The organism is Virgisporangium ochraceum, assembly GCF_016863655.1.
GTDB lineage: Bacteria > Actinomycetota > Actinomycetes > Mycobacteriales > Micromonosporaceae > Virgisporangium > Virgisporangium ochraceum.
Genome location: NZ_BOPH01000156.1, coordinates 1 through 40,894 on the forward strand (window position 1 = coordinate 1; position 40,894 = coordinate 40,894).

The 40,894-nt window shown below is 74.0% G+C and carries 35 protein-coding genes; 17 read left to right on the forward strand and 18 right to left on the reverse strand.

Annotated elements, in window-relative coordinates; all coding sequences use genetic code 11:
- Positions 1–85: 85 nt before the first annotated feature.
- Positions 86–373 (reverse strand): hypothetical protein, encoded by a 288-nt coding sequence (locus tag Voc01_RS51555; RefSeq protein ID WP_203935140.1) that lies wholly within the window; start codon positions 371–373, stop codon positions 86–88.
- 28 nt (positions 374–401) lie between these two features.
- Positions 402–1,211 (reverse strand): phytanoyl-CoA dioxygenase family protein, encoded by an 810-nt coding sequence (locus Voc01_RS51560; RefSeq protein WP_239161098.1) that lies wholly within the window; start codon positions 1,209–1,211, stop codon positions 402–404.
- A 56-nt stretch (positions 1,212–1,267) separates the two neighbouring features.
- Here Voc01_RS51560 and Voc01_RS51565 point away from each other — a divergent pair, with 56 nt between their 5' ends.
- Complete coding sequence (locus tag Voc01_RS51565; RefSeq protein ID WP_203935142.1) at positions 1,268–2,275, forward strand: LacI family DNA-binding transcriptional regulator; 1,008 nt, start codon at positions 1,268–1,270, stop codon at positions 2,273–2,275.
- Here the strand turns inward: Voc01_RS51565 and Voc01_RS51570 are convergent.
- The 3 genes from Voc01_RS51570 to Voc01_RS51580 are packed head-to-tail and all read right to left on the reverse strand — an operon-like array spanning position 2,268 to position 6,702.
- Positions 2,268–3,944, reverse strand: coding sequence for an ABC transporter substrate-binding protein (locus tag Voc01_RS51570; protein ID WP_203935143.1), 1,677 nt, complete (start codon positions 3,942–3,944; stop codon positions 2,268–2,270). The two genes, Voc01_RS51565 and Voc01_RS51570, sit on opposite strands and share 8 nt — an antisense overlap.
- A 20-nt stretch (positions 3,945–3,964) precedes the next feature.
- Positions 3,965–4,627 carry a response regulator transcription factor gene (locus Voc01_RS51575; protein ID WP_203935144.1) on the reverse strand — a complete coding sequence of 221 codons (663 nt, stop codon included), beginning with the start codon at positions 4,625–4,627 and terminating at the stop codon, positions 3,965–3,967.
- Positions 4,624–6,702: a sensor histidine kinase gene (locus Voc01_RS51580; protein WP_203935145.1), complete on the reverse strand. Its 2,079-nt coding sequence runs from the start codon at positions 6,700–6,702 to the stop codon at positions 4,624–4,626. The genes Voc01_RS51575 and Voc01_RS51580 overlap by 4 nt, the downstream gene beginning before the upstream one ends.
- 281 nt (positions 6,703–6,983) lie before the next feature.
- On the opposite strand from Voc01_RS51580, the gene Voc01_RS51585 reads away from it, so the two are divergent.
- The 3 genes from Voc01_RS51585 (at position 6,984) to Voc01_RS51595 (ending at position 9,779) form a co-directional block, all read left to right on the forward strand.
- A complete protein-coding gene (locus tag Voc01_RS51585) occupies positions 6,984–7,823 on the forward strand; it encodes an aldo/keto reductase (protein WP_203935146.1) in 840 nt (279 codons plus the stop codon).
- Positions 7,824–7,940: 117 nt separating this feature from the next.
- Positions 7,941–8,336 (forward strand): VOC family protein, encoded by a 396-nt coding sequence (locus Voc01_RS51590; RefSeq protein ID WP_203935147.1) that lies wholly within the window; start codon positions 7,941–7,943, stop codon positions 8,334–8,336.
- A 48-nt stretch (positions 8,337–8,384) separates the two neighbouring features.
- Positions 8,385–9,779 carry a pyridoxal phosphate-dependent decarboxylase family protein gene (locus Voc01_RS51595; protein ID WP_203935148.1) on the forward strand — a complete coding sequence of 465 codons (1,395 nt, stop codon included), beginning with the start codon at positions 8,385–8,387 and terminating at the stop codon, positions 9,777–9,779.
- On the opposite strand, the gene Voc01_RS51600 is transcribed toward Voc01_RS51595, so the two are convergent.
- From Voc01_RS51600 to Voc01_RS51610, 3 genes are all read right to left on the reverse strand, one after another.
- Positions 9,776–10,600 (reverse strand): hypothetical protein, encoded by an 825-nt coding sequence (locus Voc01_RS51600; protein ID WP_203935149.1) that lies wholly within the window; start codon positions 10,598–10,600, stop codon positions 9,776–9,778. The two genes, Voc01_RS51595 and Voc01_RS51600, sit on opposite strands and share 4 nt — an antisense overlap.
- A gap of 803 nt (positions 10,601–11,403) precedes the next feature.
- A complete protein-coding gene (locus Voc01_RS51605) occupies positions 11,404–12,105 on the reverse strand; it encodes a TIGR03943 family putative permease subunit (RefSeq protein WP_203935150.1) in 702 nt (233 codons plus the stop codon).
- The gene (locus Voc01_RS51610; RefSeq protein ID WP_373873987.1) at positions 12,102–13,115 is read right to left on the reverse strand and encodes a permease; all 1,014 of its coding nucleotides are present in this window, start codon (positions 13,113–13,115) and stop codon (positions 12,102–12,104) included. Before Voc01_RS51610 ends, Voc01_RS51605 begins: the two co-directional genes overlap by 4 nt.
- A gap of 97 nt (positions 13,116–13,212) precedes the next feature.
- Here Voc01_RS51610 and Voc01_RS51615 point away from each other — a divergent pair, with 97 nt between their 5' ends.
- Together Voc01_RS51615 and Voc01_RS51620 are read left to right on the forward strand one after the other, a co-directional pair.
- Positions 13,213–13,923: a hypothetical protein gene (locus tag Voc01_RS51615; protein ID WP_203935152.1), complete on the forward strand. Its 711-nt coding sequence runs from the start codon at positions 13,213–13,215 to the stop codon at positions 13,921–13,923.
- 50 nt (positions 13,924–13,973) lie between these two features.
- On the forward strand, positions 13,974–14,390 hold the full coding sequence (locus tag Voc01_RS51620) for a nitroreductase/quinone reductase family protein (RefSeq protein ID WP_203935153.1): 417 nt from the start codon (positions 13,974–13,976) through the stop codon (positions 14,388–14,390).
- A 21-nt stretch (positions 14,391–14,411) separates the two neighbouring features.
- On the opposite strand, the gene Voc01_RS51625 is transcribed toward Voc01_RS51620, so the two are convergent.
- Entirely contained in the window at positions 14,412–14,762 is a 351-nt protein-coding gene (locus Voc01_RS51625) for a MerR family transcriptional regulator (protein ID WP_203935154.1), read from the reverse strand.
- Between the two features lie 48 nt (positions 14,763–14,810).
- Here Voc01_RS51625 and Voc01_RS51630 point away from each other — a divergent pair, with 48 nt between their 5' ends.
- From Voc01_RS51630 to Voc01_RS51645, 4 genes are all read left to right on the forward strand, one after another.
- A complete protein-coding gene (locus Voc01_RS51630; protein ID WP_203935155.1) occupies positions 14,811–15,692 on the forward strand; it encodes an NADP-dependent oxidoreductase in 882 nt (293 codons plus the stop codon).
- A gap of 141 nt (positions 15,693–15,833) precedes the next feature.
- Positions 15,834–16,598 carry a DUF429 domain-containing protein gene (locus tag Voc01_RS51635; RefSeq protein ID WP_203935156.1) on the forward strand — a complete coding sequence of 255 codons (765 nt, stop codon included), beginning with the start codon at positions 15,834–15,836 and terminating at the stop codon, positions 16,596–16,598.
- 43 nt (positions 16,599–16,641) lie between these two features.
- Entirely contained in the window at positions 16,642–17,553 is a 912-nt protein-coding gene (locus Voc01_RS51640) for an SDR family oxidoreductase (RefSeq protein ID WP_203935157.1), read from the forward strand.
- Positions 17,554–17,557: 4 nt separating this feature from the next.
- A complete protein-coding gene (locus tag Voc01_RS51645) occupies positions 17,558–18,379 on the forward strand; it encodes a helix-turn-helix transcriptional regulator (protein ID WP_203935158.1) in 822 nt (273 codons plus the stop codon).
- 81 nt (positions 18,380–18,460) lie between these two features.
- Here Voc01_RS51645 and Voc01_RS51650 read toward each other — a convergent pair whose 3' ends face one another.
- From Voc01_RS51650 to Voc01_RS51660, 3 genes are all read right to left on the reverse strand, one after another.
- The gene (locus Voc01_RS51650) at positions 18,461–22,009 is read right to left on the reverse strand and encodes a hypothetical protein (protein ID WP_203935159.1); all 3,549 of its coding nucleotides are present in this window, start codon (positions 22,007–22,009) and stop codon (positions 18,461–18,463) included.
- A gap of 69 nt (positions 22,010–22,078) precedes the next feature.
- Positions 22,079–22,981 carry a hypothetical protein gene (locus tag Voc01_RS51655; RefSeq protein WP_203935160.1) on the reverse strand — a complete coding sequence of 301 codons (903 nt, stop codon included), beginning with the start codon at positions 22,979–22,981 and terminating at the stop codon, positions 22,079–22,081.
- A gap of 3 nt (positions 22,982–22,984) precedes the next feature.
- The gene (locus tag Voc01_RS51660) at positions 22,985–23,578 is read right to left on the reverse strand and encodes an RNA polymerase sigma factor (protein ID WP_239161099.1); all 594 of its coding nucleotides are present in this window, start codon (positions 23,576–23,578) and stop codon (positions 22,985–22,987) included.
- A 118-nt stretch (positions 23,579–23,696) separates the two neighbouring features.
- Here Voc01_RS51660 and Voc01_RS51665 point away from each other — a divergent pair, with 118 nt between their 5' ends.
- A complete protein-coding gene (locus Voc01_RS51665) occupies positions 23,697–24,038 on the forward strand; it encodes an STAS domain-containing protein (RefSeq protein ID WP_203935161.1) in 342 nt (113 codons plus the stop codon).
- 1 nt (position 24,039) lies between these two features.
- On the opposite strand, the gene Voc01_RS51670 is transcribed toward Voc01_RS51665, so the two are convergent.
- Positions 24,040–26,469 carry an MMPL family transporter gene (locus Voc01_RS51670; RefSeq protein WP_203935162.1) on the reverse strand — a complete coding sequence of 810 codons (2,430 nt, stop codon included), beginning with the start codon at positions 26,467–26,469 and terminating at the stop codon, positions 24,040–24,042.
- Positions 26,462–27,085, reverse strand: a complete 624-nt coding sequence (locus Voc01_RS51675) for a TetR/AcrR family transcriptional regulator (protein WP_203935163.1) — start codon at positions 27,083–27,085, stop codon at positions 26,462–26,464. The genes Voc01_RS51670 and Voc01_RS51675 overlap by 8 nt, the downstream gene beginning before the upstream one ends.
- Positions 27,086–27,170: 85 nt before the next feature.
- Between Voc01_RS51675 and Voc01_RS51680 the strand changes: the two genes are divergently transcribed.
- Positions 27,171–29,423 carry a putative bifunctional diguanylate cyclase/phosphodiesterase gene (locus Voc01_RS51680; RefSeq protein ID WP_239161100.1) on the forward strand — a complete coding sequence of 751 codons (2,253 nt, stop codon included), beginning with the start codon at positions 27,171–27,173 and terminating at the stop codon, positions 29,421–29,423.
- Here the strand turns inward: Voc01_RS51680 and Voc01_RS51685 are convergent.
- Entirely contained in the window at positions 29,416–30,426 is a 1,011-nt protein-coding gene (locus Voc01_RS51685; RefSeq protein WP_203935164.1) for a 1-aminocyclopropane-1-carboxylate deaminase, read from the reverse strand. The two genes, Voc01_RS51680 and Voc01_RS51685, sit on opposite strands and share 8 nt — an antisense overlap.
- Positions 30,426–31,076 (reverse strand): GntR family transcriptional regulator, encoded by a 651-nt coding sequence (locus Voc01_RS51690; RefSeq protein ID WP_203935165.1) that lies wholly within the window; start codon positions 31,074–31,076, stop codon positions 30,426–30,428. The genes Voc01_RS51685 and Voc01_RS51690 overlap by 1 nt, the downstream gene beginning before the upstream one ends.
- Before the next feature lie 112 nt (positions 31,077–31,188).
- Here Voc01_RS51690 and Voc01_RS51695 point away from each other — a divergent pair, with 112 nt between their 5' ends.
- From Voc01_RS51695 to Voc01_RS51710, 4 genes are all read left to right on the forward strand, one after another.
- Positions 31,189–34,152: a tetratricopeptide repeat protein gene (locus tag Voc01_RS51695; protein WP_203935166.1), complete on the forward strand. Its 2,964-nt coding sequence runs from the start codon at positions 31,189–31,191 to the stop codon at positions 34,150–34,152.
- A 122-nt stretch (positions 34,153–34,274) separates the two neighbouring features.
- Positions 34,275–35,948, forward strand: coding sequence for an APC family permease (locus Voc01_RS51700; RefSeq protein ID WP_203935167.1), 1,674 nt, complete (start codon positions 34,275–34,277; stop codon positions 35,946–35,948).
- A 119-nt stretch (positions 35,949–36,067) separates the two neighbouring features.
- The gene (locus Voc01_RS51705) at positions 36,068–36,994 is read left to right on the forward strand and encodes a hypothetical protein (RefSeq protein WP_203935168.1); all 927 of its coding nucleotides are present in this window, start codon (positions 36,068–36,070) and stop codon (positions 36,992–36,994) included.
- 9 nt (positions 36,995–37,003) lie between these two features.
- A complete protein-coding gene (locus tag Voc01_RS51710) occupies positions 37,004–38,209 on the forward strand; it encodes a hypothetical protein (RefSeq protein WP_203935169.1) in 1,206 nt (401 codons plus the stop codon).
- A 10-nt stretch (positions 38,210–38,219) separates the two neighbouring features.
- On the opposite strand, the gene Voc01_RS51715 is transcribed toward Voc01_RS51710, so the two are convergent.
- Positions 38,220–39,323, reverse strand: coding sequence for a hypothetical protein (locus Voc01_RS51715; RefSeq protein ID WP_203935170.1), 1,104 nt, complete (start codon positions 39,321–39,323; stop codon positions 38,220–38,222).
- Between the two features lie 58 nt (positions 39,324–39,381).
- Between Voc01_RS51715 and Voc01_RS51720 the strand changes: the two genes are divergently transcribed.
- Positions 39,382–39,828 carry a MarR family winged helix-turn-helix transcriptional regulator gene (locus Voc01_RS51720; protein ID WP_203935171.1) on the forward strand — a complete coding sequence of 149 codons (447 nt, stop codon included), beginning with the start codon at positions 39,382–39,384 and terminating at the stop codon, positions 39,826–39,828.
- A gap of 9 nt (positions 39,829–39,837) precedes the next feature.
- On the opposite strand, the gene Voc01_RS51725 is transcribed toward Voc01_RS51720, so the two are convergent.
- Positions 39,838–40,740 (reverse strand): serine/threonine-protein kinase, encoded by a 903-nt coding sequence (locus Voc01_RS51725; protein ID WP_203935172.1) that lies wholly within the window; start codon positions 40,738–40,740, stop codon positions 39,838–39,840.
- Positions 40,741–40,894 lie beyond the last annotated feature (154 nt).

Genomic DNA, 40,894 nt, shown 5'->3' on the forward strand with positions numbered 1-40,894 from the left:
TTCGATGCACAAGTGTCCAAGATCTGTGAACGTCTCGAGCTCCCACCCCGGGGGGCACCCGTGTACGGGTTCCGTCAGCGGGGGGCTACGGGCGGTGGAAGGTTCGCGTGCGGCGGGGCCTCGGGGTCGTGGCCGCCACGCAGCGGGGGCAGATCCAGCCGATGCGGTCGGCGGCGTCGAGATGGTCGGTGCGGCGGTAGTCGAACGGGACGTGCGCCAGCCCGTACAGGCGCGCCCGGTTGAGCGGGCGTCCGCACGCCGTCTGGTTCTGACCGGGGAACCAGGCGTGCGCCTCGCCGCCGGGCTGTCGCTGGCCGGAGTCGTCGATCCAGACGCCCGACGCGGCCACCGCCGGAGTTCCGTTGTGCCTCACGGGAATGGTGTACCCCGGCGGGAAGGCCCTACGCCTCACCCATGACGAGCCCTTCGATCGTGTGCTTCTGGAGGATCGGCGTCAGCTCGTCGACCACCGGGCAGTGCAGGTGCGCCTTCACCGAGTCGGGCAGGGCGGCCCAGTAGCCGTGCGTCACGGCCAGGTCGTGGCGCTCGCCGTTGCCGGCGCCCGGCGCGTCCACCCCGAGCACCAGCACCGGACGGGCGGTCGCCGACACGTTCGGCGTGCCGCGGTGGACGGTCAGCGCCGACCGGGCCGAGATGTCGCCCCGCCGCGGGTACTTGCGCACCGCCCGCTCCTGGTACCGGCCGTAGCGCTCCTTCGGCGGGAACATCCCGTGCTCGAAGTCGGCCCCGTCGTCGAACTGGGTGCCGGGTGCGATCTCGAACGGTCCCATCTCCTCGACGGTGTCGACGGCGGTCAGGTTGAACGCCAACGAGTTCAGCGTCCGTTCGCGCCGCGTCACGTCGGGCATCGGGAAGTCGCGGTGCCACGGCTGCACCCGCGCGCCGGGGAACGGCGTGTCGAAGCCGAGCTCGACGATCTCGTACTCCGGCCCCAGCACGGCCTCGCACACGGCGGTGACCCACGGGTGCGTCACGAGCTCGACGAACCCGCGCAGCTGCTCGGGATGGATCTCCACGTACCAGCGGTTCGGGCCGCGGCCGACGGCACCGCCCTCGCGGGAGCGGGCCTCGGCGAACGCGACCTCGATGTCCTCGCGCATCGCGTCGGCCCATGCGGTGGTGAAGGCGCCGCGGAGGGCGGTGATGCCGTCCCGGTACAGCTCGGCGCGGTAATCGACGGTGGTCGTCATGACAGTCATGTTGCAACGTGGCATGCAACGTGGCAAGTGCTGACTATGATCGATCCGTGGGTGCCAGCATCAAGGACGTCGCCGAGCGGGCGGGCGTCTCGCCGCGCACGGTCTCCAACGTCGTCAACGACTTCCCGCTCGTCGCCCCGCAGACCCGCGCCCGGGTGCTGCGGGTCATCGAGGAGCTGGACTACCGACCCAACGCCGCCGCCCGCAGCCTGCGCGGCGGACGCTCCGGCCTGGTCGGGCTGGTGATCCCGGAGATCGCGTCGCCGTACTTCGGCGAGCTGGCCGACCTGCTCACCCGCGGCGCCGACGAACGCTCGTGGACGCTGCTGGTCGACCAGACCAACGGCGACCGCGACCGCGAGGAGCGGCTCATGCACGGCATGCCGCGGCAGGTCGTCGACGGCCTGATCGTCAGCCCGTGGGCACTGTCGCCGGCCGAACTGCAGCGCCGCCCGGACGCGCCGCCGCTGGTGCTCCTCGGCGAGCAGGACGCCGACGGGCTGTTCGACCACGTCGCCATCGACAACGTCGCCGCCGCCGAGGAGGCGACCGCTCACCTCGTCGCCACCGGACGCCGCCGGATCGCCGCCATCGGACCGCAGCCCCACCTCGCGAACGGCACGGCGCAGCAGCGGCTCACCGGCTACCGCCGGGCGCTGCGGAACGCGGACCTGCCGACGGTCGAGGTCCCCGTGACCGCGCTGCACCGCCGCGACGGCGCCGACGCGATGCGTCACCTGCTCGACGCCGGCCACCGGCCCGACGCCGTCTTCTGCTTCACCGACCAGCTCGCGCTGGGCGCCCTGCGCGCCGCGGCCGACCGCGGCCTGGGTGTCCCCCGCGACCTGGCGGTCGTCGGGTTCGACGACATCGAGGACGGCCGGTACAGCGTGCCGTCGCTGACCACCGTGGCCCCCGACAAGGCCGCTATCGCCGCGCACGCGCTGGACTGCCTGGCCCGCCGGCTCACCCGGGCGGGCGCGTCGGAGCCGGCCCGCCGGGTCACCGCCGGCCACCGCCTGACCGTGCGGGAGAGCAGCGCCCGGGTCACGTGACGAACGCGGTGGTGAGCGACGTGACCCCGAGGACCTCGTGCAGGTACAGGCCGTCGACGCCGAGCCCGTTCAGGGCGCAGGTGCGGTCGTAGAACACCGGCACCACCGGCGCGATGTCGCGCATGAGGCGCTCGTCGAGCCGGCTCCACTCCCGGCCGGCCTCGGCGAGATCGTCGATGGCGCGGATCCGGTCGATCTCCGCGTCGACGACCGGGTCGTCGAGGTAGGACGTGTTGCTGTTGCCCTTCGCCGCGATGGTCCGGCCGTCGACAAGGGCCGGTATCACCGCGGCGCCGCTGGGCCAGTCGGCGCTCCAGGTGGCGATGTAGACGTCGAGGCCGTTGTCGCGGGTGCCGATCGTCGAGTAGTAGCGGTTCGGCGGGATCGGCACCAGCTCCAGGTCGAAGCCGGCGGCGGCGAGGCTGCGCTCGAGGAACGCGGCCACCGCCGGTCCGCGGCCGCTGTCGCGGTAGCCGAACCGCAGCGCGACGGTGCGGCCGCCGAGCATCTTCCGCGCCCGCGACGGGTCGCCGGCCGGGCCGCAGTCGTAGGCGTTGTACGCGCGGAAGCCCACCACGTTGCGGGGCAGCAGCGTGGTCGCGGGCTCGGACAGGGCGCGGCCGCCGGTCGCGCTGAGGTAGCCGTCGCGGTCCATCGCGCAGTTGAGCGCCCGGCGGACCGCGAGGTCCGTGACCCGCGCGACGTTGATCTTCAGGTAGCCGACGTAGGGGGTGCTGCCGACGGTGGCGTGCTGGGCGATCGCGCGGTTGTCGGCGACCGCGGCCAGCATCTCCGGCGGCACCTGCTCCAGGCTCACCGTGGTCCGTTCGCCGGAGAGGACCCGCTCGGTGGCCTCCCCGGCGCTCTGCCCGAACTCGACGACGAACCGGTCGGGGTGGTCGTGCCGGACGGGGTCGCTGCGCGGGTCCCAGTGCGGGTTGCGGACCAGGGTGAGCCGCTCCCCCGGGCGGTAGGACTCGATCCGGTACGGCCCGGTGGCGACGGGACGCAGGTCGTAGCCGGCGCCGGTGTCGCGGTCCTTCGGCACCGGGGTCGTGTTTCCGAGGGTCACCGCGAACGGAAGGTCGGGCTGGGGACGCGGGAACTCGAACACGATCGTGCGGTCGTCGGGCACGCGGACCCCGGGCGGCAACGGCGACACGCCGGCGCCGTTCTCGCCGAGCCAGTTCTGCAGCCAGGTCGGTCCGTCGGCGAGCGCCGGGCTGAACGACCGGGCGATCGCGTACGCCACGTCGCCGGAGCGGATCGGGGTGCCGTCCTCGAACCGCAGCCCGTCGCGCAGGGTGTAGGTCCACACGCGACGGTCGGGCGACGGCCGGCCGGTGTCGGTGGCCAGGTCGCCGACCAGCTCCAGCTGGCCGGCCGGCGTGCGCCGGTAGGCCGTCAGCGTCCGTTGCAGCAGCAGGTTGACCGACTGCGCCCGGGCGACGTACGTGCGTCCCGGGTCGAGGTGCTCGAACTCGTTCTCGATGAGGGCGGTCACCGTGCCGCCGCGCTTCGCACCGGGTACCGCCGGCGCCGGTCCGCGCGCGTCGTCGACGAGGGCCACCGTCTGCGGTCGCGGCGCGGGTCGCGACGGCGCGCCGTCGCGGTCACCGCACGAGGTGACCAGCGGCAGCAGCACGACGGCGACCAACGCCCGCCTCATGAGCGACCTCATGAGCGGCCTCATGAGCGGCCCAGCCCCGCGTCGCGGGCCTTGGCGACGGCGGCGGCCCGGTCGCCCACCCGCAGCTTGAACAGGATCGACGAGACGTGGTTGCGCACGGTCTTCTCGGACAGCACGAGCCGCCCGGCGATCTGGTGGTTGTTGCGACCGGCGGCGAGCAGGTCGAGCACCTCCCGCTCGCGGTCGGTGAGCTCGGGGAACACCCGGGCCGTGTACTCGGGCCGGGCGTTGGTGAAGAAGTCGACGATCCGTCGGGCGACCGCGGCGCCGTAGACCGCCTCGCCCGAGGCGACAGCCAGCACCGCGCGCACGATCTCGGTGCGGCTGGCCCCCTTGAGCAGGTAGCCGCGGGCACCGGCCCGCAGCGCGCCGAACAGGGCCTCGTCGTCGTCGTGCATGGTCAGCATCACGACGGCGACCGTCGGGTGGGTGGCGGTGATCGCCCGGGTGGCCGCGGTGCCGTCGAGGTCGGGCATCGCGAGGTCGGTGAGGACCACGTCGGGCCTCGTCGCCTCGACCACCGCGAGCAGCTCGGAGCCGTTGGCGGCCTCGCCGACCAGCTCGATCTCGGTGCTGGCGGCGAGGGCCGCCTGCAGCCCGAACCGGAACATCGGGTGGTCGTCGGCGATCACGAGCCGCACGGCGGGATCGGTGGGTGTCATGGGGACTCCAGGGGCAACGTGGCGGTGACGACCGTGCCGGCGGTGCTGGACGCGATGTCGAGCCGGCCGCCGACGGTCTCCGCGCGGCGACGCATCGACGTGAGACCGACCCCGGCGACCGCGTCCCCGACGCCGACGCCGTCGTCGGCCACCGTGATCCGCAGGCTTCCGTTCGGCGCGGTGAGGCTGACCCGCACCCGCGTCGCGGCGGCGTGCCGGGCCGCGTTGGTGACGGCCTCCGTGGTGATGCGGTAGGCCGAGGTCTCCACCTCGGGGGCGACCGCGGGCATGGGACCGGCGTGCACCTCGACCGGGAGGGCGGCCGAGACCGTCGCGGCGTGGGTACGGATGGCGGCCGCGAGCCCCAGCGCGTCGAGGGCGACCGGCCGGAGGTTGTCGATGATCCGCCGCACCTCGGCGACGGAGGAGGTGATCTCGGTCTGCAGCCGGTCGAGCAGCACCGCAGCCGTGGTGTCGGCGGCGTCGGTCCGGTCGATCAGCGCCTGCAGGCCGAGGCCGACCCCGGACAGCGACGGCCCGAGCCCGTCGTGCAGGTCGCGGCGCAGGCGTTCGCGTTCGGCGCGGGTGGCGACGACGACTCGGTCGCGCTCGACCTCGAGTTCGCGGGTCAGCTCCAGGGCCCGCACGAGCACGGCCACCGGCGCCGCCATCGCGGTGACGAGCCGCCGCTCGGGCTCGGCGTGCCGCTCCCCCGGCCCCGGCGGCGCGACGTGCAGGTGGCCGATGCGACGGCCGCCGACGTCGAGCGGGACCACCGTGGCGTGCCCGCCGGGCTCGTCGCCGACGGCGGCGAGCACCTCGCCGGCGCCGTCGGTCACCATCGCGCCCGGTGCCCGCACCGCGGTGCTGATGCTGGTGAGCGCGGCGGGAAGCAGGTCGTCCTCGCCGACGACGGCGACCTGCCGGCCCAGCCGGGTGATCGCGCGCAGCGGGTCGCGGCGCTCGCCGTAGACGAGCCGGTCGACGGCCTGCTGCAGGCGGTCGCGGAACGGCGCGAGGCCCACCGCGACCAGCATCGCGGCCAGGATGCCCGGCAGCGGCCGGCGGTCGAGCGCCGTGCCGGCCAGCGTCGTGACCGCGAGGTACAGCCCGGCGACCGCCACGGTCAGGACGCCGTAGACCAGTCCTCGCCGCAGCACCGTCTCGATGCCGAGCAGGCGGTACCGCAGCACCCCCACCGAGACCGCCACCGGTATCAGCAGCAGCGTGACCAGCACGAGCGGGCGCCCCCACGCCGGCGCCAGCCACGACGCGATGAGGAACGGCATCACCACGCAGACCACCAGGGCCAGCTGCTGCCGCCGCGGTGACCGCGCCCGCACCAGCCGCGCGACGGTACCGGCCCAGATCACCAGCATCGACAGCAGGAACAGCGGGACCCACGCCGGCGCCGTGGCCGGAAGGTACCCGTCGCGGAACCCGTCGACCCATCCGGGCAGCGGCTCGTCGGTGGTCCACACCGGTTGCAGCGAACGCGAACCCGGTGGCAGCAACTGCGTCGGCACGCCCTGCAGGTAGTCCGGCACCACGACGACGACCTGGGCACCGTCGCCGCCTCCGATGGTCAGGAAGAGACCGCCCGCCGCGATGTGCGCGACCGCGACGACGGCCACGAGCACGGCGACCCGCGACCACCAGGCGTCCAGCCGGCCGTCGGGGTAGAGCGCCAGCAGCACCGTCGGCGTCACCAGGACCCCGACGACGAACAGCGCCGAGCCGGCGTACCCGGCCCAGATGGCGCCCGGCCACGACGGCTCGACCACGGTGAGGCCGCAGATCGCGTACGCGACGAGCCCGACGTGCCAGGCCTGCGAGACACCGATGCCGAGCAGGATCCACCCGAGCGCGTTGCGGGGCCGGCGGCAGACCACCATCGCGCCCATCACGGCCCAGGCCGTGCCCAGCGCGCCCCACCCGAGTGCCACGGCGCTGTGGTGGCCCATCGACACGTGCGCCGTTCCGGCGGGTTCGGGTGGGAACCAGGTCCACCACGTGAACGCCACGGCGACCGCGCTCGACCCCACCGCCAGCCACGAGATCGCCCGGGCGGCCATTCACCCAGTGTGGACGAGCGCGTGTCCCGGTCGCTACGCCCCGTGTCCCGGTTGTGCCGGGACATCACCGGCGCCGACCGGGACGACGACGCCCGTCGACGCGGGGAACCGCCCGGACGGGTCGGGGCCGCTGCCTCAGGTCACCGCGCGCGCGACCGCACAGACTGGGCGGCGGGACCGACGAGGGGGGTGCGAGATGAGGGTCGGCCAGGACAGCGCGGTGTGACACGGGCCCGACGGCCGCGTGTGCGGCGCGGTGGCCGGTCGTATTGGATGGATCCATGACGCCGACCACCGCACCCACCGTCACCCTCACGCACGGCGCCGAGATGCCGCGACTCGGCCTCGGCACGTGGCCGATGGACGACGGGGAGGCCGAGACGACCGTGGCCACGGCGATCGGGCTGGGCCACCGGCTCGTCGACACCGCGGAGAACTACGGCAACGAGCGCGGCGTCGGCCGCGGGCTGAAGGCGTCCGGGGTGCCGCGCGAGGAGCTGTTCGTCACCACGAAGTTCAACAAGGAGTGGCACGGGGTCGACCTGGTCGCCGAGGCCTGCCAGCGCAGCGCCGACCGGCTGGGCGTGGAGTACATCGACCTGCTGCTCGTCCACTGGCCCAACCCGGCGCAGGACCGGTACGTCGACGCGCTGCGTGGCCTCGCCCGGCTGCTGGAGGACCGCCGGCTCCGCGCGATCGGCACATCGAACTTCACGCCGGTCCACCTCGACCGCGTCCTCGCCGAGACCGGCATCGTGCCCGACGTGAACCAGGTGGAGCTCAACCCGAGGGTGACCCGCGACTCCACCCGGGCGTACCACGACAAGCACGGGATCGTCACCCAGTCGTGGGGGCCGATCGGCGGGCAGGGCAACGACGTGCTGGGCGAGCCCGCCGTGGTGGAGGTGGCCGAGCGGCACGGCCGCACCCCGGCGCAGGTCGTGCTGCGCTGGCACCTGGAGCTCGGGCTCACCGCGGTCCCGAAGTCGAGCGACCCGACCCGGCTCCGGCAGAACCTCGACGTCCTCGACTTCTCCCTGTCGGCCGACGAGGTCGCCGCGATCTCCGCCCTCGACCGTGGTGACGCGGCCGGCGCGGACTCCGACGCGTTCGGCCACTGAGCCTCCCGCGGCATTCCCGCGGCGTTCCGGCGGCCTCCCCACGCTCTCCACCCGGTCTTCATGTTCGGCGGGGCCGCGGTCACCACAGTGGTGGGACATCCGTCGAAGGAGGGTCCCATGACCACGTTCCCCGCCGTCACGCACGTCGCCGTGACCGTCACCGACCTGGGCGTCAGCGTGCCCTGGTACAAGAGCCTGTTCGACGCCGAGCCCGTCCTCGACGAGGACACCGGCCCGTTCCGCCACGTCGTCTTCCTGATCGGCGGCGGCATGCTCTTCGGGCTGCACCAGTTCCCCGGCGCCACCGGCACGGTCGCGTTCGACCCGCGCCGGCCCGGCCTCGACCACGTGGCGTTCGCGTGCGCCGACCGCGCCGAACTGGAGGGCTGGCAGAAGCGCCTCGACGACCTCGGCGTCACCCACGGCGGCATCGTCGACGCCCACTACGGGTCCGGCCTGTCGTTCAAGGACCCGGACAACCTGGCGCTGGAGTTCTTCGCCCCGCCCGCCTGAGTGCCCCGCGCCCGGTGCCGGACCGGACCGGGCGCGGTAGCCTCCGGCGTGGAGAAACGCCTGCTGGAGCCCGTCGGGGCCGACCTGCGCGCCCTGCTCGACCGGGTCGCCGACTGGGTCGTCGGGTACGTCGACGGCCTGCGTCACCGTCCGGTCTCCGACTTCACCGACGTGCCCGCCCTGCTGGCCCGGTCCGACCTGCGTCGCCCGCCCGGTGACGCGGGCCGGCCGCTGGACGACCTGCTGTCCACTGTGGACCTCGCGGTGAGCAAGGGCCTCAACCCGTCGCACCCCGGTCACCTCGGGTTCATCCCCGGAAGCGGCCTGGTGTCGGCCGCGATCGCCGACCTCGTCGCCGACGTGCTCAACCAGTACACCGGGCTGGCCTTTCCCGCGCCCGGGATGGTGGCGCTGGAGACGACCGTGCTGCGGTGGCAGGGCGACCTCTTCGGGTTGCCCGCCACCGCGGCCGGCATCCTCACCACCGGCGGCTCGCTGGCCACGTTGTCGGCGGTGGTCACCGCCCGGGAGACCCGGCTGCCCGCCGACTTCCTCGCCGGGACGCTCTACGTCACGTCCGAGACGCACCAGTGCGTCGCCAAGGCGGCCCGGTTGGCCGGTTTCCCCGCCGACGCGGTGCGCGTCGTCCCGGTCGACGACCAGCTGCGGATGGACCCGGACGCGCTGCGCGCGGTCCTCGCCACCGACCGCGCCGCCGGGCTGCGGCCGTTCCTCCTCGTCGCCAACGCCGGCAGCACCAACACCGGCACCATCGACCCGCTGACCACGCTCGCCGACCTCGCGGCCGCGGAGGACCTGTGGCTGCACGTCGACGCGGCGTACGGCGGCTTCTTCCAGCTGACCGACCGCGGCCGCGAACGGCTGCACGGCATCGAGCGCGGTGACTCGCTGGTGCTCGACCCGCACAAGAGCCTGTTCCTGCCGTTCGGCACCGGATCCCTGCTGGTCCGCGACGGCGACCTGCTGCGCCGGGCGCACTCGGGTGCCGACGACGGGCACTACCTGCAGGACATCCGGGACGTGTCGCTGCCCGACTTCGCCGCCTACGGTCCCGAACTGACCCGCGACAACCGCGGGCTGCGGATGTGGCTACCGCTGCACCTGCACGGCGTCGACGCGTTCCGCGCCGCCCTCGACGAGAAGCTCGACCTGGCCGGGCACGTGTACGCGGAGCTGTCCGCCGACCCGCTGCTCGTCGTCCCGCGCGCACCGAGCCTGTCGACGGTGGCGTTCCGGTTGCGCGCCGGCGACACCGCCGAGCTGATGCGGCGGGTCAACACCGAGGCGGAGGTGTTCCTGTCGAGCACGAGGATCGGCGACCACCACATCGGACGCGTGTGCGTGCTCAACCACCGCACCGACCGCGACCGCGTCGACCGTGCGGTGTCGGCGATCCGGCGCCACGCCCGCGCCCTCTCCTAGCGGCCGGTGACGTCGGCGCAGCCGGACTCGCCCGGCAGCAGCGGGCGGAACCGGAGGTACCACGTCCGTCCGTCGGCCGTCCACGGCGTGGCGGCGTTCGCCGTCGCGGCGGCCGCGCGGACGGTCGCCGCCGCGTCGCCGGTGACGGTGACGCAGCCGACCTCGCCGTCCGGACCCACCGGGTCGCCCGGCAACGCCGGACCCGTCCACGCGACCGGCGGAGCGGCCCGGTCGGCCGGCGTGGGCTCCCGGTACGGAAGGGAGAAGACCGCGAGCGAGGCCATCGGGTACGCGTCGGGGTCGTCGCGCGCATCGGTCAGGTCGTTCCGCACGGCGAGCAGCTTCGCGCGAGCGGCGCGCTGGGCGTCGGTCAACGACCGGGTCGCGCGGTCGTCGACGGTCAACGCGTAGACGACGACCCGCCGGACCCCGTCCGTGGTGGTGACGGTGAACCGGGTGTCGGGCATGTCGGTGACCGTCGGACGCCCGAAGTCGCCGTCGGCCGCGAGCACCCGCCCCGCCAGGGAGGCGACCTCGGCCGGCGGGATCCGCCACTCCTGGACGTTCGGCAGCGCGGGGCCGGGGTGGCTCGCCCGTACCGGCCCGTCGGCGATCACCCGCCCGTCGCCGTAGACCGACACCAGTGGCGGCCGGGAGACGACCTCGATCCCGGGCAGAAAGCCGCCCACGTACTCCACGCGGATCGCCAGCGCCCCCGCATCGACCTGCGCCGGCGGGGTGGATTCAGGGCCGGCCGGCCCCTCACCGCCGCACGCGGATACCAGCATCCCCACGGCGAGCGCGGTCAGTCGCAGCTTCATGCCCCTCTGACGGGCAGGCACCCCGTCCGGTTCCGGGACCCTCGCCGCTACGTAGCGAGACAGCGAAACTACTTACGGTTTTCACTCGGTGGAGTCGGCACCGAGGACCACACTGATCCGTTAGCGGTGTGGGTCCCCATCACGGGCCCGCAAGTGAAGACAGCCTGCCGCGACGAGCCAAGTTTCCACGCCTAGTCGTCGCGGCAGGCCCCACCTCCGAGGGAGGCATCGATGACGCTACGTCATCACAGATCGGACAATCCATCCGTCCAAAGGGTGGAACGTTCCTCCGGTACGCCTGGTTACGCAGCTAGTCACCCGGTCGAGCATCCGTCTCTGGAACAACCGGGTGCGCCGAACGACTCGTCGTCGCCGTCAGTGGAGCGACCGCCTACGAGTGACGCGAGGACGGCACACACCTGGCGCCGGGCGTGGAAATCGCTCCTGTTCCTGGCTGGTGTCGTTCAGGTCGTGAGAACGGCAGTCTTCGCATGGAACTTCGCGATCGACCACTCACCGTGGCTCGGGCAGGTCCTGGACACCTGGTCCAGGTAGCGTCACCCGTCGAACAGCAACCCGGGTCGCGAAACGGCCCGGGTTGGAACGCCCACGCGGTCGAGAGCCGTGCGCGCAACCATGGCGTCGAGTGGCCGCCCGCCGGGCCACGCGATGACACGACGGTGGAGCCGCCGCCCGAACCCCCGCGGCGGTCCTCACCGCCGGCCGGCTCCGCGACGTGTTCGGGATCGACGCCGAGGTCGGCCCCGACCGCCTCGGCCACCTCACGATCGCCTACCGCGGAGTCAGTTCTCGTACTGCTGCGGCGGCGCACCGACCCGGTGGACCTCCACGACCTCGATCGACGGGATCGGGCCGCCGTTGATGTCGTCCTTCGCCACGTGGGCGGTGTAGGTGCCGGTGACCCGCAACCACGTGTCCGCCTTCAGACCGGCGGGCACGGTGCCGGCCAGGCCGACCTTGATGGGCTGGGCGTCGGCGGCGCAGCAGTTGAGGGTCATCCGGGTCAGGTACGGGGTGCCGGCCCGACCGTAGCTGAGGAAGCCGGTCAGCTCGATGCGCCGCCCCTCCAGCGACCGGCCCCCGTCGAACGCGGCGCGGGCGGCGTAGTCCATCACCCGCATCGGCAGCGGGTCGCCGGCGGGGAGGTCGGCGAAGCCGGTCGGGCGCTGCAGCGCGGTACCCGCCCGGTCGGCGGTGTAGGAGCCCAGGGCCGGCGGCGCGGCGACGACCAGGGCGAGCACCGGCGCGACCAGCAGCCAGGACAGCCGCGACCCGCCGTGGTCGTGGCCGTCGTTCTCCTTGCGGTGGGACCGGTACTCCTGCCACAGGGTGACCGCGGCCGTCGCCAGCAGCAGCACGGCGGTGAGGATCAGAAGCGGGCGCAGCCCGGCCTTCACGTAACGCAGGTAGGTGTCGGTGAGGGCGGCATAGAGAACGGCGCCGCCGACCAGACCGGTCACGATGCCCTGCGTCTCCCTGTTCATGTCAGCACCGCCCCGACCGCGACCGACACGAGCACCGCGACCACGAACGTGGCCGGGGCGAAGCGCACCGCGAACCCGCGCCCGAACGTGCCGGCCTGCATCGCGATCAGCTTCAGGTCGACCATCGGGCCGACGACCAGGAACGCCAGCCGGGCGGTGAGCGAGAACTGCGACAGCGAGGCGGCGACGAACGCGTCGGCCTCCGAGCAGATCGACAGGACCACCGCGAGCACCGCCAGCGCGAGCACCGACAGCACCGGGTTGCCGGCGACCGCGGCCAGCCAGCTCTCCGGCACCACGGCCTTCAGCGTGGCCGCCGCGGCCGCGCCGAGCACGAGGAAGCTGCCGGCGTGCAGGACGTCGTGGCGCACCGACGTCCAGAACGCGGTCGCCCGGCCCTTTCCCTCGACCGACGGGCGCGACGGCAGCCGCATCCAGTCGGTGCGGCCCAGCCGGTTCCACAGCCAGCCCATGACGCACGCGACGGTCAGGCTCGCGACGAACCGGGCCAGCACCATCTCCGGGTTGCCGGGGAACGCGACGGCGGTGGCGGTCAGCACGATCGGGTTGATCGCCGGGGCCGACAGCAGGAACGCGAGCGCCGCGGCCGGTGTCACCCCGCGCCGCACCAGCGCACCCGCCACCGGAACCGAGGCGCACTCGCAGCCGGGGAGCACCGCGCCGGCCGTCCCCGCGACCGGCACCGCGAGAGCGGGCCGGGACGGCAGCGCCCGGGCGAAGAACGACGCCGGCACGAACACCGCGATCACCGCCGACAACGCGACGCCGAGCACGAGAAACGGCAGGGCCTGGGTGACCACGGCGATGAACACCGTCATCCAGCTCTGCAGCGCCGGCGCCGACAGCAGGTCCGCGATCGGGCCGCGCGCCATCGTGACCACGAGCAGCACCACGATGAGCACCAGCAGCGGGTTGAGGTTGCGGTCCGGCTGCTTCGGCGCGGTGCCCGGGTCCGGCGCCCGCGCGGGCCGCGTGTCGGTGGTGGTCACGTCCGGAGGTACGGCCGGCGCGCCGTGACGGTTCAGCTGCGCTGGGCATTCACCCGCGTCACTGTGATCGGTACCCTTCCCGCAAGGAGGCGCACACATGACGAACCGGACCAGGCCACGGCCCGCCAAGGGCGGATCCCGCCCGATCGCCCCACCGACCGGGCGGCGCATCGCCCCACTGGTGATCGCGTTCGCGCTCGGCGCGCTGCTCGCCGGTCCCATCGCCGCCCTGACCGCCCGCGACGCCGCGCCCGCCGGCGGCACCTCCACCGCCGACCGCGTCGCGGCGCTGAAGGCCGAGGAGGCCAGGCGCGACGCCGCGCAGATCGTGGAGCTGACGACGAAGGCGCGTCAGGTGCAGGAGCGGCTGCTGCCGGTGCTCACGGGGCTGTCCATCGCGGTGCCGCCCGGTCAGGCGGCCGGCCAGGCCACGGGGACCCCGCCCGCCGCGGCCGAGGTGGAGCGCTGGCGAACCACCACCGGCGCGATCGTCGAGGAGTTCGCCAACCCGCCGTCCGGCGGCACCGCGGTGAACATCGCCCGGTCCGGGCTGGCCGCGGCGGTCCGCGAGCTGGACGCGGCCGTCGACCTGTACGCGGCGGCACTCGCGCTGTCGCCCGAGGCCCGCGGACCGCTGCTGGAGCTGGCCGGACGCCAACGCGACATCGCGATCGCCACCTGGTCGACCGCCGCCACCCAGCTCGACGTGCTGAACGTCGACGCGGGCAACGGGCACGCGCACGTGTTCCTGCCGGCCGTACCCGGCCAGGGCGCCCTGACCGCCGACGGCGCGCCGGAAGGCAAGTGATCCACGGCGCTTTGCCGGCGCCGCGGCGTGACCCGCACTAGATTGCGGACATGGCTTCCTTCAACGACACGGTGATCGAGAACTTCCGCGCCAACGACGGTGTGCTCGGCGGCCACTGGGAGGGCAAGACGGTCCTGCTCCTGCACGCCCCCGGCCGGAAGACCGGAAAGATCACCGTCAACCCCCTGGTGGCGGCGCCGCACGGCGACGCCCACATCGTGTGCGGCAGCGCCGGCGGCGCTCCGGACGACCCGCAGTGGGTCGCCAACCTGGAGGCCGTCGACGGTCCCGTGACCATCGAGCTGGGCGCCGAGACGCTCCAGGCGGACCACCGGGTGGTCCGCCCCGGCCGCGACGCCGACTGGGAGGAGCTGTACGGGGCGTGGCGGGCGTACTGGCCCGACGCCGCCGACTACGAGACGAAGACCGACCGGAAGTTCCCGGTCGCGGTGATCACGGTCCGCTGAGGCATCGGCTGCCGGGCGCGGTCATCGCGCGGCGTCGATGACCGCGCCCAGCAGCCGCCGCGACCGTTCCAGGTCGTCGATCGCGGCGCTGATCCGCCGGTACTCGTGGTCGAGGTCCGCGCGCACCCGTGGGCAGGTCGGCGCGAGAACGTCGCCGTCGGAGGTGACGCACGGGAGCACGTTCGCGATGACCGACGTCGACAGGCCGGCGGTGAGCAGCGACCGGATGCGCCCGACGAGGTCCACGTCGGACTCCGCGTAGACCCGGTAGCCGCTCGGCAGCCGGTCGGGCGCCAGGAGGCCCTGCTCCTCGTAGTACCGCAACAGCCGCTCGTTGACCCCGGTCCGCCGGGACAGTTCGCCGATCCGCACGCGTCACCCTTGACTCTCACATGGATGTGAAACTTTAGCGTAGCGTCCATGCGAGCCGTACAGATCGACCGCCACGGCGGTATCGACGTCCTTGTGCTGCGTGACGTGCCGGAACCGGTGCCCCGAGCGGATGAGGTCCTGGTGCGCACGGTGGCCAGCAGCGTCAACCCGGTGGACTGGAAGACACGGGCATGGGACCGCGGTCCGGCGTTCCCGATGACCCTCGGCTGGGACCTCGCCGGCGTGGTGGCGCACAGCGCGGTGCCCGGCTTCTCCCCCGGCGACAGGGTCGTGGCGATGTCCGGACAGCTGTCCACCGGCCTCGGCACCTGGGCCGACCTCGTCGCCGTGCCCGCCCGGATCCTCACCGCGGCGCCGGCCCGGATCCCGCTCGTCGACGCGGCCGCGCTGCCGCTCGCCGGACTCACCGCGAGCCAGGCTCTCGAGCGGGTGAAGCCGGTGCCGGGTGAGCGTGTTCTCGTCACCGGCGGGGTCGGCGGGGTCGGGTCGCTGGCGGTCCAGCTCGCCCGCCGGTCGGGTGCCCGCGTCGACGCGCTGGTCTCCCGTCCCGCGCACGTCACCGCGGCGCGCGAGGCCGGCGCGCACCTGGTCACCGACCGGGTGGGCGACCTTCCACCCGGCGCCTACGACGCGGTTCTCGACACGGCGGGCGTGCATCCGGGACCCGCGCTCGCGCCGGGCGGCCGGTACGTCTCGATCACCGACGACCCGCTGCCGACCGACCTCCCGAACGCGGCGAAGCACCAGGTACGCGAGGACGCGGACGGCCTCGCCGACCTGGTGACGCTGGTCGATGCCCGCGAGCTGCGCGTGCGCGTGGGCGCGTACCTCCCGGTCGGAGACGTGCGCCGGGCGCACGAGCTGTTCGAGGCCGGCGGCATGCTCGGCAAGGTGGTGCTGACGTTCTGATCAACGACCCTGTCGACGACCTCCCGGACCGCATGCTCACCGACCGCTGATCACGGCCACCGCGTCGGACTCCAGGGCCGTCTCCGCCGACACCCCCCGACGACGCCGTGACCCGGCCGGCCCGGCGGCTACGGTGGCCCGGTGCTGACCGTGGGAGTGGACCTGGCCGCCGAGCCGGACGGGACGGCCGTGGCGAGGGTCGACTGGACGGCGGGCCGGGCCACGGTCGCCCGGGTCGACGTCGGGGTCGGCGACGCGGCGATCGTCGACGCCGTGGCCATTGCCGACAAGGCCGGGATCGACTGTCCGCTGGGCTGGCCGGTCGCGTTCGTCGAATTCCTCACCGCCCACCACACCGGTCACGTGACGGTGCCGGCCGGGGTCGCCGGACGGGTGTGGCGCCGCCGGCTGGCCTACCGGGTGACCGACGAGGTGGTCCACCGGGCCGTGGGCCGCCTGCCGCTGAGCGTGGCGGCCGACCGGATCGGGCACACCGCGATGCGTGCCGCGGCGCTGCTGTCGACGCTGGCCGCCCGCGGGTGCCCGGTCGACCGGGGCGGCGACGGCGTCGTGGTCGAGGTGTATCCGGCGGCGTCGCTGCGGATCTGGGGACTGCCGGACCGCGGCTACAAGCGCACCGCGAACCTGCCCCGGCTCGCCGACCTCGTCGACCGGCTGCGTGCGGCGGCGCCGTGGCTGGACCTCGGTGCGCACGAGCCGCTCTGCCGCGGGTCCGATCACGCCTTCGACGCCGTGGTGGCCGCGCTGACCGCGCGCGCGGCCGCGCTCGACCTGGCGACCCGGCCCGCCGCCGACGAGGTCGCCGCCGCGCGGACCGAGGGGTGGATCGCGTTGCCCACCGCGCCGCTGGACGCGCTCATCCAGGGACTACCGGTCCGTGGATAACGAGGGCCTTCATCCGCCCCGCCGGCCCGTCCACGCTTGACCCATGAACGACACGGACCTGAACGGCAAGCTCGCCGTCGTCACCGGTGCCAGCGACGGGATCGGCCTCGGCCTGGCCCGTCGCCTCGCCTGGGCCGGCGCCGAGGTCATCCTCCCGGTGCGCAACGAAGCGAAGGGACGCGCGGCGCTCGACCGGATCACCGGCAGGGCGTCCCTGCGCACCCTCGACCTCGCGTCGCTGTCCTCGGTCGCGGCGCTGGCCGACACCCTCACCGCCGAGGGCCGGCCGATCGACATCCTGGTCAACAACGCGGCGGTGATGACGCCGCCCACCCGGTACACCACGACCGACGGGTTCGAGCTGCAGTTCGGCACCAACTACCTGGGGCACTTCGCGCTGGTCGCCCGGATCCTGCCGCTGCTGGTGGCCGGCCGGGCGCGGGTCACCACACAGGTGAGCATCGCCGCGCGGTCGGGCCGCATCAACTGGTCCGACCTGCAGTTCGAGCGGGAGTACGCGCCGATGAAGGCCTACGGCCAGTCGAAGCTTGCCACCATGCTCTTCGGCCTCGAACTGGAGCGGCGCAGCCAGGCGAACGGCTGGGGCATCACCAGCAACGTGGCGCACCCCGGCCTCACCTACACCAACCTGCAGACCGCCGGCCCGACGATGGGCGGGAAGTCGTCGCCGCTGGGCGCGCTGTTCCGGTGGCAGTCGAAGCTCGGCTGGCCGGTGCAGTCCGTCGAGGGCGGGCTGCGTCCCGCGTTCTACGCCGCGACCGACCCGGCCTCCCGCGGCGGGCGGTTCTACGGCCCGCGCGGGCTGTTCCACGTGACGGGCCGCGCCGCCGAGCAGACCATCTACCCGGCCGCCCGCAACCTTGACGAGGCGGCCCGGTTGTGGGACCTGTCGCTCGGCCTTGCCCAGGTCACGTTCGCCGCTCGGGCACACTGACGACATGGACCGGGCACAGCTAGCCGACTTTCTCCGCACCCGGCGCGAGGCGCTGCAGCCGGAGGACGTCGGCCTCCCCCGGGGCCGGCGCCGGCGCACCGGCGGGCTGCGCCGGGAGGAGGTGGCCGCCCTGTGCGGGATGTCGGCCGACTACTACAGCCGCATCGAGCAGCAGCGCGGCGCGCAGCCCTCGGAGCAGATGCTCGCCGCGATCGCGCACGGCCTGCACCTGTCGCTGACCGAGCGCGACCACCTGTTCCGCCTCGGCGGGTACCCGACCCCGCGGCGCAACCTGCGCGGCGACCACATCAACCCGGGCATGATGCGGATCCTCGACCGGCTCGAGGACACCCCGGCGCAGGTGATGAACAACCTCGGCGAGACGCTCCGGCAGACCCGTCCGGCGATCGCGCTGATGGGCGACGACAGCCGGTGGACCGGGCTGTCCCGCAGCATCCTCTACCGCTGGTTCACCGACCCGCTGGCGCGGCTGGTCTACCCGGAGGAGGACCACGCGATGCACAGCCGGATCTTCGTCGCCCACGTCCGGCAGGTGTACGGCCAGGGGCTGCCACCCCGCGGCACGGAGATCCTGGAGGCCCTGCTGGCCACCAGCCCCGACTTCGTCGACCTGTGGTCCCGCCACGACGTCGACGCCACCTACGTGGGCGACCGGAAGCGGATCTCCCACCCGGAGCTGGGCCTGCTCGAGCTGAACTGCCAGACCCTCGTCGACCCCGACCAGTCGCAGACCCTGCTCGTCTACACGGCGGTGCCGGGTACCGAGAGCTACGAGAAGCTGCAGCTGCTGTCCGCGGTCGGCTGACGCCGCGCCGGCCACCTCTCGCGGATCTTGGACACCCGTACATCGATGCACACGTGTCCAAGATCGCCCTCGGGGCGGGGCCTACAAGGTCTCGCGGACGAAGATGTACGTGTTCTCGCCGATCACGCTGCGCGCCTGGGCCAGCAGCCTCGCCAGCTGGTCCTCGGCGGTCGCCGACAGCCGCGGCACGATCAGCTCGACCTTGCCGAGGTCGACCAGGTCGTCCCAGAGCTGGCCCAGCTTGTAGTCGCTCAGCCTGCCGTGCATGCCCTCGATCGTGATCTCCTTGCCGGTGCCCAGGTCCATGATGCGGCCGGGCCGCCGGAACACGCCCTGCACCTCGGCACCGCCGAGGTAGTCGGCGCAGACCAGGTCCTCGTACAGGCGGCCGGCCTCCTTGGCGTCGCTCAGCTGCAGGATGCGCTGCTGCTCGGCCATGGCCGCCTGGCCCTGCAGCGGCTCCTGGAACTTGGAGATGTCCACGCGGGGGGCGTTCGCGCCGTGCGGCATCCGGGGGCGGTTCTGGCCGCGCTCGGGCGTGGTGCGGCCACCCGTGCCGCCGGCGCGCCGGGCGGTCGCCTCGGTGACCGCTTCGACCTCGGGACCCTCACCCAGGGCCCGCAGCTCGTCGCCGGTCTCGCGGGGCAGCGCGGTCGGCGACCCCTCGGGCACCGGTCCCGGCGGCAGCTGCTGGATCTTCCCGCCGCGGGCGAGGAACTCCTCGACGGTCTCCACCCGCGGGGCGCCCGTCGTGGTTCCGGCCGCGGAAGCGGCGTCGTCGGTCACCCCTGACGCGGACGCCGACTCCACCGCCGCCGCCCGCTGCGCCACCTGCGCCCGGACCACCGCCAGGTCCCCGTTCGCCGCCAGCAGCAGCTCGTCGACCCGGGTCGCGTCGCCGCCGGCGGCCGCCAGCAGGTCGTCGAGGCGGGTGACGTCGTCGCCGCACGCGGCGAGCAGCCGCTCCAGCCGTCCCATGTCGCCACCCGCGGCCCGGACCAGTTCCTCCGCGCGGGCCGCGTTCGGACCGAGCCGTTCCAGCAGGGACGCGGTCCTGGCGCCCTCGCGGCCGCACAGGGCGAGGAGCGTCTCGAGCTTCGTGGCGTCGTTGCCGACCGCGGCCAGCATCGTCTGCAGCGTCGCGGCGTCGCCGCCGACGGCGACGAGCAGGCGCTGCAACACGACCTCGTCGGCCACCAGTGCCCGCAGCCGCACGAGCAGCGCGGTCTCCGCTGTCGCCTCGCCGAGCCCGACCATGCGACCGGCCCAGGCGGCGAACTTCGCGCCGAACACCAGCGACGCCACGTCGAAGACCGCACTGCCGACCAGCTCGCCGCGTTCGAAGTCGGAGAGCTGGTCGTCGGAGTACGCCTTGTACAACTTGATCGCCACGCTGACGGCCACCGCCACCGCCGCGATCACCAGCAGCACCGTGCCGATCGCCGCGATGAACTCGACCACCGTGACGATCGCGGCGAGCACCGCGAGCACGCCGGCGATGCCACCGATCGCGGCCGCCACCACGAGCGCGACCGCCACCACGGCCAGCACCACGAGCGCGACCACGCCGAGCACCTTGATCATGTCCCAGGCCGTGGACACGATGCCCACCACCAGCCCGCCGACGAAGCTGGCCGCCCGGCTGAGCCAGCTCTCCTCCTCGATCTCCTTCGCCCGCTCGTCGATCCGCTTCCCGACGCCGTCGAGCATGGACTGCTGCGCGTCGATGCCGTCGTCGACCTTGCCGGCGGTCTCGGTGAGGCCGGTGCCGAGCTGGCCGGCCCACTCCCGGTCGGAGTCGCCGACCGCCTTGGCGAGGCTTCCCTCGACGCCCCGCTGCACCTGCGCGTACTCGCCGACGGTCTCGTCGGCCTGCGTGTCCATGCCGTCCACGGCCGTGGTCGAGGCCGTGCCGACCCGGTCGGCGAAGTCGGTGCCGGCCTGCCCGGCCGGCCCGGTCAGCAGGTCGGCCTGCCGGCGCATCGCGTCGGCGGCGGTGGTCGCGGCCGTCTCCATGGCGGACCGCGTCAGCGTGACCAGCTCGGCCAGCTCGCCCGACACGTCGCCGACCACCGCGTCGAGGTCGGCGGTCGCGGTGTCCACGTCGACGGTGGCGTTCCCGGCCAGCCCGGTGATCGTCGCGGTCACGGAGTCGAGCCCGGCCACGATGTCGGTCACGGACGTGTCGACCGCCGCCGCACCGGTCTGCCGCGCCCGCTCGATCTCCCCCGCGGCCGCGGCCGCGGCCCGGTCGATCTCCCCGGCCGCGTCGCGCTGCGCCTCGAACTGTGCGACCACCCCGTCCCGGTCCCGTTGGATGCCCGCGACCGTGTCGGCGGCGGCCCGGTCGATCGCCGCCACGGCGGCCGCCCGCCGCTCCTCGACCCGGTTGCGCGCCGCCGCGAGGTCCGACGTCGCCATCCGCTCGGCGACCGCCGCCCCCTCGTTCCGGAACTTCGCGGCGAGCGCCGCCATGTCGCCGCGGGCGGTGGCGGCGACCGCGTCGCCGGCCTTCAGCAGTTCCGACGCCGTCTCGCCGGCGATCTCCCGCGCCGCCCGGGCCTTGCGCCCGCCCCGTTCGGTCGGCTGCAGCGCGTCCGCTCTCGACGCGCCGACGCCGACCGCGTCGGCGGCCCGGGTCCGCGCGCCGGCGATTGCCCGCTGCGCCTCCCGTTCGCCACCCGCGATCGCGGCCAGGGCCTGTTTCTCGGCGGCGGCCCTGACGGCGTCCTGGTTGGTGGTCAGGGCGGTGTCGAGCGCCGCGAGCGTCTCGGTCGCCCCCGCGTTGACCCGCCCGACGTCGCGCGCCCGGGCCGCCTCCACCGCCGACTCGGCGTCGGTGGCCGCCTGCCGGGCGGCCGCGATCCCCGCGTCGGCCGACGCCACGACCCGCTGCGCCTCGGCCTGCGCCGCACCGCGCACGTTGGCGGCCTGGGTGTCGGCGGTGGACTGCAGCGCCGCGAGCGCGTCGGCCCCCGCGGCGACCGTGGCGGCGCGATGGTCGCCGATGTGGGCGAACAACGCGGCGACCGCGGGGATCCGCATGGCGTCGTCGGCACCCGCGCCGGCGAGCGCGGGCGCGGCCGCCGTCGCGGAGAGCTTCGTCGCGCCACCCACCGCGGTCGCACCATTCATGGGACCGGCGGTGGGACCGGCAACAGCCGGCCCGGCGACCGGACCCGCGACCGACGGACCCGCGACCGACGGGGCGGTACCGGCCATCATCGGGGATGCCGGGGCGGCCGCGGCGGACCCCACCGGCCCGGCCCCGAGCGGTGCGGCCCCCGTCGGCACGGGCGCCGCGGCACCGGATGCCGGCGCCACCACCGGCGACATCGCCGCCGCCTCCGACCCACCGGTCATCGACGCCCCCGGGCCGGCCTCCCCGCCCTGAACCCCCGCCACCAACTGCCCGACGGCGGCGTTCCCGCCCGGCTGCAGCGCCATCACCATGTCGGACGTGAGTACCGGTCCGCCGTCGCCGACGACCGACTCGCCTTCGCCGGCGTACTGGCGCAGCAGCGGTTCCACGCCGGGGACCGGGGTCGCCGGTCCGGTGCGGGAGGGTGCCCGGTCCTGGCCGGGCGCCTCGATGGTCTCCGCGACGGACTCGCGTACCTGACCGGTCACCGATCCATCATCGCGAGTCTCCGCCACCAACCCCAGAAGTCTGCACCTTCGGACATGCCAGCCCCGATGTCACGGCCGCCCGTTGCCGTTACCGGGTCCCCGGCCGTTGCCGGCGCCGCCGTTCCCGTTGCCGTTGCCGCCGTTGCCATTGCCGTCGCCATTGCCGTTCCCGGGCCCGGTGCCGTTTCCATTGCCGTTCCCAGGCCCGTTGCCGGGTGGCGTCGCGGCCGGGCCGCCGGGCTTCGCGGGTCCGCTGGGGGCCGTGCTGCCGGGAACCGGCGTGGCCAGCAGGCCGGCGCAGAACTGGGCGATCCGGTTCGGGCCGCCGGCGGCGTCCGCCAGTCGCTTGCGTTCGTCCGGACGCAGCTGCGGTGCGCCGGGGCTGTCGCGGCTCGCCTGCCACGTCCGGCACAGGGCGACCAGCTCACCCGGCGCCGGCGACGACCCCGACGGCGACGGGGGTCGCGGCGTGGGCGAACCGACGTCCCGCTGCTCCGGTGCCGGGACGCCGATGCCGGCGAACGCCTCGTGCAGCTCCCGCTGGACCGGGTCCGGCAACCTGTTCGTGCCGGCCGCGTACGCGGTCCCCCCGACGAGCGCGACCACCGCGCCCAGCGCGACCACCGCCACCCGCGGCCGCGTGAACCACCGACCGCCCGGCCGCGCCACCGCCGACCCGCCCGGCCGCGCCATCGAGCCGCCAGGAGACCCGGCCGGCCGCGCCATCGAGCCGCCACGAGACCCGGCCGGCGCGGTGCCCGGTTCCGCCGCACGGTACGCGCTCCGGAACGCCGCCACCGCCGCGTCCTCGCCCGACAGCTCGCCCGCCCGTGCCGGTGCGGCCGCCGCCGCCAGCAGGTTGGCCACGCTGGGATGCGCGCCGGGGTGTGCGTCGTCGGACGCGCCGTCGAGGAGGCGTTCGCTGTCGTGTCGGCTCAAGGGGTGCGGTCGGAACCAGCGCAGGAGGTCCATGGCTCACGCACCTTCCAAGCGGGTGCCCGACAGGCCGCCGGCCGGCTCCCGGCGCTGCCGCACCTGGGGATGGTCGGCCAGGCGGCGCAGGCCGCGCATCGCCGCGATCCGAACAGCGCCCGGGCGCTTGCCCAGCACCGCGGCGGTCGCGGCCACGTCGAGGCCGGCCACCGCGCGGAGCATCACCGCCTCGGCCTGGTCGCGGGGCAACGACGAGATGACGTCGAGCGCCCACTCGGTCCCGGAACGCTCGACGACCTCGTGCACGACGTCCCGCACGGGCTGCCCCGCGATCGGCTCGACCTGCTCGCGGACCTCCTCACGGCGGCGCCAGGCCCGACGGCCCTCGTCGATGCCGCGGTGGCGCGCGATGCGGAACAGCCACACGCGGAACGCCGTCGCGTCGCCGGTGAACGTCGACAGGTCGCGGGCCGCCTGCAGCCACGTCTCGGACGCGACGTCCTCGGCGGCGTCGCCGCACACCACGCGCAGGTAGCGCAGGACCGCCGGTTGGAGCGCCCGCCAGATGACCGCGAACGCGGCCTCGTCACCGCCGACCGCGGCCCGTAACGCGCTGGTGAGGTCGTCGTCACTCATCGGTATGCAGCTCCACCCACATGGCCCGCACACCTTAGCGAGGGGACGGGTGAGTAACGCGGAGAACCCGCGATCCGCTCTTTCGGTGACCACGCATCCAGACGCGAAGGGACCACGGGTGACCGTGATTGTGGACATTACGACGAACCGGGTAGGTAGAACCGCGGTGGTGACGCCGCACGGCGACATCGACCTCGTGACGTCCCCGGAGTTCCACACGGCCGTCCACGCGGCCATCGACGAGGGCGCGACCGCGCTCGTCATCGACCTCTCCGACGCCGGGTTCCTCGACTCCACGGCGCTCGGTGTGCTGGTCTCGGCGCACCGGCGGCTCAAGGACCGGCTGGCCATCGCGGCCGCCCGTCCGGTGGTGCAGCGCCTCTTCGAGGTCACCCAGTTCACCACCGTGCTGCGGATCTACCCGACCGTCGACGGGGCGCTGGACGACCTCAGGCCCTAGCTCAACCGACCGTGGACGCCTGGCGCGGCTGCTCCCCCACGCGCGGGGTGACCGGGTGGCTGCGCTCCAGCGCCGCGCCCTCCACGTCGACGTTCGGCAGGACGCGGTCGAGCCAGCCCGGCAGCCACCACGCCGACCGGCCGAGCAGGTGCATCACGGCCGGGATCAGCAGCATGCGTACCAGGAAGGCGTCGGCGAGCACGCCGAACGCGAGCCCGAAGCCGAGCGAACGGATCATCGCCGTGTGGCTGAAGATGAAGCCGCCGAACACCGAGATCATGATGATCGCGGCAGCCGTCACCACGGCCCGGCCGGCGTGCAGGCCCTGCCGCACGGCGAGGCGGGCCGGGGCGCCGTGCGCGTACGCCTCGCGCATGCCCGACACCAGGAACAGCTGGTAGTCCATGGCCAGGCCGAACAGGATGCCGATGAGGATCGTCGGCAGGAAGCTGAGGATCGGTCCCGGATCGTGGATGCCGAAGACGGCGCCGAGCCAGCCCCACTGGAAGATCGCCGTGATCGCGCCGAACGTGGCGAACAGCGACAGCACGAAGCCGAGCGTCGCGGTCAGCGGCACCAGCACCGAGCGGAACACGAAGATCAGGATCACCAGCGACAGGCCCAGCACCACGCTGAGGTAGATCGGCAGGGCGTCCGACAGCTGCTCGGAGATGTCGATGTTGCCGCTCGCGCTGCCGGCCACGCCCAGCGTGACGCCACCGTCGAGCGGTGACAGGCCGCGCAGGTCGCGCACGAGCCGCTCGGTCGACTCGCTGTTCGGCCCCTGCGCCGGCACCACCTGGAAGGCCAGCAGCAGGTTGTCGCTCGACTGGCCGATCGGCGCGACGGCGGTGACGTCGCCCTGCGCCGCCAGCCGCTCGCCGACCCGCACCTGCGCGGCGAGCAGGTCGTCGCCGGTCACCGGGTCGGGAAGCTCGGCGACGACGAGCAGCGGACCGTTGACGCCCTCCCCGAACCGCTCCTCGATGAGCGTGTAGGCCCGGTACTGGGTGGAGTCCTGCGCCTCCGAGGAGCCGTCGGGCAGGCCGAGGCGCATCGACAGCGCCGGCAACGCGATCAGCACCAGCGCGGCGAGGCCGGCGACCGCGGTCAGCACCGCCCGGTTGCGGGTCATCGGCTCGGTCGGCGCGTCGCCGGCACGGTGCCGGGCGATGTCGCCGCGCGCCTTGCGGCTCAGCACACGCAGTCCCAGCAGCGACAGCAGCGCCGGGGTCAGCGTGACCGCGATGACCACCGCGACCGCGACGCAGATCGCGCCCACGGTGCCCATCAGCCCCAGGAACCCGATGCCGGTGACGTTCAGCGCGAGCAGCGCGACCAGCACGGTCGCGCCGGCGAACACCACCGCGTTGCCCGACGTGCCGTTGGCGAGCCCGATCGACTCGTGCACGTCGGCGCCGTGCAGCAACTGTCTCCGGTGGCGGTTGAGGATGAAGAGGCTGTAGTCGATGCCGACCGCGAGGCCGAGCATGACGCCGAGCACCGGCGTGATCGAGAGCATGTCCACGACGCCCGACAGCGACAGCGACAACGTGACACCGACGCCCACCCCGACGAGCGCGCCGACCAGCGGCAGCGCCGACGCGATGAGCGACCGCAGCATGACCAGGAGGGTGATCGCGGCGACGATGAGACCGGCGACCTCGCCGACACCGAGGACCTCGGGAACGGCCTGGGTGATCTCGTTGGAGAAGTCGGCCCCGACACCGGCCGGCACGCCGGCGGAGACGTGGTCGACCACCGCCTCCTTGGTCTCCGGCGTGACGTCGAGCTGCTCCTCCTCGAACACGATCGCCGCGACCGCCGCGGTGTTGTCCTCCGACACCAGCCGGATCTCCGCCGACATGGCGAGCAGCCGCTGCGACAGGTCCAGCTTCGTCGCCTGCGCGTCGAGCTCGGCGCGCTTGCGGGTCAGCTCCTGCTGCTGCGCGTCGAGCTGGGCCACCGGCGCGCCGGGCTGGGCCTTCGCGGCGTCGAGCTGCTGCTGGGCCCGGTCGAGCTGCTGGCGCCCGGCGTCGAGCTGACGCTGCCCGGCGGTGAGCTGGCCGGCCTGCTCGGTCACCTGCCGCTGGGTGGCGAACGGGTCGGTGGCGGCGGCGACCCCGTCGAGGTCGGCGGTGCTCCTCAGCAGCTCCCCGATGGCCGCCTTCTGCTCGTCGGTGAACGGCGACCCGTCGCTCGTGTGGAACACGACCGTCCCGTTGCCGCCGCTGGCACTGGGGAACCGGGCGGCGAGCTGGTCGGTGACCTCCGCCGTCCTGGTCCCCGGAATGGTGACCTGCGACGACAGCGCACCGCCGAACGCGAGATAGCCCCCGACGGACAGCCCCAGGACCACGGCCCAGGTGGCCACGACGGCCCAGGCGCGCCGGGCGCAGAGACGTCCGACCCGATACAACAGTTCAGCCACGGCAGTAACCCTTACGGATGGTTTCGATGAGGCGGTCGAGCAGTTCGTGCCACCGCGCCCGCGCGTCGTCGTCGGTGGCGGCGCCGGTCGCGGCGATCCAGTGCTGCGCGATCACCTCGGCGCCGTGCATGAGCGAGCTGACCAGGATCTCGGCCTCCAACGCGTCGAGCTCGGCGTTGCGCTCGGCCAGCTCGCGGGCCAGGTCGGCGGTGGTGCGCGCGAACGTCGCCTGGAAGATCTGCCGGGGACGGGGGTCGGCCACGTCGAAGCCGCCGAGGGCCCGCCACAGGAACGCGATGGTGCCGGGCACGTCGGTGGCGCGCAGCGCGGCGGTGACCGCCTCGAACATCTGCGCGCGGTCGCCCAGCCCGATGGCGACCTCCGCCCGGAAGTTGTCGATCACCACGGCGAGGACCTCGGTGCAGACGGTCGTGACGACGTCGTCGATCGAGGCGAAGTGGTTGAAGATCGACCGCCGCGACAGGTCGGCCCGCTCGGCGAGCTGGTCGACGCTGAACCGGGCCGACTCGCCTTCGGAGATCAGCGCCTTGGCCGCGTCGAGGATCGCCCGGCGGTGACGCGCCTTCAGCGCCGCCCGGCGGTCCTGGGTGATCACGGTCAATTACACTACGTGCATCGTTGCACTGGGTGCAACGTGAGCCGCCCCTCAGCGCCGACGGCTGCCTGCCGATGGGGAGGGCGTGATCTCAGAGAACCGGGCGGCGACGCTGACGGTTGCCGGCTGCGGCGCCCTGGTGGCGGTGTTTCTCGTGTTCTCCCTGGGCGACGTCGGCGGCGAGCGGACCGTCCGCGCCGTCACCAACCTGGTGCACATCCTGATCGCGTTGTCGTACACGGTTCTCGGCCTGCGGGTCGTGGTCACCGACCGGCGGTCGCCGCGCGCCCGCCGCGCGTGGACGCTGATCAGCGCGGCGTTCGCGTGCCGCCTGGTCGCCCAGGTGTCGTGGTTCGCCGAGGACGTGGTGATCGGCAACCCGCCGTACCCGTCGGTCGCCGACTACCTGTTCCTGGCGTTCGTGCCGGTGATGTTCGCCGGGCTCCTGCTGCTGCCCACCGGTCGCCGCTCCCGGGCCGACCGGATCAAGCTGACGCTGGACTCGCTGATCGTCTGCGCCGCCACGATGATGCTCTTCTGGTACCTGTGGCTGGGGCCGATCTTCGTCGGCCTCGACGTCTCGGTCGTGCAGGTCGCGTACGCCGCCGCCCTGCCCATGGCCGACCTGCTGCTCGTGCTCGCGCTGGCGATGCTGCTGCTGCGCCGCTCGACCGCCACCGACCCCGCGGTGCGGCTGCTCGCCGGCGCCGTGGCCATGTTCGTCGTGGCCGACACCCTGTACGGCTACCTGCAGCTCCACGAGATCTACGCGGCCGGCGAGTGGCCCGACCTGTTCTGGATGATCGGCGGGTTCCTGCTGGTCCTCGCCGCGAACCGCGGCCGCCGCCACGACGTGGACACCCCGCGGACGTGGGGCCGCCGCGGCATCAACTGGCTGCCGTACAGCGCCATCGCGCTCGCCTACGGGCTGCTCGGCTACCTCGCCCGCGACCAGGGCATCTACCCCCTCGGCGGCATGATCATCGGGGCGATCCTGCTCACCACGCTGGTCGTCGTGCGGCAGATGCTCGTGCTGCGCGAGAACGTCGAGATGGCCGTCACCGACCCGCTCACCGGCCTGGCCAACCGCACGCTGATCGGTCACCGCCTGGCGGAGATCGCCGCCGCGCCGGTGCGCGAGGACCGCTGCGCCGCGGTCATGGTGATCGACCTCGACCGGTTCAAGCCCATCAACGACGCCTACGGGCACGAGGCCGGCGACGCCGTGCTCGAGGCCGTCGCGGGTGCCCTGCGCTCGGTGATCCGCGCCGGCGACACGGCCGGGCGCCTCGGCGGCGACGAGTTCGCGGTGATCCTGCCCGACCTGCCCGGCCGCGACATCGCCGAGCGGATCGCCGGCCGGCTGGTCGAGGCGCTGCGCACGCCGGTCGTCCACGGGGACCTCGTGCTCGCCGTCGAGGCGAGTGTCGGCGTCGCGGTCCGCGACGCGGGGAACGTCGTGGACGCCGAGCGGCTGCTCCACCAGGCGGACCTCGCCATGTACGTGGCGAAGCGGGCCGGCCGGCGCCGCTACGAGTTCTTCACCGAGGCGTTCGACACCGACGCCCGCGACGCCGAGCTGCGCCGGGCGGTCGACAACGACGAACTGCTGCTGCACTACCAGCCGATCGTGGCCCTCGACAGCGGCGACATCGTCGCCGTCGAGGCCCTGGTGCGGTGGAACCACCCGGAGCGTGGCCTGCTCATGCCCGGCGCGTTCGTCGAGCTCGCCGAGGAGACCGGCGCGGTGGTGCCGATGGGCGAGTGGGTGCTGCGCGAGGCCTGCCGCGAGGCGGCCGTGTGGCGCACCACCATTCCGGGCACCGACGAGCTGCGGGTCAACGTCAACCTGTCCCCGCAGCAGGTCATGCAGGCCGACCTGGTCGACGTCGTCGACCGCATCCTCGTGGAGACCGGGTTCCCCGCCGCCCGGCTCGTCCTGGAGATCACCGAGGGGGTGGCGCTGGAGCCCGACGAGGGCGTCGTCACCCGGCTCCAGGCGCTGCGCGAGCGCGGCATCAACATCTCGGTCGACGACTTCGGCACCGGCTACTCGGCGCTGAGCTACCTGCGCCGCCTACCGGTCGGCGCCCTGAAGATCGACCGTTCCTTCATCACCGACATCGTCGACGACCCCGAGGCCCGCCAGGTCGCGGAGGCGGTGGTGCGGCTGGGTACCGCGTTCCGCATGTACGTGGTCGCCGAGGGCATCGAGACCGCCGAGCAGGCCCGCATGCTGGCCGACATGGGCTGCGTCTTCGGGCAGGGCTACTACTTCCACCGTCCCCTCGAACCGGGCGCGGTGGCCGGGGTGCTCGCTCCCGTGGTGCTCAGCTGAAGAGGCCCGAGTACGCGTTCAACGCCGGCTGCCCGCCGAGGTGGGCGTAGAGAACCGTTGACCCCGCGGGGATGTCGCCGTCGCGTACCAGGTCGACCAGGCCGGCCATCGACTTCCCCTCGTACACCGGGTCGATGATCATCCCCTCGAGCTCGCCCGAGAGGCGGATCGCGTCGATCGTCGACCGCACGGGGATGCCGTACAGGTCGCCGGCCCAGCCCTCCAGCACGGTGATCTCGTCGGCGCGCAGGTCGCGCCCGAGGCCGATCAGCTCCGCCGTGTGCCGGGCGATCCGTTCGACCTGCGCGCGGGTCTTCTCCAGCGTGGCCGACGCGTCGATGCCGATCACCCGCCGGGGCCGGTCCTGCAGCGCGAAACCGGCGATCATGCCGGCGTGTGTCGAGCCGGTGACCGTGCACACGATGACCGTGTCGAAGAAGACGCCGAGCTCGGCCTCCTGCCGCTCGACCTCGCGCGCCCAGTTGGCGAACCCGAGCCCGCCGAGCCGGTGCTCCGACGCGCCGGCCGGGATGCCGTACGGGGTCCCGCCCGACGCGCGCACGTCCTCCAGCGCGCGCTCCCACGAGTCGCGGATGCCGATGTCGAACCCGGCCGGGTCGAGCTGCACGTGCGCGCCCATGATGCGCGAGAGCAGGATGTTGCCGACCTTGTCGTTGACCGCGTCGGGCCAGTCGACCCATTTCTCCTGCACCAGCCGCGCCTTCAGGCCGAGCTTCGCGGCGACCGCCGCCACCTGCCGCGTGTGGTTGGACTGGTACCCGCCGATCGACACGAGCGTGTCGGCGCCGCTGGCCAGCGCGTCGGGCACGATGTACTCGAGTTTACGGGTCTTGTTGCCGCCGTACGCGAGGCCGGAGTTGCAGTCCTCCCGCTTGGCCCAGATCTGCACCCCGCCGCCGAGGTGTTCGGTCAGGCGGTCGAGCCGGTGCACCGGGCTGGGTCCGAACAGCAACGGGTACCGGTCGAAGTCGTCGAGCGACATCAGGACTCCTCTGGTTTCAGGGTCAGCCAGTTGGCGCGAACGGCGGCGGCCGTGCCGTCGACGTCCCGCCTCCGCGCGAGGTCGACGATGCGCCGGTGCTGCTCGACCGACCCGCGCCCGGTCAGCGACGCGAAGCGCGCGCGTTCCATGCGGCGCAGCAGCGGCGTGACGTCGTCGAGGATCGCGGCCACCAGGCGGTTCGCCGCGAGGTCGACGAACACCCGGTGGAACGCGTCGTCGGCGGCGATGGCGGCGTCGACGTCCGTCGTGGCCAGGGCCGTCGCGAACGCGGCGTTCGCGGTTTCCATGGCCCCCAGATGTGACCCGCTGAGCAGCGGAACCGCGTCGCGGGCGGCCAGCTCGTGCATGCTGGCGGCGACCGCCTGGGCCTCCGCGGCCGCGCGCACGTCGAGCGGCGCGACGACGGTGCTGTTCCCCGGCCGGATCCGCACCAGGCCGGTCTTCTCCAGCTGGGTCAGCGCCTCGCGGATCGGCGTCCGGCTGACCCCGAGCCAGGCGCACAGGTCGGCGTCGACGAGCCGCTCGCCGGGCTCCAACGTGCCGTCGACGATCGCGGCGCGCAGCGAGTCGAACACCCGCTCCCGCAGCAGCGCGCGGGACGGTGGCGCGCTCTGACGCGGGACCGGCATGCGACATACAGTATGCGAAATATCGCGAGGCGCAAGCCGCCCGGTGAGGCCGGCGGGCGCTTTGTCCCCCGGTGTTAGCGTGCAGCCGGTACGCCCACGCGGGGAGGCGGCGATGACCGACCATTCATCCGGCGGCCCGGGGCTGGAGTTCCGCGCCGCCGCCGAGGCCGGCGACACCGACGCGATGGCGGCGCTGGGTGGCGCGCTGGCCGCCGCGGGCGCGGTCGCCGAGGCGGAGCGGTGGTGGCGGCGGGCCGCGCAGGCCGGCAACCTCGGCGCCACCCACCGGCTCGCCCAGCTGCTGTACCGCACCGGCCGCGACGAGGAGGCGGACGCGTGGCTCAACCGCCGCGCCGGGTCCAGCATCCTGGAGCAGCTCGGCGGCGGGCAGCTCGACGGCCCGCTTCCGACACCGCCGCCACCCCCGATCCAGGCACCAGCGCCGATCCCGGTGCCGGCCGCGACGCCGACGCAGGTCCCGATCCCGGGCACGGCCCCGACCTCGACGCCCGCCTCCGCGCCGACACCGCCGACGACCGACGACCCGCAGCGGTCCTACGACGTCGGCCGGCTGCTCGCCCGCACCGGCCGTACCGCCGAGGCCGAACCCCAGTTCCGCCACGCCGCCGAGGCCGGCCACCTGGAGGCGATGCGCGAACTCGCGCTCCTCCTGGCCGCCGGCGACCGCCGACCCGAGGCGCGGCTCTGGTGGGAGCGCGCGGCCACCGGCGGCGACACCGCCTCCATGTGCCACCTCGGCCTCGACCACCGGGCCCGGGGCGAGGCCGGCGACGCCGAGGCCCTGTTCGCGCGCGCGGCCGCCGCGGGTTCGCTCGAAGGGGCGCTGCAGCTGGGCCTGCTCCACCTGGCGGCCGGGCACCTGTCGGCGGCCGAGGAACCGCTGCGTACGGCCGCTCACGCGGGTCACACCGGCGCCTTCCACGCGTACGCCACCGTCCTCGACCGCACCGACCGCGGCGGCGCGGGCCGGCTCTGGCTGGAGCGCGCGGCCGAGGCCGGAGACCTCGACGCCATGTTCGACCTCGCCGGCCGCCTCGACCCGGCCGACGCCGAGCACTGGTGGCGCCGCGCCGTCGAGCGGGACCACCCGCCGAGCATGTACGCGTACGCGGAGCACCTCATCGGCACCGGCCGCGGCGACGTGGGCCGGAGGCTGCGGCGGGCCGCCGCCGAGCGCGGGGTGGCGCCGGCGATGGCCGCGGTGAGCGAGGAGTGCGCGGAGGCCGGCGACGTGGAGGCGGCGGCGCAGTGGCTGCTGCGCGCCGGTGAGGCGGGCCATGGACGCGCGGCCTACCTGCTCGGGCTGATGAACGGCGAGGGCGGCGACCTCCGTACCGCCGAGCTGTGGTACCGGCGGGCGCTCGACGCCGGGTACGAGGATCCGGCCTGCGCGACGCGCAACCTCGGGCTGATCCTCGAGGGCGACGGGCGCATGACGGAGGCGGAGGAGCTGTACCGGAAAGGCGCGGCGGACGGCCATCCGATGACGATGGTGGACCTGTCGTCGGTGCTGGTGCGGAAGGGGAAGACCGGCGAGGCGGAGTTGTGGTTGCGCCGCGGCGCCCGGACCGGGCTGCCCGCGGCGATGAACGATCTCGGGTCGCTGCTCTCGAGCAGCGGCCGCCGCCAGGAGGCCGCCCAGTGGTGGCGCCGCGCGGCCGAGGGCGGTGACCCGGTGGCGGCCGTCAACTACGGCAACCTCCTCCAGCTGGCCGGTGCCACCGACGACGCCGAGCGGCTCTACCGCTCCTATGCGGCGACGGGCCATCCACGCGTGCTCGGCGCCCTGGCCGACCTCCTCGACGGCTGCGGCCGCGAGTCCGAGGCGGAGGCCGTCCGCCGGGGTGAGGTGTCTCCGGAGCCCGCGGGCAGGTCGGTCGACGACGCCGTGGCGGCGCGGGTCGAGGAGTCCGGCGAGCTGGTGGAGCTGGTCCTCCGGCTGCAGCGCGGCGACGCGGGTGCCGTCGACCGGATGGTCGAGCTCGGCACCCGGCTGGGACAGCCGCCCGCCGACATCCTCGCGTCGGCCGCCGCCGAGCTCAAGCGGGCCGGCAAGGTCGCCGTCGCTGAGGAGCTGTACCACCGGGCGATCCGCGACGGCAGCGCCGACGCGATGTTCAACCTCGGCATCCTGCTGGCCGAGACGGGCCGGCAGCGCCAGGCCGAGACCTGGTACCGGCGGGCGGCCGAGGCGGGCAGCGGCAAGGCGCCGAACAACCTGGGACACCTGCTCCTCACCGCCGGCCGGCTCGACGAGGCCGAACCGTGGCTGCGCCAGGGCGCCGAGCAGGGTGACACGACCGCGATGCGCAACCTCGCGCAGCTCCTGTCGCGTACCCGCCGCGTCGAGGAGGCTCAACGGTGGGTCGACCGGGCCGTGGACGCCGAGGGCGGAACGCCGACGGAGGCGACCACGGTGGAGGACGTCATCGAGAAGATCCGCTCGGGCGACCTGGTGGGCCACCTGGTGACCGCCGACGACGACCCCGAGCTGCTGGTGTCCACGTTCCGTCCCCGGGCGGAGGCCGGCGACCGCGACGCGATGTTCCTGCTGGGCAACGTCCACGCCCGCAACGGGCAGGACGCCGAGGCGGCGGAGTGGCTGGGCCGGGCCGCGCGCGCCGGTCACCACGAGGCCGCCGGCGACCTCGGCCGGCTCCTCCTGGGCGCGAAGCGACCGGCGGAGGCCGAGCCGTGGCTGCGCCAGGCCGCCGAAAACGGTGTCGCCGAGGCCGGGTGGATGCTCGGCGCGGTGCTGCTGGAGACCGGGAACGGCGCCGAGGCCGGCCGGTGGCTCCACCCCGGCGCGGTGGCGGGCGACCTGAACGCCGCGTTCTACTACGGCCTCCACCACCTCGGTGAGGAGCGCGTCCTCGACGCGGAGCGCTGGCTGCACAAGGCCGCCGACGGCGGCAACAGCGACGCCATGTACGCGCTCGGCATGCTGCTGGGACAGAACGGCACGACCCCGGACGGGGACACGTGGCTGCGCCGGGCCGCCCGGGCCGGCCACCCGGAGGCCCAGAAGTGGCTCTTCACGGCGAGCGGCGGCTGAACCCACGACCGCCAAGGTAACGAGGAGTGCTCGATCGCATCCTCTCAGTAAATTTAGATCTATACGGATAGTCGCATTGACGTTACCCTTTGGAGTGTTTCTCTGCTCCGGAGGTGGCGTCGATGGCCGGTATCGGACGTATCCAGCAATTCGCCCCCGCGACCCGTGCGGCGCTCGCGCGGACCCTGTCCGGCGGGCGCCGTCCCCGTACGAGCGAGCCCCGTACGAGCGAGCCCCGTACGGGCGAGGGCCGGCCGACGCTGGCCCGCAACCGGCTCGGCGTCCCGTCGGTGGTGTTCTTCGGCGTCGCCGGCGCCGCGCCGCTGACCGTGATCCTCGGCGCGGTGTCGACGATCTACGCGGTCGTCGGGAGCACCGCGGTTCCGGTGGTGTACTTCGCGGCCGCGGCGATCCTGTCGGTGTTCACCGTCGGGTTCGTGGCAATGAGCCGGCACATCGTCAGCACCGGCGCGTTCTACACGTACATCACCCACGGGCTCGGGCGGCTGCCCGGCATGGGTGCCGCGTTCGTCGCGCTGGTGGCGTACTCGTTGATGCAGATCGGGCTGTTCGGCCTGTTCGGGGTCATCGCCGAGGGGATCCTCGCCGAGCTGGGCGTGGCGACGAGCTGGTTCGTGTGCGCGCTCGTCGCGTGGGTCGCGGTCGCCGTGCTGGGGCTCCTGAAGGTGGACCTGAGCGGCAAGGTCCTGGCCGTGCTGCTGACGCTCGAGTTCGCCATCGTCGTCGTCTACGACCTGGTGATGGTCGCCAACCCGGCCGACGGGCTGAACGTCTCCACGCTGAACCCGGCCGGCCTCCTCACCGGCGAGGCGGCCGCGATGCTGGTGCTGGCGATCGCCGGCTTCGTGGGCTTCGAGACCACCGTGGTCCTCTCCGAGGAGGCGAGGGACCCGAAGCGCACCATCGCCCGCGCCACCCACTGGGCGGTGCTCCTTCCCGGCATCTTCATCGGGCTGTCCGCGTGGGCGATGTCGGTCGGTGCCGGCGTCGACTCGATCGTCGCGACCGCGAAGCGCGAGGAGACCGACCTCGTCTTCTCGTTGGTGAGCCCGCACGTGCCGGAGCTGTTCATCAGCCTGGGCTACCTGTTCTTCCTCACGAGCGTGTTCGCCGCGCTGCTCGCGTTCCACGCCGCGATCGCCCGCTACCAGTTCGCCCTCGGCCGCGAGGGCGTGCTGCCGAAGCCGTGGGGACGCATCCACCCCCGCACCGGCGCGCCGACCGCGGGCTCGCTGACCCAGAGCGCCGTCGCGCTCGTGGTGCTGGTCGTCTACGCGGCCGCCGGGATCGACCCGCTGGTGCACCTGTTCGCGTGGCTGACCACCGCCGGCGGGTTCGGCGTGCTCATCCTGATGTGGGGTGCGAGCGGCGCGGTCATCGTGTTCTTCCGCCGGCGTCCCGGGCTGGAGAGCCGGTGGCGGGCCCGGATCGCCCCGCGCATCGCGTTCGGGCTCCTGACCCTGGTGCTCCTCGCCACCGCGATCGGCCTGGGCGACCTGCTCCAGCTCGACGACGGCTCGGTGATGGCCTGGTTCTTCCAGACCCTGTTCCTCGTCGTCGCCGGCCTCGGCGTGGCCTGGGCCCTGCACCTGCGGCGCAACCGCCCCGAGGTCTACGCCGCGATCGGCCACCGCGGCCGACCCCGTCGCCCGGCCCCACGCGGGCCCCGCACCCCCGCCCCGCGCGTCGCCGCCCGGAAGGCCACCGCGGCGGCGGCTCCGCACCGCGGCACCTACCGCCGCAAGGCCGGCCGCCCCCGCTCGGGCCGCGGCTAGGCACCCGTCCCCCGCATCGAGCTCCCTGGATGCCGGGTCAGAACGGCAGCCCGTAACCATCCCCTCTCCCGGGTGGGCGACCTACAGTGACAGGTCAACGACCCGGAGAGAGGGGATGCGTGCCGAACCGGATCCGTGCGACCCTGCGCCGGCTGGCCGCCAACCGGTGGCTGCGGCTGGCGTCCGTCGTCGTGCCGCTGGCGGTGTCGGTCGGACTGCTCAGCCGGGTGCCGCGGATCTCGCTGCTGCCGCTGCTGCCGGCCGTGGCCGTCTGGACCCTGGGCAAGTACGTGCTGTGCCCGGTGCGCTGGATGCTCGTGTCGCGCAACGGGCGCGGCCTCTGGTGGCACCTGCGCACCTACGCCGAAGGCGAGCTGCTCGGGCTGGCGTCGCCGGCGCACGTGGGTGCCGACCTGTGGCGGGGCAGCCGGCTGGTCGGAGCCGGCATGGAGCCCTTCCACTCCGGCGGGGTCATCGCGGTCGACCGGCTCATCGGTGCCGTCGCGCTGGTGCTCGTGGGTGCGCTGGTCGGGGTGACGCTGCCGGCCCGCACCGCCGTCCCCGTGTTCGTCGTCGGGCTGGTGGCCGTCGCCCTGGTGCTGATCGTGCGCCGCCGGCGTCCGGCGGTCGGCCGCGCGTGGCCGGGCTGGCGGGCCGCGGCGGCCGGCGTCGGGCTGTCGCTGGCGTACCAGGTGACGGCCGTCGCGCTGCTCGTCGGCGCGGTGACCGCCACCGGGCACCGGGCCGGCCCAGTCGAGGTCGCCACGCTGTACGCCGCGAGCCAGCTCGCCACGCTCGTCCCCGGCCTGAACGGCCTCAGCGCGCGCGAGGGCGCCCTGGCCGCGGCGCTGGTGTCGACGGGCGCGAGCTGGTCGGCGGCGCTCGGTGCGGTCGCTCTGGTCGCGGTGGTGGCGTGGGGACCGGCGACGGTGCTCGGCGGGTCGAGCCTGCTGGCCCGGTTCGTCACCCGGGGCAGAACGTCCGGGCACGGAGGTACCTCTCCGCGCCGGGAAGAGGTATCTCCGTGCCCGGAGGTTCGGGCCTAGAGTGGCCGCGTGACCGCTACGACCACCGATGTCAGTGCCGCCGTCGCCCGGTTCGCCGAACGGTTCCATGCGGCCGTGGGCACCGGCCACCACGTCGGGTCGCCGCTCGGGGCCTGGCTGCTGCTCGCCCTCTGCGCGGCCGCCGCCGGACCCGGCAGCAGGACCGATCCCGCGTTGGCCGACGCGCTCGGGGTTTCACCGGAGGAGGCTCGCACCTGGGCGCAGGGCCTCCTGGCTGCCCGTCACCCCTTGGTCCTGACGGCAGCGGCGGCCTGGACCGGCGCGACGGCCCCGCCCACGACGGCGCCGCGCCTGGCCCGCGACCTGCCCGCCGCGGTCGCGACGGGGCCGCTGCCCGACCAGCGGGCGCTCGACGCCTGGGCCGCGGAGAACACGCAGGGACTGATCGACCGGTTCCCCGTGACGGTGACGCCCGAGACGCTGCTCGTGCTCGCGACGGCGTTGGCGACGAAGGTGTCGTGGACCGAACCGTTCCACACCGCACCGGCGGCCGACCTGCGTGCCGGCGGTACGTGGGCGGGACGGCTGACGACCGTGCTCCGGTCGCCCAGCGGATGGGGGCACGTCTCGTACGTCGCGCGCAGCCGGCGGGCCGGCCTCGTGGCGGTGCACTCGGCGCAGGCCTTCGACGCGGAGTCCGCGCACGGGCTGCGGGTCACGTCGGTGATCGCGGAGCCCGGCGTGCCGGCGGCCGACGTGCTCGCCGCGGCCTACGAACCCGAACCCGACGAGGTGTCCCTGTTCGACCTCCCGCTCGGCGAAGGTCCACTGTGGACCATCACCGCGGAGGAGACCCGCACGACCGCGGCCGACGGCCGGGAGGAGTGGTGCACGTCGGTGCTACCCGCGTGGCGGGCCGGCAACGACCACGACCTCGCCGCCGGCGACCTCGGGTTCCCCGGTGCGGCCCGGGCGCTGGCGGCGTCGCTGGGCCTGCCGGAGTTCGTGTTCGAGGCCCGGCAGGCCGCGGTGGCGGCGTACAGCCGCTACGGGTTCGAGGCGGCGGCCGTGTCGGTCGGAGCGGTCGCGGGCGGGATCGCGGCCGAGCCCAGGAAGGGTGTGCTGCGCACGGCCGAACTGCGGTTCGCCCACCCGTACGCGGTGGTGGCGGTCGCGACCGGCGGCGACACCCCGTGGGACGGGCTACCGGTGTTCTCCGCGTGGGTCGCCGACCCGGAGGACGCCGAAGAGTGACCCACCGGGGTCACGCGTGCTGGAGCCGGTACTGCTCCAGCAGGAACCGCGACATCGTGACCCGCTCGTCGAAGGCGTGCCGCGACCGCTCGTCGTCGCTGCCGAGCAGGTCGTAGAGGAAGCCGTCGAAGCCGCTGCGCAGCAGCACCGACGTGACGAAGGCGTCGCGGACGTCGGCCTCCCGGTCGGCGACGCCCTCCGCGGCGAGACCGCGCAGGTAGGCCGGGACGATCACCGCGCTGATCCGGGGCAGCATGGCCGCGGGCAGCAGACCCGCGTGGGTCAGCCCGACGAGGAGCTGGCCGAGGTCGAACCCGAGTGCGTGCGGGGTGCGGAAGGACAGGTCGATGACCACGAACTCAGCGCTGCCGTCGACCGGCACGAGCAGGTTCTGCGGGCTGGCGTCGCCGTGCGGCAGCGCCTGCGGGTAGGTGTCGAGGCGGTCGAGCAGGTCGGGGATCCGCGCGCCCTCCTCGAGCAGGCCGGCGCGCAGGTCGCCGTGGTCGGCCAGCCAGGGGTGGTGCCAGATCCCGTCGCTGCGCAGGGGTCCCATCCCGCGGAAGGCGACCGACCGTTCCGCGTACATGCGCAGCGCGAAGCCCGGCGGGAAGTCGGTCACGGCGAGCACCTCGGGCGTCGTCGACCGCGCGTTCCAGCGTCCGAGGAGGAACGCGGCCCGCTCGAACCGGCCGAGGTCCCAGGCGGTGGTCGCCTCGACGAGGTTCTCCTGCCAGAGCGAGAGCCGGTCGTCGGGCAGCTCGACCAGCCGGTGCAGCACGGGAGCGCGCAGCCCGTCCGGGAGCGAGGCCTGCACGCGCGGGTCCCACAGCTCGATCTCGGTGCGCCACGGGAACTCGGCGGCGAACATCCCGGCGATCTCCGGCGGCATCAGGGCCAGCGCGGGCCAGTGCCGGAGGTGGTGCAGCAGCTTGACGAACACGGTCCGGTCGCCGGCGCGGACCCGCCACAGTCCCCCGGTCGCGGGCGAGCCGGACGAGTACGCCACCGGCGCGACGGTCACGCCGTCGGGGTCGACCGGCGCGCCGAGGATGTCGGCGAGCGCGGCCGGAACCGTGCCCGCGGGTACGCCGAGGAGGTCCACGAGAACGTCCATGAGCGACCTCCGCGTTTGTCAGGTTACCTTTCTACTTTTCTGAAAGTAAGGTAGCCGTATGACCGACGTCAAGCCGGATCACATCATGGCGCTGCTCGGCACCCTGCTCGACAGCCTGCGCCGCGACCTGGTCGGCGCGATCGCGTCCGTGGCCGACCCGCCGGTGCTCCGCGAGGTGCGCATGTCGCACATCCGCATGCTGAGCCTCACGCCGCCCGACGGGATGCGGGTCAGCGACCTGGCCGACCGGATCGGCATGACCAAGCAGGCGCTGGGCGAGTTCGCGACCACGTTGGAGCGGCTCGGCCTCGTCGAGAGCGTGCGCGACCCGGCCGACCGCCGGGTCCGGATCGTGCGGCCGACCCCGCTCGGACGGCGGGTCGCCGAGACGGGCACCGCCCTCATCGGGGAGGTCGAGACCGCCTGGCGGGAACGGGTCGGCGACCGCGACTGGGACCGGCTGCGGTCGCTGCTGGTCACCGTCGAGGCCCGCGGCCGGGCCTGAGACCGCCGGTCAGCCCGGGGCCGACATCGCGATCGTCGAGCACTGCACGGGCGTGGCCGGGAACGCGCGGACCGCGCCGGCGGCCGCGAACTCCGGACCGGCACCGCGCGCCACCCGCACCAGTTCGCGCCGCACCCGCGCCGGCCGCCACCGCAGGTACGGGTCGCGGTGGAGCAGCCCGTCGAGGACCGGTGTCAGTTCGTCGGCGCACCGCGGCGGGTCCGGCGGCGTGCGGAGCAGGGCACCCAACGTGTTCTCGACCGAGTCGCGGTCGTAGGGTCCGCGGCCCTCCACGGCGTTGTACAGCGTCGCGCCGAGCGAGTACAGGTCGCCCTCCGGCAGCGACAGGTTGGCGCTCACCCGCTCCGGCGGCACGAACTGCGGGGTGCCGAGCGTGGGTTCGTGGCCGGGCGGCTGGCCGTGCCGCAGGGCGATCCCGAAGTCGGCCAGCACCACGCGCCCGTCGTGTCCGATGAGGACGTTGGCCGGCTTCACGTCGCGGTGCAGGACCCCGGCGCGATGGGCCGCGGTGAGCGCGTCGAGCACCGCCACGCCGATCGAGGCCACGTAGCCGGGTGCGAGCGGGCCGTTGCGGTCGGTCAGCTCACGCAGGGACCACGACGGAACGTGCTCCATGACGATCCACGGCCGCCGGCCGGCGTCGACGATGTCCAGGATCCGCACGGCGTTCGGGTGGTTGACCCGGGCGGCCGCGCGGGCCTCGCGCAGCGCGATCTCGCGCAGCGGCGCCAGCTCGGCGTCGGTGGTGCCGGACGGCGACGTCGTCTCCTTGATGGCGACCTCGCGGCGCAGGACGCGGTCGTAGGCCAGCCACACGCAGCCCATCGCACCGCGACCGACCACCTCGCGGAGCTCGAACCGCCCGCCCACCACCGCATCGATTCCGGACATCTGCACACCTCACCGGCTGTTGTTCAGATATACGCGCGATGCGGTCGGTGGGTTCGACCCGATCACCCGCCGGGGTGGCACGTTGTCGGGATCATGCGGATACCGGTCGCGGCCTACTGTGAGTGCACGCCGGACGGACCGGTCAGACAGACAA

Coding starts and splice junctions, on each gene's coding strand:
- Voc01_RS51560 (WP_239161098.1), bottom strand. CDS start 1,211: ATGACGACCACCGTCGATTACCGCGCCGAGCTGTACCGGGACGGCATC.
- Voc01_RS51570 (WP_203935143.1), bottom strand. CDS start 3,944: ATGAGGCGGGCGTTGGTCGCCGTCGTGCTGCTGCCGCTGGTCACCTCG.
- Voc01_RS51575 (WP_203935144.1), bottom strand. CDS start 4,627: ATGACACCCACCGATCCCGCCGTGCGGCTCGTGATCGCCGACGACCAC.
- Voc01_RS51580 (WP_203935145.1), bottom strand. CDS start 6,702: ATGGCCGCCCGGGCGATCTCGTGGCTGGCGGTGGGGTCGAGCGCGGTC.
- Voc01_RS51585 (WP_203935146.1), top strand. CDS start 6,984: ATGACGCCGACCACCGCACCCACCGTCACCCTCACGCACGGCGCCGAG.
- Voc01_RS51590 (WP_203935147.1), top strand. CDS start 7,941: ATGACCACGTTCCCCGCCGTCACGCACGTCGCCGTGACCGTCACCGAC.
- Voc01_RS51600 (WP_203935149.1), bottom strand. CDS start 10,600: ATGAAGCTGCGACTGACCGCGCTCGCCGTGGGGATGCTGGTATCCGCG.
- Voc01_RS51605 (WP_203935150.1), bottom strand. CDS start 12,105: ATGAACAGGGAGACGCAGGGCATCGTGACCGGTCTGGTCGGCGGCGCC.
- Voc01_RS51615 (WP_203935152.1), top strand. CDS start 13,213: ATGACGAACCGGACCAGGCCACGGCCCGCCAAGGGCGGATCCCGCCCG.
- Voc01_RS51620 (WP_203935153.1), top strand. CDS start 13,974: ATGGCTTCCTTCAACGACACGGTGATCGAGAACTTCCGCGCCAACGAC.
- Voc01_RS51630 (WP_203935155.1), top strand. CDS start 14,811: ATGCGAGCCGTACAGATCGACCGCCACGGCGGTATCGACGTCCTTGTG.
- Voc01_RS51640 (WP_203935157.1), top strand. CDS start 16,642: ATGAACGACACGGACCTGAACGGCAAGCTCGCCGTCGTCACCGGTGCC.
- Voc01_RS51645 (WP_203935158.1), top strand. CDS start 17,558: ATGGACCGGGCACAGCTAGCCGACTTTCTCCGCACCCGGCGCGAGGCG.
- Voc01_RS51655 (WP_203935160.1), bottom strand. CDS start 22,981: ATGGACCTCCTGCGCTGGTTCCGACCGCACCCCTTGAGCCGACACGAC.
- Voc01_RS51660 (WP_239161099.1), bottom strand. CDS start 23,578: ATGAGTGACGACGACCTCACCAGCGCGTTACGGGCCGCGGTCGGCGGT.
- Voc01_RS51685 (WP_203935164.1), bottom strand. CDS start 30,426: ATGTCGCTCGACGACTTCGACCGGTACCCGTTGCTGTTCGGACCCAGC.
- Voc01_RS51690 (WP_203935165.1), bottom strand. CDS start 31,076: ATGCCGGTCCCGCGTCAGAGCGCGCCACCGTCCCGCGCGCTGCTGCGG.
- Voc01_RS51695 (WP_203935166.1), top strand. CDS start 31,189: ATGACCGACCATTCATCCGGCGGCCCGGGGCTGGAGTTCCGCGCCGCC.
- Voc01_RS51700 (WP_203935167.1), top strand. CDS start 34,275: ATGGCCGGTATCGGACGTATCCAGCAATTCGCCCCCGCGACCCGTGCG.
- Voc01_RS51715 (WP_203935170.1), bottom strand. CDS start 39,323: ATGGACGTTCTCGTGGACCTCCTCGGCGTACCCGCGGGCACGGTTCCG.
- Voc01_RS51720 (WP_203935171.1), top strand. CDS start 39,382: ATGACCGACGTCAAGCCGGATCACATCATGGCGCTGCTCGGCACCCTG.
- Voc01_RS51725 (WP_203935172.1), bottom strand. CDS start 40,740: ATGTCCGGAATCGATGCGGTGGTGGGCGGGCGGTTCGAGCTCCGCGAG.